Origin of the sequence: Xanthomonas sp. NCPPB 1128, from assembly GCF_001043115.1 — a bacterium.
Classification (GTDB): Bacteria; Pseudomonadota; Gammaproteobacteria; order Xanthomonadales; family Xanthomonadaceae; genus Xanthomonas_A.
Genome location: NZ_LFME01000004.1, coordinates 57,672 through 115,342 on the forward strand (window position 1 = coordinate 57,672; position 57,671 = coordinate 115,342).

General features: G+C 68.2%; 43 protein-coding genes, 1 other RNA gene and 1 pseudogene (2 of these 45 cut by a window edge). 31 read left to right on the forward strand and 14 right to left on the reverse strand.

The genetic code is table 11. The features are described 5' to 3' along the window. The 3 genes in view from xylB to ACP93_RS04615 are tightly spaced (at most 44 nt apart) and all read left to right on the forward strand, a layout consistent with a single transcriptional unit that may run on beyond the window. A protein-coding gene (gene xylB, locus ACP93_RS04605; RefSeq protein ID WP_048489597.1) for a xylulokinase crosses the window boundary here: on the forward strand, nucleotides 1–962 show its 3' portion. The gene continues 541 nt to the left of window position 1, outside the view; only the last 962 of its 1,503 coding nucleotides appear in the window; its start codon lies beyond the left edge, outside the window; the stop codon is at nucleotides 960–962. A 44-nt stretch (nucleotides 963–1,006) separates the two neighbouring features. Further along, nucleotides 1,007–2,341, forward strand: a complete 1,335-nt coding sequence (gene xylA / locus ACP93_RS04610; protein WP_048489598.1) for a xylose isomerase — start codon at nucleotides 1,007–1,009, stop codon at nucleotides 2,339–2,341. A gap of 22 nt (nucleotides 2,342–2,363) precedes the next feature. After that, complete coding sequence (locus ACP93_RS04615; protein ID WP_048489599.1) at nucleotides 2,364–4,916, forward strand: glycoside hydrolase family 3 protein; 2,553 nt, start codon at nucleotides 2,364–2,366, stop codon at nucleotides 4,914–4,916. Nucleotides 4,917–4,930: 14 nt separating this feature from the next. Here ACP93_RS04615 and ACP93_RS04620 read toward each other — a convergent pair whose 3' ends face one another. Further along, nucleotides 4,931–5,989: a LacI family DNA-binding transcriptional regulator gene (locus ACP93_RS04620; protein ID WP_048489600.1), complete on the reverse strand. Its 1,059-nt coding sequence runs from the start codon at nucleotides 5,987–5,989 to the stop codon at nucleotides 4,931–4,933. A gap of 111 nt (nucleotides 5,990–6,100) precedes the next feature. On the opposite strand from ACP93_RS04620, the gene ACP93_RS04625 reads away from it, so the two are divergent. The 6 genes and pseudogenes from ACP93_RS04625 to ACP93_RS22220 all read left to right on the forward strand — a co-directional run bounded on the left by ACP93_RS04625 (nucleotide 6,101) and on the right by ACP93_RS22220 (nucleotide 17,081). Next, a complete protein-coding gene (locus ACP93_RS04625; protein ID WP_053069693.1) occupies nucleotides 6,101–8,245 on the forward strand; it encodes an alpha-glucuronidase family glycosyl hydrolase in 2,145 nt (714 codons plus the stop codon). After that, the gene (locus ACP93_RS04630) at nucleotides 8,242–10,221 is read left to right on the forward strand and encodes a sialate O-acetylesterase (protein WP_048489602.1); all 1,980 of its coding nucleotides are present in this window, start codon (nucleotides 8,242–8,244) and stop codon (nucleotides 10,219–10,221) included. The genes ACP93_RS04625 and ACP93_RS04630 overlap by 4 nt, the downstream gene beginning before the upstream one ends. Continuing rightward, the gene (locus ACP93_RS04635; protein WP_048489603.1) at nucleotides 10,221–11,912 is read left to right on the forward strand and encodes a glycoside hydrolase family 43 protein; all 1,692 of its coding nucleotides are present in this window, start codon (nucleotides 10,221–10,223) and stop codon (nucleotides 11,910–11,912) included. Before ACP93_RS04630 ends, ACP93_RS04635 begins: the two co-directional genes overlap by 1 nt. A gap of 77 nt (nucleotides 11,913–11,989) precedes the next feature. Further along, the gene (locus ACP93_RS04640; protein WP_343123106.1) at nucleotides 11,990–14,608 is read left to right on the forward strand and encodes a glycoside hydrolase family 3 protein; all 2,619 of its coding nucleotides are present in this window, start codon (nucleotides 11,990–11,992) and stop codon (nucleotides 14,606–14,608) included. Nucleotides 14,609–14,630: 22 nt separating this feature from the next. Continuing rightward, nucleotides 14,631–16,091 (forward strand): annotated as a pseudogene (locus tag ACP93_RS22215) (MFS transporter); the annotation flags it as partial. After that, nucleotides 16,065–17,081 carry a glycoside hydrolase family 43 protein gene (locus ACP93_RS22220; RefSeq protein WP_343123107.1) on the forward strand — a complete coding sequence of 339 codons (1,017 nt, stop codon included), beginning with the start codon at nucleotides 16,065–16,067 and terminating at the stop codon, nucleotides 17,079–17,081. The pseudogene ACP93_RS22215 and the gene ACP93_RS22220, both read left to right, overlap by 27 nt. A 257-nt stretch (nucleotides 17,082–17,338) precedes the next feature. On the opposite strand, the gene ACP93_RS04650 is transcribed toward ACP93_RS22220, so the two are convergent. Both ACP93_RS04650 and ACP93_RS04655 read right to left on the reverse strand, forming a co-directional pair. Beyond that, nucleotides 17,339–18,439 (reverse strand): dipeptide epimerase, encoded by a 1,101-nt coding sequence (locus ACP93_RS04650; RefSeq protein WP_048489606.1) that lies wholly within the window; start codon nucleotides 18,437–18,439, stop codon nucleotides 17,339–17,341. After that, nucleotides 18,436–19,830, reverse strand: coding sequence for a C40 family peptidase (locus ACP93_RS04655; protein ID WP_048489607.1), 1,395 nt, complete (start codon nucleotides 19,828–19,830; stop codon nucleotides 18,436–18,438). The genes ACP93_RS04650 and ACP93_RS04655 overlap by 4 nt, the downstream gene beginning before the upstream one ends. Nucleotides 19,831–20,173: 343 nt before the next feature. Between ACP93_RS04655 and ACP93_RS04665 the strand changes: the two genes are divergently transcribed. The 14 genes from ACP93_RS04665 (at nucleotide 20,174) to ACP93_RS04730 (ending at nucleotide 36,373) form a co-directional block, all read left to right on the forward strand. After that, on the forward strand, nucleotides 20,174–22,966 hold the full coding sequence (locus ACP93_RS04665) for a TonB-dependent receptor plug domain-containing protein (RefSeq protein ID WP_048489701.1): 2,793 nt from the start codon (nucleotides 20,174–20,176) through the stop codon (nucleotides 22,964–22,966). An 85-nt stretch (nucleotides 22,967–23,051) separates the two neighbouring features. Continuing rightward, nucleotides 23,052–23,852, forward strand: a complete 801-nt coding sequence (locus ACP93_RS04670) for an N-acetylmuramoyl-L-alanine amidase (RefSeq protein ID WP_048489608.1) — start codon at nucleotides 23,052–23,054, stop codon at nucleotides 23,850–23,852. A gap of 113 nt (nucleotides 23,853–23,965) precedes the next feature. Continuing rightward, complete coding sequence (locus tag ACP93_RS04675) at nucleotides 23,966–24,889, forward strand: hypothetical protein (RefSeq protein ID WP_048489609.1); 924 nt, start codon at nucleotides 23,966–23,968, stop codon at nucleotides 24,887–24,889. A gap of 378 nt (nucleotides 24,890–25,267) precedes the next feature. Then, on the forward strand, nucleotides 25,268–26,050 hold the full coding sequence (locus ACP93_RS04680) for a hypothetical protein (RefSeq protein ID WP_048489610.1): 783 nt from the start codon (nucleotides 25,268–25,270) through the stop codon (nucleotides 26,048–26,050). Between the two features lie 156 nt (nucleotides 26,051–26,206). Further along, nucleotides 26,207–28,114 carry a peptidoglycan-binding protein gene (locus ACP93_RS04685; RefSeq protein WP_048489611.1) on the forward strand — a complete coding sequence of 636 codons (1,908 nt, stop codon included), beginning with the start codon at nucleotides 26,207–26,209 and terminating at the stop codon, nucleotides 28,112–28,114. Nucleotides 28,115–28,336: 222 nt separating this feature from the next. Continuing rightward, a complete protein-coding gene (locus tag ACP93_RS22225; RefSeq protein WP_228135950.1) occupies nucleotides 28,337–28,891 on the forward strand; it encodes a lysozyme inhibitor LprI family protein in 555 nt (184 codons plus the stop codon). A 67-nt stretch (nucleotides 28,892–28,958) separates the two neighbouring features. Further along, entirely contained in the window at nucleotides 28,959–30,323 is a 1,365-nt protein-coding gene (locus tag ACP93_RS04695) for a peptidoglycan-binding protein (RefSeq protein WP_048489612.1), read from the forward strand. 117 nt (nucleotides 30,324–30,440) lie between these two features. Continuing rightward, nucleotides 30,441–31,184: a M15 family metallopeptidase gene (locus tag ACP93_RS04700; protein ID WP_048489703.1), complete on the forward strand. Its 744-nt coding sequence runs from the start codon at nucleotides 30,441–30,443 to the stop codon at nucleotides 31,182–31,184. A 29-nt stretch (nucleotides 31,185–31,213) separates the two neighbouring features. Then, nucleotides 31,214–31,411, forward strand: coding sequence for a CPXCG motif-containing cysteine-rich protein (locus tag ACP93_RS04705; protein WP_048489613.1), 198 nt, complete (start codon nucleotides 31,214–31,216; stop codon nucleotides 31,409–31,411). Nucleotides 31,412–31,541: 130 nt separating this feature from the next. Beyond that, on the forward strand, nucleotides 31,542–31,931 hold the full coding sequence (locus ACP93_RS04710; RefSeq protein WP_048489614.1) for a membrane protein: 390 nt from the start codon (nucleotides 31,542–31,544) through the stop codon (nucleotides 31,929–31,931). Between the two features lie 229 nt (nucleotides 31,932–32,160). Beyond that, nucleotides 32,161–32,538 (forward strand): EF-hand domain-containing protein, encoded by a 378-nt coding sequence (locus tag ACP93_RS04715; RefSeq protein ID WP_048489615.1) that lies wholly within the window; start codon nucleotides 32,161–32,163, stop codon nucleotides 32,536–32,538. A gap of 204 nt (nucleotides 32,539–32,742) precedes the next feature. Next, nucleotides 32,743–33,501, forward strand: a complete 759-nt coding sequence (locus ACP93_RS04720) for an HAD family hydrolase (RefSeq protein ID WP_048489704.1) — start codon at nucleotides 32,743–32,745, stop codon at nucleotides 33,499–33,501. 494 nt (nucleotides 33,502–33,995) lie between these two features. Continuing rightward, nucleotides 33,996–34,586 (forward strand): hypothetical protein, encoded by a 591-nt coding sequence (locus ACP93_RS04725; protein WP_048489616.1) that lies wholly within the window; start codon nucleotides 33,996–33,998, stop codon nucleotides 34,584–34,586. A gap of 425 nt (nucleotides 34,587–35,011) precedes the next feature. Further along, complete coding sequence (locus ACP93_RS04730) at nucleotides 35,012–36,373, forward strand: 2-oxoadipate dioxygenase/decarboxylase HglS (protein WP_048489705.1); 1,362 nt, start codon at nucleotides 35,012–35,014, stop codon at nucleotides 36,371–36,373. Nucleotides 36,374–36,913: 540 nt separating this feature from the next. Here the strand turns inward: ACP93_RS04730 and ACP93_RS04735 are convergent. The 6 genes from ACP93_RS04735 to ACP93_RS04760 form a co-directional block, all read right to left on the reverse strand. Next, nucleotides 36,914–38,284: a leucyl aminopeptidase family protein gene (locus ACP93_RS04735; RefSeq protein ID WP_048489617.1), complete on the reverse strand. Its 1,371-nt coding sequence runs from the start codon at nucleotides 38,282–38,284 to the stop codon at nucleotides 36,914–36,916. A gap of 49 nt (nucleotides 38,285–38,333) precedes the next feature. Next, nucleotides 38,334–39,050 (reverse strand): HAD family hydrolase, encoded by a 717-nt coding sequence (locus ACP93_RS04740; RefSeq protein ID WP_048489618.1) that lies wholly within the window; start codon nucleotides 39,048–39,050, stop codon nucleotides 38,334–38,336. A gap of 103 nt (nucleotides 39,051–39,153) precedes the next feature. Continuing rightward, on the reverse strand, nucleotides 39,154–40,266 hold the full coding sequence (locus ACP93_RS04745) for an AI-2E family transporter (RefSeq protein ID WP_048489619.1): 1,113 nt from the start codon (nucleotides 40,264–40,266) through the stop codon (nucleotides 39,154–39,156). A 267-nt stretch (nucleotides 40,267–40,533) separates the two neighbouring features. Continuing rightward, nucleotides 40,534–41,013, reverse strand: a complete 480-nt coding sequence (locus tag ACP93_RS21460; RefSeq protein WP_048489620.1) for a hypothetical protein — start codon at nucleotides 41,011–41,013, stop codon at nucleotides 40,534–40,536. Then, complete coding sequence (locus tag ACP93_RS04755; RefSeq protein ID WP_048489621.1) at nucleotides 41,010–41,486, reverse strand: hypothetical protein; 477 nt, start codon at nucleotides 41,484–41,486, stop codon at nucleotides 41,010–41,012. The genes ACP93_RS21460 and ACP93_RS04755 overlap by 4 nt, the downstream gene beginning before the upstream one ends. Before the next feature lie 7 nt (nucleotides 41,487–41,493). Beyond that, on the reverse strand, nucleotides 41,494–41,865 hold the full coding sequence (locus ACP93_RS04760) for a hypothetical protein (protein ID WP_010340149.1): 372 nt from the start codon (nucleotides 41,863–41,865) through the stop codon (nucleotides 41,494–41,496). A 219-nt stretch (nucleotides 41,866–42,084) separates the two neighbouring features. On the opposite strand from ACP93_RS04760, the gene ACP93_RS21020 reads away from it, so the two are divergent. Beyond that, nucleotides 42,085–42,160: non-coding RNA, sX9 sRNA (locus ACP93_RS21020), on the forward strand. Between the two features lie 25 nt (nucleotides 42,161–42,185). After that, on the forward strand, nucleotides 42,186–42,413 hold the full coding sequence (locus ACP93_RS04765; protein WP_048489622.1) for a hypothetical protein: 228 nt from the start codon (nucleotides 42,186–42,188) through the stop codon (nucleotides 42,411–42,413). A gap of 10 nt (nucleotides 42,414–42,423) precedes the next feature. Here ACP93_RS04765 and ACP93_RS04770 read toward each other — a convergent pair whose 3' ends face one another. Beyond that, nucleotides 42,424–43,860: a Do family serine endopeptidase gene (locus tag ACP93_RS04770; protein ID WP_048489623.1), complete on the reverse strand. Its 1,437-nt coding sequence runs from the start codon at nucleotides 43,858–43,860 to the stop codon at nucleotides 42,424–42,426. Between the two features lie 493 nt (nucleotides 43,861–44,353). Here ACP93_RS04770 and ACP93_RS04775 point away from each other — a divergent pair, with 493 nt between their 5' ends. The 3 genes from ACP93_RS04775 to ACP93_RS04785 all read left to right on the forward strand — a co-directional run bounded on the left by ACP93_RS04775 (nucleotide 44,354) and on the right by ACP93_RS04785 (nucleotide 48,330). Continuing rightward, nucleotides 44,354–46,507, forward strand: a complete 2,154-nt coding sequence (locus tag ACP93_RS04775; RefSeq protein ID WP_048489624.1) for an adenosylcobalamin-dependent ribonucleoside-diphosphate reductase — start codon at nucleotides 44,354–44,356, stop codon at nucleotides 46,505–46,507. Between the two features lie 191 nt (nucleotides 46,508–46,698). After that, on the forward strand, nucleotides 46,699–47,403 hold the full coding sequence (locus tag ACP93_RS04780) for a hypothetical protein (protein ID WP_048489625.1): 705 nt from the start codon (nucleotides 46,699–46,701) through the stop codon (nucleotides 47,401–47,403). An 87-nt stretch (nucleotides 47,404–47,490) separates the two neighbouring features. Next, nucleotides 47,491–48,330 carry a TSCPD domain-containing protein gene (locus ACP93_RS04785; RefSeq protein ID WP_048489626.1) on the forward strand — a complete coding sequence of 280 codons (840 nt, stop codon included), beginning with the start codon at nucleotides 47,491–47,493 and terminating at the stop codon, nucleotides 48,328–48,330. Here ACP93_RS04785 and ACP93_RS21670 read toward each other — a convergent pair. The 4 genes from ACP93_RS21670 to ACP93_RS04790 form a co-directional block, all read right to left on the reverse strand. Further along, complete coding sequence (locus ACP93_RS21670) at nucleotides 48,312–48,683, reverse strand: hypothetical protein (protein WP_131721584.1); 372 nt, start codon at nucleotides 48,681–48,683, stop codon at nucleotides 48,312–48,314. The two genes, ACP93_RS04785 and ACP93_RS21670, sit on opposite strands and share 19 nt — an antisense overlap. A 112-nt stretch (nucleotides 48,684–48,795) precedes the next feature. Then, on the reverse strand, nucleotides 48,796–49,275 hold the full coding sequence (locus ACP93_RS21675) for a hypothetical protein (RefSeq protein ID WP_131721585.1): 480 nt from the start codon (nucleotides 49,273–49,275) through the stop codon (nucleotides 48,796–48,798). Nucleotides 49,276–49,972: 697 nt separating this feature from the next. Further along, nucleotides 49,973–50,236 carry a hypothetical protein gene (locus tag ACP93_RS21680; RefSeq protein ID WP_131721586.1) on the reverse strand — a complete coding sequence of 88 codons (264 nt, stop codon included), beginning with the start codon at nucleotides 50,234–50,236 and terminating at the stop codon, nucleotides 49,973–49,975. Further along, a complete protein-coding gene (locus tag ACP93_RS04790) occupies nucleotides 50,236–54,831 on the reverse strand; it encodes an RHS repeat-associated core domain-containing protein (RefSeq protein WP_228135951.1) in 4,596 nt (1,531 codons plus the stop codon). Before ACP93_RS04790 ends, ACP93_RS21680 begins: the two co-directional genes overlap by 1 nt. Nucleotides 54,832–55,057: 226 nt before the next feature. Here ACP93_RS04790 and ACP93_RS22230 point away from each other — a divergent pair, with 226 nt between their 5' ends. The 3 genes from ACP93_RS22230 to ACP93_RS04805 all read left to right on the forward strand — a co-directional run. Then, entirely contained in the window at nucleotides 55,058–56,386 is a 1,329-nt protein-coding gene (locus ACP93_RS22230; RefSeq protein ID WP_228135952.1) for a pyridoxamine 5'-phosphate oxidase family protein, read from the forward strand. Between the two features lie 228 nt (nucleotides 56,387–56,614). After that, nucleotides 56,615–57,229, forward strand: coding sequence for a CPBP family intramembrane glutamic endopeptidase (locus ACP93_RS04800; RefSeq protein ID WP_228135958.1), 615 nt, complete (start codon nucleotides 56,615–56,617; stop codon nucleotides 57,227–57,229). A gap of 398 nt (nucleotides 57,230–57,627) precedes the next feature. Then, nucleotides 57,628–57,671 carry the 5' end (the start) of a sensor domain-containing phosphodiesterase gene (locus tag ACP93_RS04805; protein WP_228135953.1) on the forward strand. 1,159 nt of this gene lie beyond the right edge of the window, so the window shows 44 of its 1,203 coding nt (coding positions 1–44); the start codon lies at nucleotides 57,628–57,630; the stop codon falls past the right edge of the window.

Consider the following 57,671-nt stretch of genomic DNA (forward strand, 5'->3'; position numbering starts at 1 on the left):
GCACGGGCTGGCTGGATGTGCGCACCCGCACCTGGTCGACCGAGCTGCTGCGCGCCACCGATCCGCAGCGCGATCTGGCGGACTGCCTGCCGCGCTTCGCCGCGCCTGACGCATTGTTCGGCATCGACCCGGCCGCTGCCCACCTGCTTGGCGTGCCGACGACGCTGAAGGTTGCCGTCGGCGGCGGCGACAACATGACGGCGGCGATCGGCACCGGCTGCGTCGTCCCCGGCCGCCTGGCGATGAGCCTGGGCACCTCGGGCACCTTGTTCGCCTACTCCGACACGCCGGTGGTCGATCCGGACGGCGCGTGGGCCGCCTTCTGCTCGTCCACCGGCGGCTGGCTGCCGCTGATTTGCACGATGAACTGCACCGTGGCGACCGAACAGGTTGCCGCCGCGTTCGGTTTCAGCACCCGCGACGGCGATGCGCATCTGCACGCCACCGCGCCCGGCGCCGACGGACTGGTGATGCTGCCGTTCCTCAATGGCGAGCGCACGCCGGACCTGCCGTTGGGCAAGGGCATGCTGGCGGGCCTGGACCCGCACAACATGACCCCGGCCCACCTCTATCGCGCGGCGATGGAAGGGGCGACCTACAGCCTGAAGTACGGCTTCGACGCGTTTGTGCGTGCCGGCATGCAGTTCGACCGCATCGTGCTGACCGGCGGCGGCAGCAACAGCGGCGCGTGGCGGCAGCTGGTGGCCGACGTGTTCGGCCTGCCGGTGGACGTGCCGACGCAGCCGGAAGGCGCGGCCTTCGGTGCGGCCTTGCAGGCGCTGTGGGCCGTCGGCCTGGCACGCGGTGATGCCGCCTCGATCGCCGACATCGCGCAGCGGCATGTGGCGGTGGATCCGCAGCTGTCCGCCCGCCCGGATCCGGCGCGCACCCCCGCCTATGCCGCGGCCTATGCGCGCTTCCTGCGCCATCTCGACGCCTGCATGTCGCTGTTCCGCGGCTGATTTCCCGTTTCGCACGCCCTCCCACCACGACAGGACCCCGCACCATGCACACCCAGCCCTTCATCGGCGCCAAGGAATATTTCCCGGGCATCGGCCGCATCCTGTTCGAAGGCCGTGGCTCGGACAACCCGCTGGCCTTCAAGGTCTATGACCCGAACAAGGTCATCGGCGGCAAGACCATGCAGGATCACCTGCGCTTCGCGGTGTGCTACTGGCACACCTTCTGCAACGCCGGGCAGGATCCGTTCGGCCCGGGCACGCGCCACTTCCCGTGGGAGGTCGGCGCGCCGATGGCCAGCGCCGAGGCGAAGGTGGATGCGGCGTTCGAGTTCTTCACCAAGCTCGGCGTGCCGTACTGGTGCTTCCACGACATCGACCTGGCGCCCGACGCCGACGATGCCGCGCAGTACGAGAAGAACCTCAAGCACATGGTGGGTCTGGCCAAGGCGCGCCAGGACGCGACCGGGATGAAGCTGCTGTGGGGCACGGCCAATCTGTTCTCGCATCCGCGCTACATGAACGGTGCCGCGACCAATCCCGATTTCGCCGTGGTGGCGCGCGCCGCCGTGCAGGTGAAGGCGGCGCTGGAGGCGACGGTGGAACTGGGCGGCGAGCATTACGTGTTCTGGGGCGGCCGCGAAGGCTATGCCTCGCTGGTCAACACGCAGATGAAGCGCGAACTCGAGCATTTCGCGCGCTTCCTGACCATGGCGCGCGATTACGGCCGCAGCATCGGCCTGAAGGGCAACTTCCTGATCGAGCCCAAGCCGATGGAGCCGATGAAGCACCAGTACGATTTCGACAGCGCGACGGTGGCGGGCTTCCTGAAGCAGCATGGGCTGGACAAGGACTTCAAGCTCAACATCGAGGCCAACCACGCCACGCTCTCCGGCCACACCTTCGAACACGATCTGCAGGTCGCCGCCGACCACGGCCTGCTGGGCAGTATCGACGCCAACCGCGGCAACGCGCAGAACGGCTGGGATACCGACCAGTTCCCGACCGACCTGTACGACACGGTCGGCGCCATGCTGGTGGTGCTGCGCCAGGGCGGCCTGGAGGGCGGCCTGAACTTCGACGCCAAGGTGCGTCGCGAGTCCACCGAGCTCGAGGATCTGTTCATTGCCCACATCGGCGGCATGGACGCGTTCGCCCGCGGGCTGGAAGTGGCCCACGCGCTGCTCAACGACTCGCCCTGGGAGCAGTGGCGCCAGGAGCGCTATGCCAGCTTCGACAGTGGGGCCGGCGCACAGTTCGCGCGTGGCGCGCTCGGCCTCGCCGAGCTGGCCGCATTGGGAGCGAAGGGCGGCGAGCCGCGGCAGATCAGCGGCCGCCAGGAGCGCTACGAGAACCTGATCAACCAATACCTGCTGCGCTGAGCGCGGCGGCAAGGAGAGCGCCGTGACCGATACCCGTTCCACACCCAACCAAGGTGCGCTGCTGGCCGCGCTGTTGCTCGCGCTTGCCGTGTGCAAGGGCGATGTCCAGGCCGCGGCGCCTGCCGCGGCGGAGGCCAGCCCCTGGCCCAACGTGCGCTGGCCGCTGCCCGAGGATCCCGCGCTGGAACAGCGCCTCAGCGATCTGATCGCCACCATGACGGTGGAGGAGAAGGTCGGCCAGTTGGTGCAGGGCGATATCGGCAGCCTCACTCCGGAAGATGTGCGCAACTATCGGCTGGGGTCGATCCTGGCCGGCGGCAATTCCGACCCCGGCGGCCGCTACGATGCCGCGCCAGCCGAATGGCTGGCGCTGGCCGATGCGTTCTATGCCGCGTCGATGGATACCTCGGGGGGCGGCAAGGCGATTCCGGTGTTGTTCGGCATCGACGCGGTGCACGGGCAGAGCAACATCGTCGGCGCCACGCTGTTTCCGCACAACATCGGCCTGGGCGCGACGCGCAATCCGCAATTGCTGCGGCGGATCGGCGAAATCACCGCGCTGGAGACCCGTGCCACCGGCATGGAGTGGACCTTCGCGCCGACCGTGGCGGTGCCGCAGGACGACCGCTGGGGGCGCACCTACGAGGGCTATTCGGAATCGTCCGCGGTGGTGGCCAGCTACGCCGGCGCGATGGTCGAGGGACTGCAGGGCAAGGTGGGAACGCCGGACTTCCTCGATGGCCGCCATGTGATCGCCTCGGTCAAGCACTTCCTGGGCGATGGCGGCACCACCGACGGTCGGGACCAGGGCGACACCAGGATCGGTGAGGCCGAGCTGGTCCGCATCCACGCCGCCGGCTATCCCCCGGCGATCGCCGCGGGTGCGCAGACCGCGATGGCCTCTTTCAACAGCGTCAACGGCGAAAAGATGCACGGCCACAAGGCCTACCTGACCGACGCGTTGAAGGGGCGCATGCACTTCGGCGGCGTCGTGGTCGGCGACTGGAACGGCCACGGGCAGGTCAAGGGCTGCACCCCGACCGATTGCCCCGCCACCATCAACGCCGGCCTGGACATGGCCATGGCGTCGGACAGTTGGAAGGGCTTCTACACGACCACGCTGGCGGCGGCGAAGAACGGCACCATAACCCCGCAACGTCTGGACGATGCGGTGCGCCGGATCCTGCGGGTCAAGATGCGGCTGGGCCTGTTCGAGGCGGGCAAGCCCTCGTCGCGCACGGTCGGTGGCCAGTTCGCGCTGATCGGCGCACCGGCGCATCGCGCGGTGGCGCGGCAGGCCGTGCGCGAGTCGCTGGTGCTGCTGAAGAACCAGGGCGGCGTGCTGCCGCTGTCGCCGAAGCAACGCATCCTGGTGGCCGGCGACGGCGCCAACGACGTCGGCAAGCAGGCCGGCGGCTGGACGCTGAACTGGCAGGGCACCGGCACCACCCGCAAGGACTTCCCGAACGCGGACAGCATCTACGAGGGTTTCGCGCAGCAGGCCAAGGCCGCAGGTGGCGAGGCCGTGCTTTCGGTCGACGGCACGTACACGACCAAACCTGACGTGGCCGTGGTGGTGTTCGGTGAGAACCCGTATGCGGAGTTCCAGGGCGATCGGCCGACCCTGGCCTACAAGCCGGGCGACGACACCGACCTGGCGCTGCTCAAGCGGCTCAAGGCCGACGGCATTCCGGTGATCGCGGTGTTCCTCAGCGGGCGCCCGCTGTGGGTCAACCGCGAACTCAATGCGGCCGACGCCTTCGTGGCAGCGTGGCTGCCCGGCTCGGAAGGCGCGGGTATCGCCGACGTGTTGCTGCGCACTGCGCAGGGCAGCGTGCAGCACGACTTCAAGGGCAAGCTGAGCTTCAGTTGGCCGCGCACGGCCACGCAATACGCCAACAACGTGGGGCAGCAGGGCTACGACCCGCTGTTCGCCTTCGGCTTCGGCCTGCGCTATGCCGACAACGGCAACCTGGCCAGGTTGCCGGAAGTCTCCGGCCTCACCGGCAACGAAGGTGCGGCCGGGGTGTTCTTCGTCCGCGGCGCGGCCGGTCCCGGCATGGCGCTGCGCCTGGAAGGCAGTACCGGGCAGGGCGTGACCGTCACCCGCGTGCCGGAATCGCTCGATGGCGCGCTGCTCAAGGTCACCGGCGTGGATCACCTGGCGCAGGAAGATGGCCGCCGCCTCGCCTGGTCAGGCGGACGCGAGGCGGTAGTCGCGCTGCAGTCGCATACGCCGCTGGACCTGCAGCGCGAGAGCAACGGCGACCTGATGCTGGTGACCACGCTGCGCGTCGACGCCGCACCGCGGGGCGAGGCGTGGCTGGCGGTCGGATGCGGCAGCGGCTGCACCGCGCGGGTGGCGATCGGGTCGACGCTGGCAACGCTGCCGGTGGGCCAATGGAAGCGCGTGGGCGTGCCGCTCAAGTGCCTGGCGGCGGCCGGCGCGGATCTGAGCAAGCTGGATCGTCCGTGGGCATTGACCACGGCGGGAGCGATGACGCTCTCGGTGTCGCGGGTGGCGCTCGGCGCGTTGAACGAAGCGGAGGCCACCGTCGCATGCCCCAGCGCGTGAGCCTGCGTCCCGCGCTAGCACCCCTTGGGTGGGCTGGCGACCGAACCGCGCATCACCAGCCGGTGCGGGACCACGTGGTCGCTGGACACGCGCGCGTCGTCGCGCTTGCGGCGGATGCTGCGCAGCAGGATGTCGATGGCGGCATCGGCCATCGAGGCGATCGGTTGGTGGATGGTGGTGAGCTCCGGCCACACGGTGGTGGCGGCCGAGGTGTCGTCGAAGCCGACCACCGACAGGTCGCGCGGCACTTCCAGGCCGCGCCGGTGCGCGACGGAGATTGCCGCCGCGCCCATGTCGTCGTTGCTGGCGAAGATCGCGGTCGGCGGCCGCCGGTGCGACAGCAACTGTTCGGCGGCGGCCAACCCCGAGCGGTAGGTGTAGTCACCCTGCTGGACCAGGCCGGCTTCGACCTTCAGCCCGGCCTCCTGCAGGGCGGTGACGAAGCCCTCGTAGCGCCGCGCACTGGCGCTGAGATCGTGGCGCCCGCGGATGAAGCCGATGCGTCGATGGCCGTGTTGGATCAGATGTTCGGCCATCTCCTTGCCCGCGTGGAAGTCGTCGATGCGCACGCAGGAGATCGCGTCGCTGAGGCGTCCGGCGGCGATCGCGACCACCGGGATGCCGGCCTTCACCAGTTCGCTCACCGCCGCCTGCGATTCGCACAGCGGCGGCGGCAGGATCACCCCGTCCACGCGGCCGCCCAGGGCGCGCGCGGCCTTGCGCTCGGCGTCGGCGTCCAGGTCTTCCCAGTAGTGGATGACCAACTGGATGGCGGCATTGGAGGCGACGCGCAGCAGGCCGACCAGCAGTTCGCGCAGGTAGGCGCCGCTGGGGTTGGTGTAGATCAGCGCGATGCGCGTGTGCTGCGCAGCGGCCAGCGAACTGGCGGCCAGGTTGGGCGTATAGCCCAGCTCGCGCACCGCGCGCAGCACGCGCTCGCGGGTGGCATCGCGCACCTTGCCCTGGTTGATCGCGCGCGACACGGTCATCGGCGAGACCCCGGCCAAGGCTGCGACCTCGTCGATCGTCACCCCGCTGGTCTTGCGGCGGACCGCTTTCTTCGGCTTGTCCAAAACGCGTTCCCTTTGTTCTTCCTGACGCTGCCGCGCCGCGGGCACGCCTGCAGCTTACAAGGTTTGCTTGCTATGCCTGAGCGTCGTTCGCATGTCATGCGGTGTCACTGGATGGCGGGTGTCGCCATGGTGCTGATGGCCTGCGTGAGCAACGTGCGCGCGGAGGATGGCGCGGCGCTGTGGATGCGCTATCTGCCCGCGCAAGGCGCTGCGCTCACGACGGACGCGCGCATGCGCCTGGACGAAGTGGTGGCACCGGAGCAGACGCCGACGCAGCGTGCGGCGCGCGACGAACTGCTGCGTGGCCTCGCCGGCCTGCTGGGGCGCGCACCGGCGACGCGTGCGGCCACGACCGGCGATCACGCCGTGGTGCTGGGCACGCCGCAGTCGTCGCCAGCGCTCGCGCCGTTCCGCGAGGAGATCGCGTCGCTGGGCGAGGAGGGATACCTGCTCAAGCGCGCCCGCATCGACGGGCACACGGTGGTGCTGGTGGCCGCACGCCGGGACATCGGTGTGCTGTACGGGGTGTTCCATCTGTTGCGGCTGCTGCAGACCGGCGCGTCGCTGGACACGCTCGAGGTGCATGAGTCGCCACGGATCCAATTGCGCGTGCTCGACCATTGGGACGACCTGGATGGCCATGTCGAGCGCGGCTACGCCGGCCGTTCGTTGTGGGACTGGCAAAGCCTGCCGGAGTGGCGCGACCCACGCTACACGGACTACGCGCGCGCCAATGCCTCGCTGGGCATCAACGGCACGGTGCTGAACAACGTCAACGCCAACGCGCAGAGCCTGGCGCCGGCCTACCTCGACAAGGCCGCGGCGCTGGCGGACGTGTTCCGGCCCTACGGCATCCGCGTGTACCTGAGCGCACGCTTCAGCGCGCCCATCGAGCTGGGGGGATTGAAGACCGCCGATCCGCGCGACCCGGCCGTGCAGCGCTGGTGGCGCGACAAGGCCAGCGAAATCTACGCGCGCATTCCGGACTTCGGCGGCTTCCTGGTCAAGGCCAATTCGGAAGGCCAGCCCGGCCCGCAGGACTATGGCCGTTCGCATGCCGACGGCGCCAACCTGCTGGCCGATGCGCTGGCACCGCACGGCGGCGTGGTGATGTGGCGGGCGTTCGTCTACGCCCACGACGTGCCGGTGGACCGCGCCATGCAGGCGTACACCGAGTTCGTCGGCCTCGACGGCGCGTTCCGCCCGAACGTGATCGTGCAGGTCAAGAACGGGCCCATCGACTTCCAGCCGCGCGAGCCCTTCCATCCGCTGTTCGGCGCCATGCCGCACACGCCGCTGATGCTGGAATTCCAGATCACCAAGGAGTATCTCGGCTTCGCCACGCACCTGGTGTACCTGGGGCCGTTGTACGAGGAAGTGCTGCAGTCCAACACCCATGCTCGCGGCGCGGGCGCCACGGTGGCGGACGTGGTCGATGGCGCGCTGGAAGGCCATGCGCTGACCGGCATCGCTGGCGTGGCCAACATCGGCAACGATCGTACCTGGAGCGGTTCGCATTTCGACCAGGCCAACTGGTACGCCTTCGGCCGTCTGGCCTGGAATCCGCACCAATGCGCCCGCGCCATCGCCGCGGAATGGGCGGCGATGACCTTCTCGCCAGCGCCCGAGGTGGTGCAGCCCATCGTCGGGATGATGATGGCCTCGCGCGAGGCCGCGGTGAACTACATGACCCCGCTGGGCCTGCACCATCTGATGGCGCGCGGCCACCACTACGGCCCCGGTCCCTGGGTGGACGGCGGCCCACGCGCGGACTGGACGTCGGTGTACTACCACCGCGCCGATCGCGATGGCATCGGCTTCGACCGCAGCGCCCGCGGCAGCAACGCGGTGAGCCAGTACGCGCCCGAGGTCGCGGCCGTGTATGGCGACCTGGCGCGGGTGCCCGAGCCGCTGCTGTTGTGGTTCCACCACGTGCCGTGGGACCACCGCATGGCCTCCGGGCGGCCGTTGTGGGACGAACTGATCGGCCGCTATGGGCAAGGCGTGCGCCAGGTGCAGGACATGCAGGCCACCTGGGACGGCCTGCGCGGCGAGGTGGATGCCGAGCGGCATGCACAGGTGGCGGCCTTCCTGCGCATCCAGTTGCGCGAAGCGCAGTGGTGGCGCGATGCCAGCGTGGCCTACTTCCAGTCGGTGAGCGGACGGCCGTTGCCTGCAGGCGAAGCGCCGCCGCCGCATCCACTGGCCTGGTACCAGGCGCTGCAGTTTCCGTCCGCACCGGGAGATGGACGATGAAGCCGACCACGTTGAAGGGCTGGCTGCTGGCGGCGGCCTTGGCGTGCAGCGCCACGCCCTGCATGGCGCAGCACGCGGCGCTGCCGCTGTTGCATCCGCTGTTCCAGGATCACGCCGTGCTGCAGCGCGACCGGCCGCTGTCGGTGTGGGGCCACGCCGCGCCGGGTGCCACGGTGTCGGTGAGCTTCGTCCGGCAGTTCGTCACCACACGTGCCGATGCCGGCGGCCGCTGGCGTGCCACGCTCAAGCCGGTCGCCGCCGGAGGTCCTTACGATATGACGGTGCGCGCGGGACAGGAGCGCCAGGTCGTGCGCGAGGTACAGATGGGCGATGTGTGGCTGTGTTCCGGGCAATCGAACATGGAACTGCCAGTGTGGCGCGCACTGGATGCGAGCCGCGAACTGGCCGCGGCCACCCAGCCGGGCATCCGCCTGTTCACCGTGCCCAAGGCCGCGGCGGTGACGCCGCAGGATACGTTCGCGGCCGCCGTCGCGTGGCAACCCGCATCGCCGGAGACGGTGCGGGAGTTTTCCGCGGCCTGCTTCTACTTCGCACGCGAGTTGCAGAAGACGGTCAAGGTGCCGATGGGGTTGATCCAGGCGGCCTGGGGCGGTGCGCGGATCGAAGCGTGGACCAGCGCCGACGCCCTGCGTGCGCAGGGTGGCATGGACGAGGCGCTGGACGTGCTGGCGCTGTCTGCCACCGACCCCATCGCGGCGAGCGCGCGCTGGGGCCGGCATTGGCAGCAATGGTGGACCACGCGCGCCGGTGCCAGGCCGGGCGATACACCATGGCAGCCCGGCACGGAGAGCGCCGGGTGGCAAGACGCGCCGGCGGCGCTCGGCGCATGGGAGCGCTGGGGCGTGCCCGCGCTGGCCGACTACAACGGCATGGTCTGGTACCGCACGCAGGTCACCCTGACCGCCGCGCAGGCGGCGCAGGGCGCACGGCTGGTGCTGGGGCCGGTCGACGAAACCGATGTGACCTGGGTCAACGGCGTGGCCGTGGGCAGCCAGAACGCGCCGAGCGATCCACGCCGGTATGCGCTTGCGCCCGGCCTGTTGAGAGCGGGCCTCAACACGGTGGTCGTCAACGTGCTGGATACCTACGGCGAAGGCGGACTGGCAGGCCCGGCCAGTGCGAATGCCGTGGAATTGGCCGATGGCACGCGCATCGTCCTGGATGGACATTGGCAGTACCGCATCGCCGCCGATCCACAGGCGCCGCCGCTGGCGCCGTGGCATGCGGCCTCCGGCATGTCGACGCTGTACAACGGCATGATCGCGCCGCTGGGGAGTTTCGGGCTGCGCGGGATGCTGTGGTACCAGGGCGAATCCAACACCGGCGACGGCCCCACCTATGCGACGCGGCTGCGTGGCTTGCGCGATGACTGGCGCAAGCAGTTCGGCGCGGCGACGCCCTTGCTGGTGGTGCAGTTGGCCGGCTACGGTCGCCCGCCGCAGGCGCCGGTAGAGAGCGGCTGGGCGCAGGTGCGCGAGGCGCAACGCCGCGTTGCCGCGGAAGACCCGCACAGCGGCCTCGCGGTGGCCATCGATATCGGCGATGCCTACGACATCCATCCGCCGAACAAGCAGGAACTGGGGCGGCGCCTGGCGCGGGCGGCCCGTCACGTGGTCTATGGCGAACGCGCGCTGGCGCCGTCGGGCCCGATCCCTCGCAGGGCAACGCGCACGCAGGGCGCCGTGCGCATCGTCTTCGACGACGTCGACGGCAGCTTGGTCACGACTGGTGCGAACGGCCCCATCGGCTTCGAACTTTGCGATGCGCAGGCCCAGCACTGCCGCTATGCCGACGCCGCGCTGGACGGGCGCACCGTGGTCCTGCGCAGCCCGCAGGCCGCCTCCGCCGCGCGCGTGCGCTACTGCTGGGCCGACGGCCCGCTCTGCACGCTGCGCGACAGTGCCGGTGCGCCGGCGGGACCGTTCGAACTCCCACTTTCCGACGAGGTTCCCTGATGCGTTCGCTGCTCGCCACGGTCCTCCTGTTGCTGTCCGCTGCGCTGCAGCCGCTGTGGGCCGCGCCCGCGCCGCCGGTCTACTTCGACTGGTTCGACTACGCCGGGCACGACGCGGCCTTCGCTGCGCCGTTGCCGGCCGGGCACTACCGCAACCCGATCCTGGCCGGCTTCCACGCCGACCCGAGCATCGTCCGCGCGAACGGGCGGTTCTACCTGGTCAATTCCAGCTTCACCTACTTCCCCGGCATTCCGGTGTTCGAGAGCGTCGATCTGGTGCACTGGACACAGATCGGCAACGTGATCGACCGCCCAACGCAACTGGACTTCGATGGCCTGAGCGTGTCGCGCGGCATCTTCGCGCCGGCCATCGCCTACCACGACGGGATGTTCTACGTGGTCACCACCGCCGTGGACAGCGGCGGCAACTTCATCGCCACCGCGCGCGATCCCGCCGGGCCCTGGTCGGACCCGCACTGGCTGCCGGGCATCGGTGGCATCGATCCGTCGCTGTTCTTCGATGAAGACGGCCGCGTCTACCTGCTCAACAACGACGCGCCGCCCGGCCCGCCGCGCTACGACGGCCACCGCGCGATCTGGATGCAGCAACTCGACCTGGCGAGCTTCACCCCGGTGGGGCCGCGCAAGGTGCTGATCGACGGTGGGGTGGAGCCGGCAAAGAACCCGATCTGGATCGAGGGGCCGCATCTGTATCGACGCGAAGGCTGGTACTACCTCTCCGATGCCGAAGGCGGCACCGGGCCGCAGCACTCGCAGGTGGTACTGCGCAGCCGCGACGTGTGGGGGCCTTATGTGCCATACGCCGGCAATCCCATCCTCACCCAGCGCGACTTGCCCGACGACCGGTCGCTGCCGATCGCCAACGCCGGGCATGCGGACCTGGTGGAAGGGCCGGACGGTTCCTGGTGGGCGGTGTTCCTGGCCAGCCGCACCTACGACGTGCGCCACTACAACACCGGGCGCGAGACCTATCTGCTGCCGGTGCAGTGGCGCGACGGCTGGCCGCTGATCCTGCCGGCCGGGCAGGCCATCCCCTATGCGGTCCAGGCGCCGTCGTGGATGCAGGGCGAGGCGTCGCAGGCGCCTTCCACCGGCAACTTCATCGAGCGCGACGAATTCGACGCGCCGACGCTCGGCCGCGGCTGGTTGCGTGTGCGCGTGCCCAAGCGGGACTGGGCGGACCTGCGCACGCGCCCGGGTAGTCTGGCCGTGCATCCGTTGCCGGAGAACCTGGACACCTTGCGCAACCCGGCCTTCCTGGGGCGCCGCCAGCAGCACCTGCGCTTCGAGGCCAGCACCGCACTGACGCGGCCCGCGGCGGGCGTGGCGGCAGGGCTCGCGGCGTTCCAGAACGAGGCCTGGTGGTATTTCCTCGGCGTGCGCCGCGTGGGCCGCGATCGTGTGGTGGTCTTCCTCGAAGCGCGCGAGGGCAAGGGCGCGACCAGAACGCTGGCCAGCCGCGAACTGGACGCATCCAGCGCGCTGCGCCTGAAGATCGCCGGCGACGCCGGCAAGTATGCATTCGCGTTCGACGCCGGCACGGGGCAAGGCTGGCAGACCCTCGCCGACGACGTCGACGGGACGGTGTTGAGTACGGATCGTGCAGGCGGCTTCGTGGGCGCCCTGCTCGGTCCTTTCGCGCGCGACGAGCGCGCCTCGAGGAGCAAATGATGATGCGCAGGTCTTCCCTTCCTGGCGGCCGTCGTGGCCGCCTGTTCCGCACCTTGGCCCTGTGCGCCGCCACCACGCTGGCCGGCGTCGGCCACGCCGCGGACACTCAGCCGTGGCAAGACCCCTCCGCCAGCTTCGAGACCCGGGCGGCGGCGCTGGTCGCGCAGATGACCCTGGAGGAGAAAGCGGCGCAGATGCAGAACGCCGCGCCGGCGATCGAGCGCCTGGGCGTGCCGGCCTACGACTGGTGGAACGAAGCGCTGCACGGCGTGGCGCGGGCCGGCCAGGCCACGGTGTTTCCGCAGGCCATCGGGCTGGCCGCCACCTTCGACGTGCCGTTGATGGGGCAGGTGGCCACCACCATCAGCGACGAGGCGCGCGCCAAGCACCACCAGTTCCTGCGCGAGGGCGCGCACGGCCGCTACCAGGGGCTGACCTTCTGGTCGCCGAACATCAACATCTTCCGCGACCCGCGCTGGGGCCGCGGCCAGGAAACCTACGGCGAGGATCCCTACCTCACCGCGCGCATGGGCGTGGCCTTCGTGCAGGGGCTGCAGGGCGACGATCCGGTGTACCGCAAGCTCGATGCCACCGCCAAGCATTTCGCCGTGCACAGCGGCCCGGAAGCCGACCGCCACCATTTCGATGCGCGCCCCAGCCAGCGCGACCTCTACGACACCTACCTGCCGGCCTTCGAGGCGCTGGTGAAGGAAGGCCAGGTGGATGCAGTGATGGGCGCCTACAACCGCGTGTACGGCGAGTCCGCCAGCGCCAGCCGGTTCCTGCTGCGCGACGTGCTGCGCCGCGATTGGGGCTTCACCGGCTACGTGGTCTCGGACTGCTGGGCCATCGTCGATATCTGGAAGCATCACCATCTAGTGCCCAGCCGCGAGGCCGCCGCGGCGCTGGCGGTCAAGAACGGTACCGAACTGGAGTGCGGCCAGGAGTACGCCACGCTGCCGGCGGCGGTGCGCGAGGGGCTGATCGGCGAAGCGGAGATCGACGACGCGGTGACGCGCCTGTTCACCGCGCGGATGCGACTGGGCATGTTCGATCCACCCGAGCGTGTGCGCTGGGCGCGGATTCCCGCCTCGGTGAACCAGGCGCCCGCGCACGATGCGCTGGCCCTGCAGGCCGCGCAGGAATCGCTGGTGCTGCTGAAGAACGATGGCGTGCTGCCGCTGTCGCGCAAGCTCAAGCGCATCGCCGTGGTCGGCCCGACCGCCGACGACACCATGGCCCTGCTCGGCAACTACTTCGGCACCCCGGCGGCGCCGGTCACCATCCTGCAGGGCATCCGCGACGCGGCGAAGGGCATCGAGGTGCGCTATGCGCGCGGTGTCGATCTGGTCGAGGGGCGTGAGGATCCCGGCGCCACGCCGCTGATCGAGGCGGCGTATCTGCGGCCCTCGGCCGACTCGCCGGAACGCGGCCTGCGCGGCGAATACTTCCGCACGCCCGATCTGTCGGGGACGCCGGCGCTAGTTCGCACCGACGCGCAGATCGGCTTCCGCTGGGACCGCGGTTCGCCGACCGACAACCTGCTGGCCCGCGGCGAAGCGGGGCCGGGGCAGGGCATTCCCAACGATCATTTCAGCATCCGCTGGAGCGGTCAGCTGCTGCCGCCGGTCTCGGGCCGCTACCGGATCGAGGCCGCCGCCGACGACGGCTTCCGTCTCTACGTGGACGGCAAGCTGGTGCTGGATCACTGGACCGACAGCGACCGCATGCGCGCCGACGGCGTCGAGCTGGACTTGCAGGCGGGCCGCGCCTATGCGGTGAAGCTGGAGTACTACGACGCCGAGCGCGACGCTGGCGTGCGCCTTGGCTGGCGCATGCCCGGGGCGAAGCCGCCGTTCGAGGAGGCGCTGGATGCCGCGCGCAGCGCGGACGTGGTGGTGTTCGTCGGCGGACTGACCGGCGACGTCGAGGGCGAAGAGATGAAGGTGGACTATCCGGGCTTCGCCGGTGGCGACCGCACCGACCTGCGCCTGCCTGCGCCGCAGCGCGCCCTGCTGGAAGCGCTGCACGCCACCGGCAAACCGGTGGTGATGGTGCTGACCGGCGGCTCGGCGCTGGCGGTGGAGTGGGCGCAGGCGAATCTGTCTGCGATCCTGATGAGCTGGTATCCGGGGCAGCGTGGCGGCACCGCGGTGGGCCAGGCGTTGTTCGGCGAGGTGAATCCCGCGGGGCGCCTGCCGGTAACGTTCTACCGGGCGGACCAGGCGCTGCCCGCGTTCGACGACTACGCGATGGAAGGCCGCACCTACCGCTACTTCCGCGGCACCCCGCTGTATCCGTTCGGCCACGGCCTGTCGTACACCCGCTTCGACTACGGCAAGCTGCGCCTGGATGCGCCGCGCATCGCCGACGATGGACGCCTCAAGGTGCAGGTGGAGGTGGCCAACACCGGCAAACGCGCCGGCGACGAAGTCGCGCAGCTGTACGTGCGGCGGGTGGCCGCCGCGCCCGGCGATGCGCAGCAGGCGCTGCGCGGCTTCCAGCGCGTTCGCCTCGCCCCCGGCGAGCGGCGGACCCTGACGTTCGCGCTGGACGCGCAGCAGGCGCTGCGTCAGTACGACGATGCGCGCGGCACCTACGTCGTGCCGGCGGGCAGCTACGAGGTACGGATCGGCGGCTCCAGCGCCGATGCCCGCGTGCGTGCCCGCTTCAGCGTGGAGGCGCGCCGTGACTGAGCCCCGCAGTGCGGAGACCGCCGTGCACGTGCTGTCGGTGCGGGAGAAGCTGGGCTACAGCCTGGGCGACCTGGCGGCGAACCTGATCTTCCAGACGCTGATCACCTACCTGGCCTTCTTCTACACCGATGTGTACCGATTGCCGGCCGCCACGGCGGCGACGATCATCTTCGTGATCGGCCTGCTCGGCGCGTTCGTGTTCACCCCGCTGATCGGCATTGCCGCCGATCGCACGGCAAGCCGCTGGGGCAAGTTCCGGCCCTGGATCCTGTGGACGGCGATTCCGTTCGGCGTGCTGTCGCTGCTCGCCTTCAGTACCCCGGATCTGGGTGCGCGCGGCAAGGTGCTGTACGCGCTGACCACCTATGGCCTGCTGATGCTGGTGTACGCGGCCAACAACCTGCCGTACTCGGCGCTCAGCGGCGTGCTGACCGGCAACATGGCCCAGCGCAACAGCCTGTCGGCCTACCGCTTCGTGGCGGTGATGATCGCGCAGTTCATCATCCAGGTGCTGCTGTTGCCGCTGGTGCTGATCCTGGGCGACGGCGACAACGTGCGCGGCTTCGAGCGCCTGATGACGGTGTTCGCGGTGGTGGGTACGCTGTTCTTCCTGATCACCTTCGCCACCACCCGCGAGCGCATCGTGCCGGCCAAGGAACAGAGCGCCGGGGTGCTGCAGGACCTGTCCGACCTGCTGCACAACCGGCCATGGAAGGTGATGCTGGCGCTGACGGTGCTGGTCTTCGTCAACCTGGCGCTGAAGGGCGGCACCTACATCTACTACTTCCAGTACTACCTGAGCGAGGCGGCGCTGGCCGGCTTTCTCGACGCCTCCGGCTTCAACGGCTTCATCGGCGGCGTGAACGCGCTGCTCAGCGGATGGGGCCTGTCCGGCTTCACCTGGCCGCAGGACCCGGCCACCTCGGCGTTCAGCCTGTTCAATGCCTGCGGCATCCTGTGCATGATCCTGGGCATCGGCTTCTCCCGGCGGCTGGCCGACCGCTTCGGCAAGCGCGATGCCTTCGGCAGCGCGTTGCTGGTTTCCACGCTGTTCCTGCTGGTGTTCTACGTCTTCCCGCCCACCGCGATCGGCGTGGCCTTCGGCGCCTTCATGCTGCACGGGTTCTGCTACGGCATCACCATCCCCTTGCTGTGGGCGATGATCGCCGACGTCGCCGACTATTCCGAGTGGAAGAACCACCGCCGCGCCACCGCGATCATCTTCTCGGCGATGCTGTGCGGGCTGAAGATCGGGCTCAGCATCGGCGGCGCGCTGGTCGCCGGCATCCTCGCGCACCACGGCTACCAGGCGGGTGCGCAACAGCAGCCGCAGGCCGTGGTGGACGGCATCCGCCTCACAGTGAGCGTCTATAGCGCCATCCCGTTTCTGGTCGCGGTGGCGCTGCTGTGCTTCTACCGGATCGACAAGCGCATGGAATTGCACATCGAACACGACTTGCAGGCGCGTCGCCAGGGAAGCGACCTCGATCACCTCGCGGCACGCGCCATCTCACAGCCGCTGGTCACCCACATCTATACCGCCGATCCGTCGGCCCACGTGTTCGAAGGGCGCCTGTACATCTATCCGTCGCACGACATCGACAGCGGCGCACCGTTCGACGACGAGGGCGGTCACTTCGGCATGGAGGACTACCACGTGCTGCGCATGGACTCGCCCGACGGCGCGGCCACCGACTGCGGCGTCGCCCTGCATGTGCGCGACGTGCCGTGGGCCAGCCGGCAGATGTGGGCGCCGGACGCGGCCACGCGTGACGGCCGCTATTACCTGTACTTCCCGGCCAAGGACGCGCAGGATCTGTTCCGCATCGGCGTGGCGGTGGCCGACCGCCCGGAAGGCCCGTTCGTCGCCGAGCCCGAGCCGATCGCCGGCACCTACTCGATCGACCCGGCGGTGTTCGAGGACGACGACGGTGCGCATTACCTGTGCTTCGGCGGTATCTGGGGCGGGCAGTTGCAGAAGTATCGCGACGACTGCTTTGAGGCGGCGCACGCCGAGCCCGAGGGCGATGCGCCGGCACTGGGGCCGCGGATCGCCCGGCTGGACTCGGGCATGACGCAGCTGGCGGAGCGCACGCGGGAAATCGTGATCCTCGATGAGCACGGGCAACCGCTGCGCGCCGATGATCACGCGCGCCGTTTCTTCGAGGGGCCGTGGCTGCACAAGGACCAGGGTCGCTACTACCTGTCGTACTCCACCGGCGACACGCACCTGCTGTGCTACGCCATCGGCGACAACCCGTATGGGCCGTTCACCTATCGCGGCGTGCTGCTGAAGCCAGTGGTGGGCTGGACCACGCACCATTCCATCTGCGCGTTCCAGGGGTGCTGGTACCTGTTCTACCACGACGCCCTGTTGTCCGGCGGCGTCACGCATCTGCGCTCGGTCAAATGCACGCCGCTGCAGGTCGAGGCGGATGGGAGCATCCGCACCATCGATCCGTATGGCGGCTGATAGGCCGATGCCCAGGGACGCTGCACAGGCACGGGCTGTGCCAAGGCAGTCGCCCTGTCCCTTGTAGGAGCGGCTTCAGCCGCGACAGGCCTTCCCGGTAACGCCTGTCGCGGCTGAAGCCGCTCCTAAGAGTGCATTGTCGGTCGTGGTGGGAGGTCTGCTCCAGTCGCGGAAGGAAACGGGAAAATCCGATCTCGTCTCCGTCACCGCAACACAGGCGCCGATCACCCCGCGCCGCGCACGACGTGGCACCAACGCTACGACCGCGGCAACAACTCCAAGCCCCGGATCTCGCGAATCCCCAGTCCCGGCGCCTCGCCGATGTGGATCTGCGCCTCGTCGAACTGTACCCCGCCCACCACCGGGTCGAATGCGCCCAGCGACGGCCCATCCAGATCCACCTTGGTGATGACGTCGGCGCGCGCCACCGCCAGGTGCGCCGCCGCGGCCACGCCGATGCTCGATTCCAGCATGCAGCCGATCATGCACGGCACGCCGTGCACCGCGGCGATGTCGGCGATGCGCAGCGCGTTGGACAGGCCGCCGGCCTTGATCAGCTTGATGTTGACGATGTCCGCCGCGCGCCGCTGCAGCAGCGCGATCGCCTGCGCCGGCGAGAACACGCTTTCGTCGGCCATCACCGGGGTCTGCACCCGCTCGGTCACGTACTGCAGGCCGTCCACGTCGCCGGCCTTGACCGGCTGTTCCAGCAGTTCCAGCGTCACTCCGGCGCGCTCCAGCGCGTGCATCGCCTGCACCGCCTGTTTTGGCGTCCAGCCCTGGTTGGCGTCCAGCCGCAGTTGCGCGCGATCGCCGACCGCGGCATGGATCGCCTTGACCCGTTCGATGTCCTCGACGAGATCGGTGCCGATCTTGATCTTCAGCGCCACGAACCCGCGCGCCAGCGCCGACAACGCATCGGCCACCATCGTGTCCACGGCATTCACGCTGATGGTGAGGTCGGTGGTCAGCTGCGTAGTACCACCACCGAGCAGGCGATACAGCGGTGCGCCGTGCTGCTGCGCCCACAGGTCGTGCACCGCGACCTCCATCGCCGCCTTGGCGCTGCTGTTGTGCTCCAGTGCGCCCTGGATCAGGCCGCGCAGGCGCTGCAGGTCGGCGATGTCCTCGCCGATCAGGCGCGGCGCCAGGCAGCATTCGATCGCCGCGATGATCGCACCGTGGGTGTCGCCGGTGATCGGCGGGGTGGCCGGTGCGCTGCCATGGCCGATCCGGCCATCGTCGGTGTGGACCATGACCACCACGTCCTCGATCGCCTGCACGGTGCGCAGCGCGGTCTTGAACGGGGTCTTCAGCGGCACGCGCAGCATGCCCAGGCGGATCTCGGTGATCTTCATTCGGTGGTCGGCGCGCGCAGGCGCTGGATGCGGATGATGCGGTCGATGAAGGGCGTGCCGTCGCCGAGCAGCAGCGGTTCCAGCGGGGTCACCGACACACCGTTCAGGCGCACGCGCTGCACCTGTCCGGCGGTGTCGCGGTAGCTGGCGCCGGCTACGTCGTGGATTACCCAGGTCTGGCCGTCTTCGTGGCCGATCACCAGCATCACGTGGCCGGGGATGTAGACCAGGTCGCCCACCCGCAGCCGTGCCAGCGCCTGTCGGCGCTGCGGCAGCGGGTCGGTCGCGACGTAGGGCACCGAAGCCAGGCTGGGACTGCGTGCCTGGTCGCCGGTGTTGCGCGGCAGATCGGTACCCAGGCTGCGGTGGAGGTCGACGACGAAGCCGCTGCAGTCGCGCGCGTCATAGCTGTTGCCCCAGCCGTAGCGCTCGCCGAGGAACTTGAACGCCTGTTGCAGCAGCATCTGCGGCGTGGCCGGCAGCGGCGCCTCGGCGACGTCGGCGCTGCGTGGTACCAGCGCCGGCACCAGTTGCAGGCGTCCGTCGTGGTCGCGCAGCGGCAGCTGCACCACGTAGGCGGCCAGCGGCGACTGGCCGTTGACCATGTGCTGCGGCGGCCAGTCGCGCAGCAGCGGCAGCGCGCTGCCCATATCCAGCGCCACCTGCGAGGCCGCCGGCAGCTCCGGGGTGAACACGGTGGTCGCGCGCACACCGGTGACCAGCAGTCGCGGCATGCGCTGCGCGTAGGCCAGCACACTGGCGCGGTCGCCCTCGGCGACGCGGTCGCGGGCGATCCAGGCTGCGTAGTTGTGCGCCAGCACGAACAGCCATTGCCCATCGGCGCTGGCGTGCAGGATCGCCACCGCGCTGCCCGGATACAGCGCCGATTCCTGGAAGCGGTCGATATCACGATCGGAGCGGTCGCTGAACACGCGCTCGGCGGTGGGGAAGCGCCGCAGGTCGGCGCGTTGCACGACCAGCGCGTAGCGCGGCTGCACCTGCGCCGGCAACGTGTCCAGCGCCAGCGCGCGCTGCAGCGCCTGCAGGCGTGCGGCGTCGAGTGCGGCGCCCTGGGCATCGTAGAGCGTGCGTGTCGGCGGCGCCGACAGCGTCAGGATCTGCGCACGGACCTGCGCGGCGGGCAGTTGCGCCGGCAGCGCGGCGAGGTCGTGCATCGATGGATCCTCGCGCAGCAGGTGGGCATTGAACGCGGCGCGCTGCGTCACCTGCAACAACGGTGGCGACGCCGCCGGCAGCCGTGCGATCCAATGGGCGGCCTGCAGCTGTGCCGGCTGCGCCTGCAGCGGCATGGCGTCGGTGGCGCGTGCCGTGGCGATGGCGCCGCTCGCCGTTACGGCGAGCAACAGGCACAGGCCGCGCATCGTGATCATGGCATCCCGCTGTCTGGAAAGAAGGCCGGCGCACGTTGCGCACCGACGCCAGGATCTTCGATTCCCGTTTTTTTCCTGTCAAGGCGCTGCGTTGACAGGTTTTGCGAGCGCGTGTTACATCCGAATGCACAGGGGGTGCGTGGCGATGGCGCCGGGGAACGTGCAAGCAGCGCACGGCAGCGCCGCGTCCGCTCGGCAACATGCAGGAACCCGCAACACGATGGCCGCGTGCCGCGCACGGGTCATCGCCGTGTGCGTGGACGCCAGGGACAGGCGCGCGGCCGTGGCCGCGCCCGCAGCGTTCGCGCCATCCACCCGCGCCATGCAGGAGAGCCGCGTGCCCATGCCCATCGTTCGTCGTCCATTTCCCTTGAGGCCCGTGCGCTTGGCACTGGCGTCGCTGACGACGCTGGTCGCGGCGTTGCCCGCAGCGGCGTCGGCGCAGGAACAGGCGGCGACGCCGCGTGATCTCGATGCGGTGCTGGTCACCGGCTCGCGCATCGCCCGCTCACAGGTGGAAGGCCCGGCGCCGGTCACCGTGATCACCGCCGAGGACATCCGCAAGCAGGGCTTCGCCACGGTCTGGGAATCGCTGGGCACGCTGACCCAGTTCAGCGGCAGCACCTTCAACGAGAGCGACCAGACCGGCAGTTCGCCTAACGGCCAGTACCTCAACCTGCGCGGGCTGGGGCCGGGTTACCAGTTGATCCTGCTCAACGGCAAGCGCATGGCCGACTACCCGCAGCCCTATGGCGCCAACGGCACGGCGGTCAGCCTGGGCAGCATTCCGGCGGCGGCGGTGGAGCGCATCGAGGTGATGAGCGGCGGCGCCTCGGCCATCTACGGCTCCGACGCGGTCGCCGGCGTGGTCAACATCATCACCAAGCGCGATTTCCAGGGCGACAGCCTGCGCGTGCGCGCCGGCACCACCACCCGTGGCGGCGGCGATACCGGGCAACTGCAGTGGACCGGCGGGCGCCGCGGCGACGGCTGGAGCTTCACCTACGCCTTCGAGCGGCTGGACCGCGAACCCATCGTCGCCCGGCAGCGCGACTTCATGGATTCCTACGACGACCATCCGGCCAACAAGGCCGACCCCAGCTCGCCCAACGTGTCGATCTCCGGCGTGTACCTGCGCCGCGGCAACACCTATCTGTGGCCGCAGGCGGGCGCGCTGTCGACCTCGCCGCAGGCACTGGCAGCGGCCTGCGCCGCGACCAATCCGGCGTTCCGTCCCTACCGCACCAGCGACAGCCTGCCCGCGGCCAACCGCTGCGGCGCGTTCGACTACTACGCCGGGCGCTCGGTGCAGAACGGCTACGGCAAGACCTCGGCCTACCTGGCCGGCGATGCCGAGCTCGGCCACGACGTGGTCGCCTACGCGCAACTGCTGGCCAACCGTTCCCAGGACAAGAGTTCCAGCCAGACCCACTACTACATCGGCGAGGGCGCGTTCACCGCCTACGATCCGGACCTGGGGCTGGTCACCGCGCAGCGCATCTTCCTGCCCGACGAGGTCGGCGGCATCAAGACCATCGACTACGACGAACGCAGCTGGAACCTCAACGCCGGCGTGCGCGGCAAGGCCTTCGGTGGCCGCTTCGACTGGGATGCCAGCGTGTCGCTGTCGCGCTACGACATCACCACCCGGCGCCCGCGCTTCCTCACCAACGCGGTGCGCGATTACTACTTCGGGCCTGTGCTGGGCCATCGGCCGGATGGCACCGAGATCCGCCGCGTGCGCCCGGACCGGCTGTTCGCGCCCGGCAGCCCCGCGCTTTACCAGCAGCTCACCACCGAGGTGGTCAGCCGCGGCGAATCGGCCACCGACCAGGCCCAGTTCGTGGTCAGCGGCGACCTGTTCGCGGTGCCGGCCGGCATGGTGCAGATCGCCACCGTGCTGGAAGCGGCGCGGCAGACCTACGACCTGCAGCCCGACCCGCGCACCACCGTCGACTACACCGGCAGCGAGCGCATCTACAACCTCACCCAGACCCCCGGCGGCGGCCCGCGCAAGCGCTACGCCGCCGGCCTGGAACTGCGCGTGCCGATCGCCAGCCGGCTCAGCGCCACCCTGGCCGCGCGCTACGACGCCTACGACGACATCACCGCGGTCGATGGCGCGGCGACCTGGCAGGCCGGACTGGAGTGGCGTCCGTTCGACACCCTGCTGCTGCGCGGCAGCCACGCCACCAGCTTCCGCGCGCCGGACCTGCTGTGGATCTACGCCGGCACCAGCGCCAACAACCCCACCGTGGTCGACGAATACCTGTGCCGCCGCGACGGCCTGGATCCGCTGTCGGCGGCCTGCGCGAGCGCGCACGAGTACCAGACCTTCTCCACCCAGGCGTCCAATCCGCTGCTGCGCGAGGAGACCGGCAAGTCGACCACGCTGGGCGCGGTGTGGGACGTGCTGCCGACGCTGTCGCTGAGCCTGGATTACTACCGCATTGAACTGAAGGGCCGGGTCGAGGCCATTTCCAGCGAAACCCTGCTGGAGAACAACGCCAACTGCCTGCTCGGCCGCGATCGCGCCGGCGCTGCCGTGGACACCGCCTCGGCGGCCTGCCGTTTCTACCTGGATGCGGTCACGCGCAGTCCCGGCACCGACCTGACCAGCGAAGGCCAGATCACCGCGTTCAAGACCTTCCCCATCAACCAGTCGCTGATGCGCACCGACGGCATCGATGCCAGCCTGCGCTACGACCTCGACCTCGGCGCCTGGGGCACGCTCGGCCTGCAGGGCGGCCTGACCCGGGTGCTGCGGATGGAGGTGGCGCAGTTCGCCGGCGCGCGCCCGGTGGACGTGATGAACGACGTCGACTACCTGGCGTTCCGCACGCGCAGCAACTGGCGCGCGAACTGGAGCCGCGGCGACTGGTCGGCCAGCGTGTACGGCTACCGCTACGGCTCGCGGCCCGACTACGCCGAGCGCGGCCGGGTGGCGCCCTACCTGGTGTGGAACGTCGATCTCTCCAAGCAGATCACCGACAAGGCCACGCTTGGCCTGAGCGTGCTCAACGTGTTCGACGCGCTGCATCCGCGCGACGACACCTACACCACCTGGCCGTACTTCCCGCGGGTGTACAGCGCGATCGGCCGGCAGTGGTCCGTCAACTTCAACTACCGCTTCTGAGCGCGCGCATGGCCGTCGATGCGCGCCTGCACGCCGCCGCCGCGCCGATTGCGTACGCTTGTGCGTCCCCGACCAGGAAGTGTCCATGACCCGCGTGCCCGTGCAGTCCCTGTCCGCCGTGCGCCGGCTGCTGCTGCTGGGCACACTCGCGCTGCTCGGGGCCTGCGCGCACGCGCCGCAGCGCAATCCGCTGGCCACCTGGGTGCCGTCGCCGAACTACGACACGCGCCGGCCGATCCTGATCGTCATCCACTACACCGACCAGCACTCGGTGCAGCAGAGCCTGGACACGCTGCGCTCGCACAACAGCAAGGGCAAGGTCAGTGCGCACTACCTGATCGGCCGCGACGGCACGCGCTATCAACTGGTCGCCGACCAGGACCGCGCCTGGCATGGCGGCGCCGGGCGCTGGGGCAGCATTACCGACATCAACTCCGCCTCGATCGGCATCGAGCTCGACAACGACGGCAAGACCCCGTTCGCGCCGGAACAGATCGCCAGCCTGCTGGTCCTGCTCGAGGATCTGTGCACGCGGCTGCGCATCCCGCGCACCCAGGTGGTCGGGCACGAGGACTTCGCGCCCTCGCGCAAGGTCGATCCGGGCCCGCTGTTCCCGTGGAAGCGACTGGCCGAGGCCGGCTTCGGCCGCTGGCCGGCCACCGACACGCCGCCGGCGCCGCCCGGCTTCGATCCGTGGCAGGCACTGGCGCTGATCGGCTATCCGGTCGACGACCGCGCCGCGACCCTGCGCGCCTTCCACCACCACTACCGCGGCAACGACGCCACCGCCTTCGACGCCGAAGACCTGCGCATCCTGTACGCGCTGACCCAGCCGCTGCTGGCGCGGCCGCAGCCGGTCCCGGCGATGGAGCCGGACGCGCCCTGAGCCGGGGCGCTGCGGCGTCGGCGCCGGTCCCGACGGCGTGCACGCCTGTCACTTGGCGTCGCCGCGGTTCTTGGTAGCATCGCGCGCCAACGGACTCCAAAGGACGCAGTGCGATGAGGCGAGGAACCACGGCCCTGTGGGCGGCAACCTTCCTGCTGTTGGGCGGGTGCAAGGACAAGGCAGCCGATGCGCCGGCCGCGGCGCAGACCCCGGCAACGGCCAGCGCGCCCGCAGCGCCCGCCGACACCAGCGCCGCGGCACAGCCGGCCGCCGCCGAGGTGCCGGCGCCGGGCCAGGTGCTGGCCGACATCTACGGCGCCAAGGGCGACGGCTCGGCGTCCTACGCCATCGACAACGGCGCGGTGGCCAGCTTCTGGTACGGCGACCGCTTCGATCTTGGCGGCAAGCAGTACTACACCGGTTTCGCCAATGCCACCGGCGGCAAGTACGACAAGCCTGCAGACAAGGCCGAGGAGCAGGACCTGCCAGACCCGGCGGCCACCGTCAGCATCAGCCAGGCCACCTACGTGCTCGACAGCGCCGGCGGCAAGCCGACCTGGACCCTGTTCCACGCGCAGCGCTGGGCCGGCGACTTCGGTGCCGACGGCAAGGCCGACACCCTGGACGAACAGCGCAAGCCGCAGAGCATCGAGACCAAGGACGGCCACCTGCTGCTGGCGCTGCCGACCACCCGCTTCGCCGACGGCATCACCAGTGCCGGCTTCGCGGTGTTCACCTTCGACCCCAACAAGAACGACCTGGGCGACTACAAGGGCTGGGTGTATCTGGGCACGGTCGCCGCCGGCGAGGACAACAGCGCCGCCTGCGACGACCAGGGCACCATGAAGTGCGCCACCAGCACCGGCACGCTGAGCTTCGTGGCGCCGACCAGCGGCAGCGTGCCGTCGTTGCGGGTGGCCCTGCAGGGCACTGCGGTGGAGGGGCCGGGCAAGGTCCGCACGCTGGGCCCGGCCGACGCCGTCACCTACACCTACGATCCTGCCAAACAGCAGTACACCCCGCCGCTGGACCGCTGAACGGGCGGCGCGGGGACCTGGCGCGGCGTGCGCAGGAGCGGTGGTTTCGGGCCTGGAACCTGGTTTAAGATGCGCCCCACGGGGCCTGATGATCAGGCGAGTCATTCGCGAGCGGCATGGGATGCTGCACTCGCCCGAAATGCCGGTGTGGATTGCCGGCGTGCGGTTCGCCATGCGCGACCGCCATCACCGCCCCTGCTCGGGGCCGCAGTGCACGTCACCGTCGTTCCGTCCGAAATGCGCCTGCCGGCAGCATCGTCCGTGCCGGGGCTTTGCGTCCGTGCCGTGCGTCTGCGCATGGCGCACGCGGCGGCAGGGCGTGGCGGGCGGTGCGGATGGGTTCCTCGGCTTCTTCACCGAATACAGGATGTTCTGGACATGTCGAACGACAACAAGCGCGCCGCTCCCGAAGTGCCACCCGATGCGGGCAGCGTGCTGTATCTGATCTACGGCTGGGACGGCGATGGCGCCGTGTCCTACGAGATCGACAACGGGGCCGTGGTGAACTTCTGGGGCGGCCAGCATTTCGAACTGGACGGCCAGCGGTACTACACCGGTTTCAGCTACGCCACGCCGGGCCGGTACGGCATCGACGATGCGGAAACCTTCCCCAATCCGGGCGAGGGCGTCTCGCTCGGCGCCGCCACCTTCCAGCTGACCACCCCGGGCGGCGAGCGGCCCTGGATGGTGCTGCATGCGCAGCGCTACGTCGGCAGCTTCGGCGCCTATGCGCGTGCCGATGCGTTCGACACCACGCGCGCGCCGCAGCAGCATGCGCTGAGCGACGGCCGGTTGCTGCTGGCCGTGCCCACCACCCGCTTCGGCAACGGCATCACCGAGGCCGGCTTCGCGCTGTTCGTGTTCGACCCGAACCGGCACGATCTCGGCGATTACCGCAGCTGGGTCTATTGCGGCACGGTGGCGGCCGGCGAGGACAACGAGGCGGTCAGCGACCCCGATGGCGTGGTGCCGCACGTGTCCAGCACCGGCACCCTGGAATTCCAGGCGGTGCCCGGCCAGCCCATGCCGGCGCTGCGGGTGGCGCTGCACGGCACCGCGATCGCCGGTCCCGGACGCGCGCGCCTGCTCGATGGCAGCGACGTCCTGCAGTACGCCTACGACCCGGACAGCGGCCAGTACCAGCCGGCGCCCGACGCATGACCCCAGCGGCGCGCGGCGGCGCGCCGGTGGACGCAGCACCCGATGTTCCGCAGTACGCAATCGTTCTGTTGACCGCGCACTAACAAGCTCATGGACGAGCTCGGTTGACCCAGGCGGCCGCGATGGCCGTACCTCAACCTCAAGGAGTTACACGAGATGGCACGCGATTACACCAAGGCAGAGAATCTCGACATCATCGAGCGGGAAGCCAGGCAGCGGCAGATTCCGGTCGACGATTTCATGCGCTTCGCCTACATCGAAACCGGCGGCCGCTTCGACGAACAGGCCAGCCGCGGTCCCAACAGCGCCAAGGGCCTGTTCCAGTTCACCCCCGGCGCCGCCAGCGCCTACGGCATCCGCGGCCGCGAACTCGACGCGGTGGCCAACACCGATGCCGCCGCGCGCATGTACCAGGACAACCGCAACAGCTTGACCCGCCAGCACGAGCGCGACGGCCGCGCCTACCTGTCCGGCAACGCGCAGCCCGACGGCCTGGACATGTACATGGCGCACCAGCAGGGCGCCGGCGGCTACCGCTCGATCCAGGCCGCGATCGCCACCGGCCACTTCGAGCTCAAGGGCACCCGCGCCAACATCCTCAACAACGTTCCCGGCGAAAAGGATGCGCAGGGCGCCCGCCAGTTCCAGGCCTACACCGGCACCTCGCTGGCCGACTTCAAGAAGCTGTCCGACCAGGACATGGCCAAGGCCTTCGTGAAGTACTGGGACGCCAAGTACGACCACATCGCGATTCCGGAAAAGGGCATCAAGCCGCTTGCCGAGGGCCAGGCCGCGCCGGCGCCCGCGCGCACGCCGGCGCACGCCGGCGGCAAGCAGGGCGGCCATGACGGCATCGCGCTCAGCGCCGCCTACGACCTGGGCGTCAAGCACGACGACGTGCAGTACGCGATCAACGTCAAGAGCAGCAAGTACTACCACCCCGGGGTGGACGGCAAGCACCTGTCGCAGGGCTACATCGACTGTTCCGGCTGGGTGACCGAGCTGCAGAACGCGACGATGAACGAGATCAACCGCAAGGCCGGCCGGGACGTGTTCACCCAGAAGGACATGCTGGTGCAGGGCATGACCGGCTCCGGCGAGATCGTCAAGAAGGCTTACGACAGCTCCGGCGTGCTGCTGGAGGGCAAGGACGTGTTCAAGCCCGGCGCGCTGAAGGAAGGCATGGTCATTGGCGTGGACTCGGGCAAGACCGCGCACGAGCACTGGAAGGGCATCGACCACATCATGATGGTCGTGCGCGATCCCAAGAGCGGCGAGCTGCTGGTCAGCCAGTCCACCGGCAGCAAGGGCGTCAACACCATGCCGCTGGACGACTACCTGGCCACGCATCAGAACGCCAAGCTGTTCGCCTCCGATCCGCTGGCCAAGGGCCGCGACCTGCTGCAGGACCGCCAGCAGACCCAGGCGCAGAGCCAGGGCACGCAGGAGCCGCGCACGGCGCTGAAGCCGGGCGAGCAGGGCGCCGACGTCAAGGCGATGCAGCAGCGGCTGATCGAACTGGGCATCAAGGACGACCAGGGCAAGCTGCTCAGCGGCACCGGCTACTACGGCGATCGCACCAAGGAAGTGGTCGCCAACCTGCAGCGCGAGAAGGGCCTGGCGCCGACCGGCATCGCCGACAAGGCCACCCTGGAGGCGATCGCCAAGCAGCCCGCGCCGGCCAAGGCGGAGGCTTCGGCGCTGACCGACAACCCGCTGTACAAGCAGGCCATGGACCATCTGCAGAAGCAGGGACCCAACGGTGGCTTCAAGAGCGCCGAAGAAATGCAGCGCGCCGCCGGCCAAGTGGCGTTCGAGGCCAAGGTGAGCGGGATGAACCGCATCGACGACCTGGTGCTCAGCGGCGACCGCCGCGGCCTGATCGCCGTGCAGCGCAATCCCGACAATCCGCACGACGTCAATCGCGCCTACGTGGACAAGCAGCAGGCCGCGGCGGTGCCGCTGGAGCGCAGCCAGCAGCAACTGGCCGCCGAAACCCAGCGGCAGGCGCAGGAACAGCAGCAGCCGGATCCGCAGCGCGAGAAGACCCAGGCGCCGCGCTGATCGGCCTGGCGGCAACGGCTGCCGTCGCGCGTTGCGCGGCGGTGGTCGTGCATGGAGATGTCGATCGCTGCGGAAGACCGCCGTGCATGCGCCGACGCGACATTGCCCAACGCCGGCCAAACGCCATTACCCTCCATCGCCTTGCGCGATGGACAGCGCGCGCAACGATCGATTAGAACCTCGCCTTTCCGCTCGCGCAAACGACAAGGACGCAATCCGACCATGGCCATCGCCAAGGCTTTCCAACGCTCTTCCCTGCTGCTGTTGTGCGTGGCCACCGCCGCCTGCAGTGCGCCGTCCTCCACGCCCAGCCAGGCGCAGGCGCCGGCCGCTCCGGCGGCGGACACTGCGACCGCAGCATCCCCTGCCGTCGCGCACGATGCCGGCACCCAGGCCGATGCGGGCACGGCCACGCCGGCCGCCGCGCCGGCGGCGGCGCCCACCCCTTCCACCGCTTCAGGAGATTCCCCCGTGCTGCGACCGTCCTACGACACCTGCATCACCGCCGCCGGCGGCGCGACCCCGGCGATGCTGGAGTGCATTTCCGACGAACACGCCTACCAGGACCAGCGTCTCAACACCGCCTACAAGGCGGCGATGGCCAAGCTCGGCGAAGCCGAACAGCACGCACTGCGCGAACGGCAGCGCAAGTGGATCGCCGAACGCGACGAAAAGTGCGTCGCCGATCCGGATGGCGGCCAGGCCGAGCGCGTGGATGCGGCCGAATGCCGGCTGGAAATGACCGCGCACCGCGCCGACGAACTCGAAGCGCACTGATTTCACCCCTGTATCGAACCCGACGCGCGGCGCCTTCCTCGCCGCGCGTCCAGACAAGGAGATCGCAATGAGCGACAAGGATTGGGAACTGGGCCAGACCTCCAAGCACTACGAGACCGGCGGCCGCGGCGCGTCGACCGTGTCCTCCGGCGTCGACGACCCGGGCGGCGTGTCCTACGGCTCGTACCAGATGACCTCGCAGACGACGACCCGTGAGGGCAAGGTCATCAACGGCGGCACCGTCGCCGCGTTCGTCAAGGACAGCAAGTACAGCGATGACTTCGCCGGCCTCAAGCCGGGCTCGGAGGCATTCAGCGCCAAGTGGAAGGAACTGGCCAAGACCGACGCCACCTTCGGCCAGGAACAGCACGACTACATCAAGCGCACCCACTTCGACAAACTGGTCGACCGGCTCAAGGACAAGGGCATGGACCTGTCCGACCGCGGCCCGGCGGTGCAGGATGCGATGTGGAGCACCGCGGTTCAGTACGGCCCCGGCAGCGACAAGAAGCCGGGCGGCTCGGGCGTGTTCCTGCGCGCGATGGAAGAGAAGTTCGGCAAGCAGGCGGATCTGTCCAAGATTTCCGACAAGGAGATCGTCAGCGCGGTGCAGGACTACAAGGCCGAGCACGTCAAGGAGCTGTTCCCGCGCGTGCACAAGCAGAAGACCCTGGACTCGCTGGAGAACCGCGCCGAGAACGAGAAGGCCGATCTGCTCAAGCTGGCCGACCTCGGCAAGACCGTGGCCAAGCCCGGCGAGCAGCGCGACCCGCACACTGCGCCGAAGCCGCAGGACAATCATCGTGAGCCGGCCGCGCACGGCGGCGTGCTGGCGCGCAATGCGCAGGGCGAGGCGGTGAAGGGATTGCAGGAGAAGCTGGCCACGCTCGGCTACCTGGAGGCCAAGGATGCGATCGGCACCTACGGCCCCAAGACCGAAGCGGCGGTGGAGAAGTTCCAGCGCGACCAGCACCTGAAGGGCGTGGACGGCAAGGCCGGTCCGGAGACGCTGGGCGCGATCGACCGCAGCGTGCAGCGGCAGCAGGGCGTGGAGCAGCTGCGGCGCGACAGCCCGCTGTTCGACCAGGCGGTAGCGCAGTTGGAAAAGCAGGGGCGCAACGGTGGCTACGGCGACCGCGAATCCATGCAGCGTGCGGCCGGGCAGTTGGCGTTCGAGGCCAAGGTCAGCGGCATGTCGCGGATCGATGATCTGGTCGCCAGCACCGATGGCCGCGGCATGATCGCGGTGCAGCGCAATCCGGAGAATGCGCACGATGTGCATCGCGCCTATGTCGACCGCCAGCAGGCGGCGACCGTGCCGCTGGAACAGAGCCAGCAGCAACTGGCGGCCGAGACCCGGCGCCAGGCCCAGGAGCGGCAGGTGCAGGACCAGCAGCGCACCCAGACCCAGGCACAGGCTCCCGGGCGCTGAGGCACGCCGCGCCCGGCGGTCATCGGCACGTGCCGGTGGCCGCCGGGCATCGCGCGGTTCCCAGATCGCGTATCGCGCGACGGGACAGCGGCGACGGCCATGGCCTATGCTGCGCACATGCCGCATGACCGCCGCTCCCGCCGCCATTGCTCCTCGCGCTCCTTGCGTGCGCTGAGCCTGGCATTCGCGCTCGTCGTCGCGCCTTTCGCGCTCGCCGCGGAACCGACCACCTCGCCGGCGACCACGCCGGCGCAAGCGGGACTGGTCGATGTGCACACGCTCGCGCCGGACATCGCGATGGACATCCGCTACGCCGGCCACGACAACTTCACCGGGCGTCCGGTGCCGGGCTACGAGGCGCCCAAGTGCTATCTGCTGGCGCCTGCCGCGCAGGCCTTGGCGCAGGTGCAACGCGACCTGCAGGCCAAGGGCTACCGCCTGCAGGTGTTCGACTGCTACCGGCCGCAGCGTTCGGTGCGCGCCTTCGTCGCCTGGGCGCGCGATCCGCAGGATCAGGTCGCCAAGGCGCGCTACTACCCGAAGCTGGAAAAAAGCGTGCTGCTCGGCGACTACATCGCCGAGCATTCCGGCCACAGCCGTGGCGCCACTGTCGACCTGGGCCTGCTGGACTGTCGCCAGGGCGCCTGCCGCGCGCTGGACATGGGCACCGGCTTCGATTTCTTCGATCCCAGCGCGCACACCGACACGCCGGCCATCGACGCCACCCAGCGCGCGCATCGTCAGCAACTGTTGAAGGCGATGGCGGCGCGCGGCTTCGTCAACTACCCGATGGAATGGTGGCACTACACCTTCCAGCCCGAGCCCAGCCCCGGCGTCGCCTTCGACGTGCCGGTGCGCTAGCGCCTCCGCGCCTTCGCCACGGACCACTCATGACCGGCACGCACCAGTTCGTCGACCTGCAATGCCCTTACTGCGGCGAATGGATCGATGTCGCGCTGGATCCGTCGGTGGACGTGCAGCAGTACGTCGAGGACTGCCAGGTGTGCTGCAAGCCGATGCTGATGACGGTGCGCTGGGACGAGGACGGCGCGCCGGTGGTGAGCGCGATCGCCGAAAACGACGGTTGATCCGCTGGGCGGCACCCGGGGGCGCTTTGCCGGCGCCTGTGGCCGGCAGTGCTGCACGCGCTCGCCGATCGCCTGCACGGCGACCCGCAACACCCTCTAGACTTGCGGCCTTGCCGACCGAGGACACCCGATGAACCTGCCGCTGCACTTCGGCCTGCTGGGCTCGCTGGAAGCCGGGCTGATCGCCTTGGCGGTCGGTTTCCTGGTGTATGCGCTGTGGCAGTGGCTGGGCCGGAGGCTGGGCTGGTCCGAGGGCCAGCAACTGGGCGGCGCCTGCCTGATCGCGGTGGCGGTATCGGCCGGCATCGACTGCTGGAACCTGTTCTACACCAGCATCGTGCGCCTGGAGTCGCCGCTGTACGCGCGCATCGCCCTGTCCAGCATCCACGATCCGGACGAACTGGGCTCGCGCGTGGTGCTGGAAGTGGCCGGCGCACTCTCCGGCGTGGCCTTGGCGTGGATCGTATTCAGGGCGCGTTCAACCGAAAACGCCGGCGACGGCGGTCACGAAACACGCTGAAACAGACGTTTTCTTTCTGCAATCCAAACGTCTCGAATGAGCGCCTTACCGCGTGCTCACCGATCCCTAACCAGTGCGGTAGCGCGCCGCGCGGACGCCGTGGTTAACGAAGCGTTTTGCGGCAAATTTCGACAGGGAATGGATTCAGTCTGAGACCGGCACGGTAGCGCCGTGTTCCGGAATCGACCGGAACCGGAATGCCACACCGAGAGCCAAGGAGAATCCACCCATGAACATTCGCACCCGCACCCCGCTGATCGGTACCGCCGCCATTCTCGCCGCCGCGCTGGCCCTGCCGGCGTTCGCCCAGGACGCGCAGGCCGATGCCGCTGCGCAGGCGCAGACGCAGTCGTCCACCAGCGCCACCGGCCAGAGCGGACAGGCCGGCGCGGCCTCGGGCGGTGCCCAGACCTGGGCCGACGTCGACGCCGACAAGGACGGCGCCATCAGCAAGCAGGAGGCGCAGGTCAACGCCGGCCTTAGCCAGATCTTCGCGCAGGCCGACGCTAATCACGACGGCAAGCTGACCCCGGACGAATACAAGGCCTACGTCGCCAAGCAGCAGGGCGGCGCCGCGACCGGCAGCGACAGCAACGGCGGCCAGTAACGGAAGCGGAACCGGCAGCGGCGGTCGCGCGGCGATGAGGACGCGCACCGCCTTGCCGGGACCGAACTTCCGGTGCACCACCTCGAATGGCGGTGCATCCGGACCCTCCACCACGACGGCGGCCCATGGCCGCCGTCGTGCGTTGTGCGGCGGCGCGGCGCGTGTCGTCTGCGGGTCGGAACGCGCTGCTATGCTTGGCGGATGATGCCGACGCCTACCGCTTTGCGCTCCTCTCCCATCGCCCTGGTCGGTTTCGACGGCGACGACACCCTGTGGAAGAGCGAGGACTATTACCGCGACGCCGAGGCCGCGTTCGAAGCCATCCTCGGCCAGTATCTGGACCTGCACGACGCCCGCACCCTGCAGCATCTGCTGGCGGTGGAGCGCCGCAACCTGGCGGTGTTCGGCTATGGCGTGAAGGGCATGACGCTTTCGATGATCGAGGCGGCGATCGAGCTGACCGAGGCGCGCATTTCCGCGCGCGACATCGGGCGCATCGTCGAGATCGGCCGCAGCACCCTGCAGCATCCGGTGGAGGTGATCGCCGGCGTGCGCGAGGCGGTGGCGGCGATCGCCGCCGAGTTCGAGATCGTGCTGATCACCAAGGGCGACCTGTTCCACCAGGAGGCCAAGATCGAACAATCCGGGCTGGGCGAGCTGTTCCCGCGGATCGAAGTGGTGTCGGAAAAGGATCCCAAGACCTACGCCAAGGTGCTGTCCGAATTCGGCATCGGTGCCGAGCGCTTCGTGATGATCGGCAACTCGCTGCGTTCGGACGTGGAGCCGGTGATCGCGCTCGGCGGCTGGGGCATCCACACGCCGTACACCACCACCTGGGCGCACGAGGCCGAGCACGGGCTGTCGGCCGACGAACCACGCCTGCGCGAAGTGGCCACAGCCGCGGACTGGCCGCAGGCGGTGGCGGATCTCAACCGGCACGCGGCGAGCCTGCCGCAGGCCTGAGCGGGTCCCGCGTCCAGCGACATTGACGTGTCCGGACCGATCTCGCCTGGTAGGAGCGGCTTCAGCCGCGACCGGGTCTTGGCGATGGAGTCCGGTCGCGGCTGAAGCCGCTCCTACAGGACAGCCCCCGAGAGCAGCATTAGCCGTGCCGAGATCTTCCCGGCAGAACCGTGGCCGCTGCTGAAGCCGGTTCTACGAAAAGGGGGCGATTGCGCTCTGCGTGCTCTCTTTAGCTTGCTGTCGCACTGGGTTGATCGCTGCGGCGACCATCGCTATGCAACGATCCCATGCCGACGCGATGCTGCCGGCAGTCGTCGAGGCGCATGCAACTCCTCGTTCGCTTCGCTGCGCCGCAAACGCGTTGCGGTGCGCGACGGCACGCTCCTGTCCAACAGCGCCGGCTGCCAGACCGCCGAGCCGCGCTGCGCACCCGCCGGCTGGCTCCCTGATTCACGCGCGCTGACAGCGCCGGCCGCCTCCGGCAGAATCGACGCATGCGCTTATTTTCGCCTTCTGCCGGTCTGCTCCTGTGCGCCGCCCTGTGCACTGCCGGCCCGGCCGTGGCGCAGGGCGCGGCGACGCCTGCGCGCGCGTCTGCCGCCGGAGCCACCGCCGCCGCACCGGTGGACGCGCCCGGCACCGACGATGCCTGGATCGATCGCCAGCTGCTGGACATCGACCGCTACGCCGCGCGCTATCCCGACAGCTTCCTCGACGAGGTCGCGCGCTATGCGCAGATGCCGCGTGGCTACGCCGAGGTCCTGCTGCGCGAGCGGCGCTGGCCGCCGCGCGATGTCTATGTCGCCGCGTTCCTGGCCAAGGTCGCGGGGCGTCCGTACCGCGAAGTGGTGCGCGCACGCACAGCCGCCGGCGTGCCGGCCGGCTGGGCGGCGGTGGCAACGGGGCTGGACGCGCCGCCCGGCTCGCTGGCCTACCGCGCGCTGCGCCATGCCATCGTCGCCAGCTACGACCACTGGGACCGGCCGATCGTGCTGGACGCGCTGCTGCGCCGGCAACTGGGCGACCGCGCCGCCCGCGACCGCGCCGCGGCACAGCCGCAGGACGGGTCTACGCGCACGCAATGAGCGCGGTGCAGCACGACGACACAGTGGCCGCCTTGCACGCGCGCCCATGGCGTTGCGCGAACTTGCCGTTGCCCTGCACGGCGACGCGGGATGCAGGCAGGCCCCGGTGTGCATCAACGTCAGCGCGTACCAGCCCCTCTCCCCCCGGGAGAGGGGTTGGGGTGAGGGTCGGGGCGCGCAGCGCCTCACGCGGTTTGGGTGCACGAGGCTTCGCCCGTACCCTCATCCGCCCCTGCGGGGCACCTTCCCCCAAAAAGGGGGCCGTTGTCCCGGCGGGAGAAGGAGACAGCGGTGCCGGCCACTCCCGTGCCGCTCCGGTACGCGCCGCCAGCCATTCCCCCACACTGGCCGTGCCGCCGCCGCGGCGCGAGAATAAGCGTTCTGCCGGTCCTGCCACCGGCGCCACCGCCGCTCCGGACCGCCCGATGACCAACGCCTTCGTTTCGCCCGACGCTATCCGCAGCCTGTTCGCGCAGGCCATGTCCGACATGTACCGCACCGAGGTGCCGCTGTACGGCGCGCTGATGGAGCTGGTGGCGCAGGTCAATGCGCAGACCCTGGCCGCGGACCCGGCACTGGAGGCGCAGCTGCAGCGCAACGACGAACGTGCGCGCCTGGACCAGGAACGGCATGGTGCGATCCGTGTCGGCACTGCCGAGGAACTGGCGACGCTGCGCCGCCTGTTCGCGGTGATGGGCATGGCGCCGGTCGGCTATTACGACCTGTCGGTGGCCGGCGTGCCGGTGCACTCCACCGCGTTCCGTCCGCTGGATGCCGCGGCGCTGGCCCGCAATCCGTTCCGCGTGTTCACCTCGCTGCTGCGGCTGGAGCTGATCGAGGATCCGGCGCTGCGCGAACAGGCCGCGCAGATCCTCGCCAAGCGGCGCATCTTCACCGACGGCGCGCTCGCGCTGATCGCGCAGTGCGAACGCGATGGCGGCCTGGCCGACCCCGATGCGCAGCGCTTCGTCACCGAGGCGCTGGAGACCTTCCGCTGGCACAGCGATGCCACCGTGAGCCTGCCGACCTACCGCGCGCTGAGCGAGGCGCACAAGCTGATCGCCGACGTGGTGAGCTTCCATGGCCCGCACATCAACCACCTGACCCCGCGCACCCTGGACATCGACGCTGCGCAGGCCGAGATGCTGCGCCGCGGCATCGATGCCAAGGCGGTGATCGAAGGCCCGCCGCGCCGCGCCTGCCCGATCCTGCTGCGCCAGACCAGCTTCAAGGCGCTGGAGGAAACCGTGCGCTTCCCCGCCGGCACGGACGGCGCCGAGGCCGGCACCCACACCGCGCGGTTCGGCGAGATCGAACAGCGCGGCCTGGCCCTGACGCCGAAGGGCCGCGCGCTGTACGACGCGTTGCTGGAACGCGCGCGTGCGGCCGAGGGCAGCGCTGGCGCGGACTACGCCACGCGCCTGCAGGCCGCCTTCGCCGATTTCCCCGACGACTACGCCACCCTGCGCCGCGAGGGCCTGGGCTATTTCCGCTACGCGCTGACCGACGCCGGTCGCGCCGCGGGCGCGGCCGCCCTGGCCGGCAAACCGGCCGAAGCGCTGATCGCCGATGGCCTGGCCAGCGCCGACCCGATCGTCTACGAGGATTTCCTGCCGGTCAGCGCCGCCGGCATCTTCCAGTCCAACCTCGGTGGCGGCGAACAGCGCGCCTATGCCGCGCACGCCAACCGCGCTGCGTTCGAGCAGGCGCTGGGGGCGACGGTGCACGACGAGTTCGCCATCTATGCCGGTATCGAGCGCGATTCGCTGCAGACGTTGGCGGGTTGAAGCGGGGAGTGGGGAATGGGGATTGGGGAATCGCAACGGCGGTTTCCCATCGTCGTGTTCCCACATGCGCACCGATGTGGCGGTGCATCGTGAGAGGGACTGCTGGCTCGACGGTGTCCGAAGACAGCGGTCCTCACACCACCGCGCGTCGCGGCTGAAGCCGCTCCCACAAGGGCGCGGTCGGTTTGGTGGCTGCACTGTGGAAAGGACTTCAGTCCCGGCAGTGTCCGAAGGCGATCAACCTGCACACCACCGCGTGTCGCGGCTGAAGCCGCTCCTACGAGGGCCCGGTCGGTGTGGTGATGTATTGTGGGAGGGACTTCAGTCCCGACTGCGTCCGAAGGCGATCAACCTGCACACCACCGCGCGTCGCGGCTGAAGCCGCTCCTACGAAGGGCTCGGGTCGGTGTGGTGGTCCAGTGTGGGAGGGACTTCAGTCCCGACTGCGTCCGAAGGCGATCAGCCCGCACACCACCGCGCGTCGTGGCTGAAGCCGCTCCTGTAACGACGCGGCCGGCGCATCTGCCGCTCCCGCGCGGCTTACCCCGCGTAACGCGCCTTGAGCATGGCGTACGCCGAGCGCAGCGCCAGCGCTTCGCCCACGGCGGGGCGGCCGGGGCGGTCGCTGTCGTTCCAGGCGTACACGTCCAGATGCGCCCAGGCCTGCCGTGCCGGCACGAAGCGCTCCAGATACAGGGCGGCGGTGACCGCGCCGGCCATGCGCGAGCCGGCGTTGGCCAGGTCGGCGACCGAACTGGTGAGGTAGCGCAGATAAGGGCGCCACAGCGGCATGCGCCAGACCGGGTCGCGGGTGCGCTCGCCGGCGGCGATCCAGGCCTGCGCCAGGGTGTCGTCGTTGCAGAACAGCGCCGGCAGGTCCGGGCCCAGGGCGATGCGCGCGGCGCCGGTCAGGGTGGCGAAATCCAGGATCGCATCGGGGCGCTGCTCGCCGGCGTAGGCCAGCGCATCGCACAGCACCAGGCGGCCTTCGGCGTCGGTGTTGTCGATCTCCACACTGGTGCCCTGGCGGGTGGCGATGACCTCGCCGGGGCGGAACGCGTTCGGGCCGACCGCGTTCTCCACCGCCGGCAGCAGCACGGTCAGCCGCAGCGGCAGGCGCTGCGCCATCACCAGTCCGGCCAGCGCCAGCGCGTGCGCGGCGCCGCCCATGTCCTTCTTCATGTTGCGCATGCCGTCGGCCGGCTTCAGGTCCAGGCCGCCGGTGTCGAAGCACACGCCCTTGCCGACCAGGGCCACGTGCGGGTGTGCCTCCTCGCCCCAGCGCAGCACCAGCAACCGCGGCGCGCGGTGCGAGGCGCGGCCGACCGCGTGGATCGCCGGGAAATTCTGCTCCAGCAGCGCATCGCCGACGATGCTCTCGAACTGCGCGCCGTGCTCCTGCGCGATTGCGCGCGCGGCGTCTTCCAGTTGCTCCGGCCCCATGTGCTCGGTCGGCGTGTTGACCCAGTCGCGCACGCGCAGGCTGGCGGCGATCAGGTCGCGCACTTCGGCTTGCGGCGTGGCCAGCAACTGCGCCGGCAGCCGCGCCGGCTGCTTGTAGCGGGCGAAGCGGTAGCTGCCCAGGCCCCAGCCCAGGTGCAGCGCCGCCAGCGCATCGGCGTCCAGCGCCGTCTCCACCCGCCAGGTGCTGCCGGCCGGCAGCGCGTACGGCGCATGCGCATAGGCATACGCATCGCCGCGATCGCCGACACCCAGCACCGCGGCGGCCACGCCGTCGGCGCCCGGCAGCAGCAGGACGCTGCCCGGCGCGGCCATGAACTGCTGGGTGTCCATCCACGCCACCCAGGCCGGCGATTGCGCCGCGCGCCATTCGGCCAGGTGGTCGCGGTCGAGCACGTACAGCGGCAGCGCGTGGGAAGAGGCGTCGGTGAAGCCGGTCGGCAGGGACATCAGCGGATCCTTGGAAGAGGGAGGTGGCCGGAGTACGAACGGGCGCGGGTCATGCGCGTGCCGCGAACGCTGGCTGGGTCGCGTCCAGCCAGTCGGCCAGGCCGGTGAGGGTGTCGAAGTGCAGGTCGGGCGGGGTCGACGGATGCCAGGCCTGTGCGTCGCGGTTGATCCAGCAACCGCGCAGGCCGGCCTGCATCGCGCCGACCACGTCGATCTCGATGTGGTCGCCCACGTGTAGCACCTGCGCACAGGGCAGGCCCAGGCGCGCGCAGGCGGCGCGGAAGATGCCCGGGTCCGGCTTGGCCGCACCGTGCTCGCGGGCACTGAGCTGGAAGGCGAAATGCCGGTCCAGGCCGATCGTGGCCAGGTCGGCGTTGCCGTTGCTCAGCGCCACCACCGGCACGCGCGCGGCGATGCGCTCCAGCGCGGCGATGCTGTCGGGATAGCACTGCACCTGGTTGCGTGCGGCATGGAACACCGCATAGGCCGGTTCCAGCAAGGCCGGGTCGGCGCCGCTGTCCTGCAGCGCGCGGCGCAGCGTCAGCCGGCGCAGTTCGCTGAGGTCGTGGTGCAGGTGCGGATGCGCGGCGAACACCTCTTCGCGCAACTGCCGCATCGCCGCGACCGGGAAACGCGCGGCGGTGGCCGGGCTGTGCTGCAGCAGCCAGTCGTGCAGCACCTGCTCGATGCGCGCGCCGATCGGCGCGAACGGCCACAGCGTGTCGTCCAGATCCAGCGTGATCGCGCGGACGGGGAAGGAGGGCATGGAAGTCACCGGCGCATTTTACGCCAAGCGCTGATACCCCTGCGTCCCACGCCCGGTAGACAGCACGCGCGCTTCCGCCAGTCCCCAATCCCCAATCCCCGCCTCACTCCAGCAGCCGCGCCCAGCGCTGCATGCCTTCCACCCGCGCCAGCACCATCTTGATGCAGACCAGCAGCGGCACCGCCAGCAGCAGGCCGATCATGCCCCACAGCCAGCCGAACAGCATCAGCGCCAGGATCAGCATCAGCGGCGAGATGGCCATGCGCCGGCCGAGCACGATCGGCGTCACCACCTGGCCTTCCAGGGTGTGCAGGGCCAGATACAGGATCGCCGGCAGCGACGCGCTCAGCGGATCGCGGAAGGCGACGAAGCCCATCAGCAGCATCAGCACCGCGCCGATCAGCGGCCCCACGTACGGGGCGAAGTTCAGCAGCGCCACCACCGTGCCCCACAGCAACGCTTCCTGCGGCGGGATCTTCAGCACGATCAGGATGCCGGCGAAGACCAGGCCGACTAGCGTATTGATTACGGTGATGGTCAGGACGTAGCGCGAGACCTCGCGTTCGATCGAGCGCAGGATCTCGGTGGTGAACTTCTGTTGCTGGCGACTGGGCAGCAGCGCGATCGCATGGCGTTGCAGGTTCTCGCCGAACACCATGAAGAAGAACGTCAGCAGCACCACCGCCAGCGCCGAGGCGGCCAGCCGTGGCGTCCGCACCAGCGCCTTGTACGGATCGTCCATCTGCGTGCGGATCACCTGCACGCGGCGCCCACTCTCGCCGCCGGCGGCGCGGGCGAAGTTCTCCGCGGCCTGGTTGGCCTGCTGCATCGGCTTGGTCAGGTCGCGCACCTGGGTGGCGAGGTGACGCAACTGCGCCGGCGCCTGCTGCGCCCACTCGGCGGCAGGGCCGGCCAGTTGCACGGTCAGCGTCGTCGCCACCGCCATGCCCGACAGCAGCACCAGCAGTGCGGCCAGGAAGCGCGGCAGGTACAGCCGTTGCAGCCCGCGCAGGATCGGGTTGCCGACCAGGGCGAAGAAGGCGGACAACAGGATCGGCAGGATCACGTCCTGCGCCGCCCACAGCGTGTAGCAGACTGCCAGCGTCGCCAGCACCACCAGCGAGACCGGCCCGCGTGGACGCGGGGCGGGCGGCGGCGGCAGGGCGCCGTGCGGCGCGTCGTCGGCGACGGCCGCGGGATCGGGAACTGTACTCATCGGACCTGCGAGACGGTGGCCGCGGCACGCGCCGCGGGGCACGCGCCGAGCGGCATCGGAACGGAAGCGAAGTGTAGGCCGGATCGTGGCCGGGGCGGTATCAAGACCGCGTGGCCGCCGCGTGCGCGCGGCGTGGCGGCGCCGTAATCGCACCGGCTGCGCAGTCCGTCGTAGGAGCGGCTTCAGCCGCGACAGGCGTTACCGGGAACGCCTGTCGCGGCTGAAGCCGCTCCTACACCGGCGCTCTATGTGCCTGCCGCAGGCGCCCTAGCGCTCGGACAGGTCGGTCGCCGCTTCCGCGGCGGCGGGGTGCCCGGGGCGCGAGGCCGTCGACGGCCGCACCGGCTGCGGACGAGCGGCGGATGGGGGAACCGATGTGGCGGGCGGCGTCTGGGTGGCGGCATCCACCGCCGCGTCCTGTGCCGTGTCCGCGGCTTCTTCTGCGTCGTCGGAGGCGCGCTCGGCGTCGTCGGACGCGCTCTTGGCGGTGGTGGCATTGATCAGGCTGGAAACCGCGCTGAGCATCTGCAGCCAGCGCGCGCCGCCGAGCTTGCCGACCACCGCGGCTGGTTCGGCGCGTCCGACCAGAAAGCCGGTGCCGAGGCCCACGATCACGATCCGCCACGGCGTCCAGCCTTCGCGCCAGACCTGCTGCAGGGTCGTCCAATGCGTGCGTACCTGCTCCTGGCGTCCTTCCAGCACCGATTCGGCGCGGGCGATGCGATGCTGCAACTGCCGCAGGGTCATGGCGTGGCCTCGCGCTTGGCGACGTCGTCGTCGCTGTCCTCGTCGTCGCCGCCGATGCCCAACTTGGCCAACTGGCGGCGGGTGGCGTCGAGCTTGCTCATGTCGAAGTAGCGCAACGCCTGCCAGGCGCCGAGCGCGGTGACCACCAGGCTGAAGGCGGCGGTCGCCGAGATCGACGCCAGCCACGACCAGCCCATGCGCTGCAGCAAGGCGATCATCGCGCCCATCAGCAGCATCCATGCCGAGGCGCCGAACGCCACCGACACGGTCAGCCACACCAAGGCCCGCGCCAGCGCGGCGCGGGCCAGGGCAAAGTCCGCGGCCACCAGCTTGCGCAGCGCGCGGCCGGTGTCCAGGGTGGCGGTCAGCCCTTCGCGTCCGGCCGTGCCGAGCGCGCGGAAGGAGTCCTCCAGCGACGGTGCGGCCGCGGCGTCCGCCGCGGCGCCGTCGGCGCGGGCCTGCTCGTCGCTCACGCGCGGCTTACTTGTCGCCGCCGCTGCGCGCCAGCTTGGCGATGATCCAGCCGGTGGCGAAGGCCACGCCGAACGAGGCTAGCGGGCGCTCGCGGATCAGTTCGGCAGCGCTGTCGATCAGGTCGCGGCCCTTGTCCAGCAGCACGTCCACCTGCTCCTTCGCCGCCGCGCCGCCGAACTCGGCGGCCGCCAATCCGGACAGGGCGCTGTCGGACAGCTCGGCCTTGACGTTGGCCTTGCCCAGCTTCAGTTCCTCGCCGGCGGCACCGGCAGCGCCCTTGATTGCGTCGCCGGCATAGCTGGCCGCGGACTTCAGGTGCGCGCCGGCTTCGCTCAGGTTGTCCTTGAGGTTCTCGGTATTGGTCGGGCTGGCATTCATGGGCATGTCTCCTCTGGGGTTTGGGGGCCTGCCGTCCGCCATTGCGGACGCTGCGCAGAACGGGGGCGACACCAATACCATCGGTGGGGTGTACGGGGTGTTAGCTCGTCGCCACAGGCGATGGGCCATAGTGTCGGCGTTCGCTGGCGCGCCGCCAAGAGCGGCAAACAAAACGACTGCGTAGCTACCAGGTGGGCGCGGACGGTGCTCGGAATCCTCATGTACCACTCGTACACTGCGGTTCCTCCGCGCCGCCCGCACCCACCTGGCGGCTGCTCGCGACGTTCTGTCAGCCACTCTAAAGTCCCGGAGGAACTGCAATGCACGCCTACGGCAACCGAAGCGGCCATGCCGGGGTGGTGGCCTACGACAGCGGCCCGGACTGGATCGTGCTGCGTTTTGCCGATGGCGCCACCTACCGTTACGACCGCCAGCATCCCGGCCTGCTCCACGTCATGGAGATGCAGCGCCTGGCGGCCGGCGGGCGCGGCCTCACCACCTACCTCAACCAGCACGTGCGCGACGACTACGCCGCGCGCCTGGACTGAGTGCCGTGGCTTACTGCATGACCAAGTCGGCCTGCGCGCCGCCGCGGACCACGCGCAGCACCAGCTGCGCCGGCTTGCGCGCGAAATTGGCGCGGTAGCTGGCCAAGTCGGCGAACTCGCCGACCGAGGCGGCCACCACGATGTCGCCGCCGGCCAGGCCGTTGCGCGCCGCGCGGCTGCCGCGCGCCACGTTGCCAATCAACACGCCGGAGATGCCGGACTGGCGCAGCGATTCGGGCAGGTCGGTGAAGGTGGCGCCGCTCAGCCGCGGGTCCAGCGACTCGCCGCTGACCGCGCGTGGCTGTTCCTTGAGCGTGGTCTTGAGCTGCAGCGGCTTGCCATCGCGGCGTACGTCCAGGGTCACGGTGCTGCCCACCGGCTGCAGGCCCTCGTAGTTGTGCAGCGCCTCGGCGCTGTCCAGGCGCTCGCCGTTGGCGCCGGTGATCACGTCGCCCGGCTGCAGCCCGGCGGCCGCGGCCGACGAGCCGGCCAGCACCCGCGTCACCAGCGCGCCGCGCGGCGCCGACAGGCCCAGGCCCTGTGCCATCTGCGTGGTCAGGTTCTGCGTCTCGATGCCGAAGGTGCCGCGGATCATCACCCCGTTGTTCTTGATCAACTGGTCGACCACCGCGCGCGCCAGGTTCGACGGGATCGCCAGGCCCAGGCCGATGTTGCCGGCCATGCTGCCCTGCGGGTTGAAGCTGGCGGTGTTGATGCCGACCAGTTCGCCGCGCAGGTCCACCAGCGCGCCGCCGGAGTTGCCCGGGTTGATCGAGGCGTCGGTCTGGATGAAGTTCTGGTAGCCCAGGCCGCGGATGCCGTTGCGGCCCATCGCCGAGACGATGCCGGAGGTGACGGTCTGGGTGAAGCCGAACGGATTGCCGATGGCCGCGACGAAATCGCCCACGCGCAGCTTGTCGCTGTCGCCCAGGCGGATCTCGGTGAGGTTGTCGGCCTTGATCCGGATCAGCGCGATGTCGGTGTCCGCGTCCGAGCCCATGAACTCGGCCTTGAAGCTGCGCCCGTCGGCCAGGGTCACCTGCACGTCGTCGGCGTTCTCCACCACGTGGTGATTGGTCAGCACGTAGCCGTTCTTCGCGTCGATGATCACGCCCGAACCGAGCGACTCGTTGATGCGCTCCTGCGGAATGTCCGGGAACAGGCGGCGCAGGATCGGGTCGTTGAAGAACGGATTGCGCACCCGCACCACCTGCTTGGTGTTGATGCTCACCACCGCCGGCATCACCTTCTGCAGCATCGGCGCCAGCGATGGCAACGGTTCGCCGGCCACCGAGGAGGGCAGGCGCGCGGCCCCGGACAGCGGCGGCGCCGCCGCGACCGGCGCGGCCTCGGCGCGGTTGTCCAGTTGCGCATTGATCGCGGTGGCGGCGAAACCGCCGAAGGCAGCGGCGGCGGTCAGGGTCAGCAGCGTGGGCAGCGGTCGCATGGGTGGGTTTCCGGGGAGCGCGGGAGACGTGGGGCAGATGGGCGCGCGTGCGCGTAAATCAAGATGAACGCGCGGCGTTTAACCGCCAGTGAAAGCGGTCCGGTACCGCTTGCGCAAGGCTGCGCCGAGGCCCCGCACGCGCCGCGCATCGAGGGTGCGTGACCGCCGCGCGATGACGTTGACAGTGAGCCTGCCCGGCGTTAGCGTTCACGCTGCCGCAGCCACTACATGTAGCGGTATCGCATCGGTACAGCACTAGACGTAGGGTTTTCTTCACCGGGACTTCACATCCAGGGGCGCGCTCGGCGGTGCATGGCGGGACGGAGACAGGGAAGGTCACGAATTCAGGGGAATGTCGATCGGTCGAGGGCAGCCGCCGCGTGCGCTGCCGCGATCGTCTCTGCCGTGCAGCGCAAGTGCGATATAGACAAGACTCACGGCGGATGACCACCCATCCGCCCCATCGGGACAGGTTCGAGGAGAACACAGCAGAATGAGTACGGTGCGCCTGGAAGTCGTCCAGACCGGATCCAAGCACGACCCCATCCCGATGCAGCCGGCGTCGCAGGACATCTGGGACAAGAAGTATCGGCTCAAGACCAAGCAGGGCGAGCCGCTGGATGCCGACATCGACGGGACCTACCTGCGCGTGGCCCGTGCGCTGGCCGACGCCGAGGTCGGCGAGGAGCAGCGTGCCTACTGGTTCGAACGTTTCGCCTGGGCGCTGCGCCGCGGCGCGATCCCGGCCGGGCGCATCACCTCCAATGCCGGCGCGCAGGAACACAAGCCGGCCACCAGCACGATCAACTGCACCGTGTCCGGCACCATCACCGACTCGATGGACGGCATCCTTGAGAAGGTCCACGAGGCCGGGTTGACCCTCAAGGCCGGCTGCGGCATCGGCTACGAGTTCAGCACGCTGCGCCCGCGCGGCGCGCTCGTGGCCGGCGCCGGCGCCTACACCTCCGGGCCGATGTCGTTCATGGATATCTTCGACAAGATGTGCTTCACCGTGTCCTCGGCCGGTGGCCGCCGCGGCGCGCAGATGGGCACCTTCGACGTGTCCCACCCGGACGTGAAGGACTTCATCCGCGCCAAGCGCGAGGACGGGCGCCTGCGCCAGTTCAACCTGTCGCTGCTGATCACCGACGGCTTCATGCAGGCGGTGGAGCAGGACGCCGACTGGCCGCTGGTGTTCCCGGTGAACCGCAAGGAAGAGGGCGACATCGACCTGGCCGACGCCAGCGCGGTGGTGTGGCGCGACTGGCCCACGCACACCGACTACATCGTGCGCGACGATGGCCTGGTCGCGTGCAAGGTGTACGGGCACATCCGCGCCCGCCACCTGTGGGACATGATCATGGTCTCCACCTACGACTACGCCGAGCCGGGCTTCATCCTGATCGACCGCGTCAACGAAATGAACAACAACTGGTGGTGCGAGAACATCCGCGCGACCAACCCGTGTGGCGAGCAGCCGCTGCCGCCGTACGGCGCCTGCCTGCTCGGCTCGATCAACCTCACCACCTTCGTGCGCGAGCCGTTCACCGAGCGCGCCCGCTTCGACTGGGAGGAATACAAGGAAGTGGTGCGGGTGTTCACCCGCATGCTCGACAACGTGGTCGAGGTCAACGGCCTGCCGCTGCAGCAGCAGCGCGACGAGATCATGCGCAAGCGCCGCCATGGCATGGGCTTCCTCGGCCTGGGTTCGACCATGACCATGCTGCGCATGAAGTACGGCAGCGCCGCCTCGTGCGAGTTCACCGAGTCCATCGCCCGCGAGATGGCCGTGGCCGGCTGGGAGACTGCGTTGTCGCTGGCCAAGGAGAAGGGCCCGGCGCCGATCATGCAGGAGACCTTCGAGGTCACCGCGGCGATGCTGCGGCAGCGCCCGGAGATGGCCCGCGACGGCTGGCGCGTCGGTGAGCGTATCGAGGGCCGGCTGCTGCACGCCAAGTACAGCCGCTACATGCAGCGCATCGCCGAGGTGGCGCCGGCGCTGGTCGAGGAACTGGCCGAAGTGGGCGCGCGCTTCACCCACCACAGCTCCATCGCCCCCACCGGCACCATCTCGCTGAGCCTGGCCAACAATGCCTCCAACGGCATCGAGCCGAGCTTCGCCCACCACTACAGCCGCAACGTGATCCGCGAGGGCAAGAAGAGCAAGGAGAAGGTGGACGTGTTCTCCTTCGAGCTGCTGGCCTACCGCCACCTGGTCAACGCCAAGGCGATGCCGTTCGCCGAGGACGCCGCCGCGCGCCTGCCGGACTACTTCATCGCCGCCGACGACATCCACCCCAAGGAACACGTGGACGTGCAGGCCGCCGCGCAGAAGTGGGTGGACAGCTCCATCTCCAAGACCGCCAACGTCCCCACCGACTATCCCTACGAGCAGTTCAAGGACATCTACCGCTACGCCCACCAGCAGGGGCTGAAGGGCTGCACCACGTTCCGCTTCAACCCGGCCGCCTTCCAGGGCGTGCTGGTGAAGGAAGCGGACCTGGAGAACACCACCTACCGTTTCGAGCTGGAAGACGGCAGCGTGGTCGAGGTCAAGGGCAACGAACAGATCGAATACGACGGCGAGATGCACACCGCCGCCAACCTGTTCGATGCCCTGAAAGAAGGGTATTACGGCAAGTTCTGACGCCGTCCCGTCTCCCCTTTCGCGCCGGCGGAGGGGAGGGCGGCGGTGGGAGCCTTGGAACGCGGCGCGCCGCACTTCCCCAACGCTTCCCCACCGTCCGCCGCGTGTCGCCGTTTCCGGCTCCCCGCTTCGCTGCAATCGGTATAGCATCGCCCGCGTTACATAAACACTGACACCCTGAGGAGGGTTTTATGAGCAATGGCAACGGAGTAACGGCGACGCTGACGCAGGTCGCCGAGAACGTGAAAGAAACCGCCACCAACGTGGGCGAGACCATCGCCGCCACCGCCAGCGAGGCTGTCGCCAGCGTCAAGCAGACCGCCGAGAACGTGCAGAAGCGCGTGCAGGACCAGGTCGCCAAGACCCGCAAGGCGGTGAATAAGGCCGAGAAGGCCGTGGCCAAGCGCGCCGAGAAGGCCGGCAAGGCGGTCAAGAAGACCGTCGCCAGCGCGCGCAAGAAGCTGGAAGCGGCCAAGGCCAGCGCCCAGGCCGAAGCGGCCGCGCTGACCAAGGGCGGCAAGAAGACCGCCAAGAAGGCGGCTGCGAAGAAGGCGCCGGCGAAGAAGGCCGCTGCCAAGAAGGCCGTTGCGAAAAAGGCCGTCGCCAAGAAGGCCCCGGCCAAGAAAGTGACCGCCAAGAAGGCCGCGCCGAAGAAGGCGGTCAAGAAGGTCGCCGCCAAGAAGGCCGTGACCAAGAAGTCGGTGATCGCCAAGAAGAGCGCAGTGAAGAAGGCCGTGGGCGCGCGCAAGGCCGTGGCCAAGAAGGCCGTGGGCAAGGCCGCAAAGGCGGTCAAGAAGAGCACCGCCAAGGTCGCCAAGAAGAGCGCCGCGGTGAAGAAGACCGCCGTGCGCAAGGCTGCCGGCAAGAAGGCCGCGGCCACCCGCGTCAAGAAGTAAGCCGTCCCGTCGCACCCTCTCTCCCGTGCGCGGGAGAGAGGCCGGGCCCACGCCCGTCCCGCTCCGCATTCCAGGAACGCACGCCTCATGGCCATCAAGATCGACCAGAAAATCAAGGGCTACGCCGTCGTCACTCCCGAGGACAAGGCGCGCGACGCCGCCGCCGCGGTGCCCGCCTCGTCGATCGACCGTGCCACCGCCGAGGCCGAAGCGCCCGCCGACAACATCATCCACATGCACGAGCGCATCGAGCGCCCGGACGTGCTGATCGGCAGCACCTACAAGATCAAGTCGCCGTTGGTGGAACACGCCATGTACGTGACCCTCAACGACATCGTGCTCAACGCCGGCACCGAGCACGAACTGCGCCGCCCGTTCGAAATCTTCGTCAACTCCAAGTCCATGGAGCATTTCCAGTGGATCGTGGCGCTGACCCGCATCATGTCCGCCGTGTTCCGCAAGGGCGGCGACGTCACCTTCCTGGTCGACGAGATGAAGGCCGTGTTCGACCCCAAGGGCGGCTACTTCAAGGCCGGTGGCGTGTACATGCCGTCGCTGGTCGCCGAACTGGGCAGCATCGTCGAAGAGCACATGAAGTCGATCGGTCTGCTGCACGACCCGGAAATGAGCGACCACCAGCGCGCACTGATCGCCGAGAAGCGCAAGCAGTACGAAGAACGCTCAAAAAAAAACAGTGAAGTGAAGCCGGCTGTTCCTTCTCCTTCGGGAGAAGGTGCCCGCAGGGCGGATGAGGGTACGGCCTCCAGGGATTCCACCGCCGACCACGAAGAGGACATCGCCGTCACCGGCGACGGCGCGAGTTTCCCGCCGTCGGCTACGATGTGCCACAAGTGCAATACCAAGGCGTTGGTCATCATGGATGGATGTGCGACTTGTTTGAATTGTGGTTATTCGAAGTGCGGGTGAGTGCTGGGATTGGGTGAGCGGCTAGCTCCATGTAGCCCGAACTGCTCCCTCGGGATAAATGTCATCTTGAGGCTCTCGTAGAGTTCCTTGTCCTGGCTGCCGCCCTTCTCAGCAGCCAATTGCCCCCAGCGCAAGGTCTCTGGTCCATTGTCGTGCAAGACGCAATCCAGGTAATAGTCGCGCATCCCTCTGATTGCCGAAAGGTCGCCGCTTTCGGCCTTCGCGCGGCTGGAATCAACATCAAAACTCCTGCAGCTTCCGTCTCCTGAAACGGGGGCTGCATCGACTTTGTGATCGTTTCTGCCGCAGGAAACCAAAAGAGCCAGGCAACCTAAAAGCAAAAATTTCGACATTGCGATCCTGTACTCCATATTTACCTAGGCCGTCAGTCCGAAGGGCTAAAATGCTGTATTTTTTTTCATATGGAGTGGCGTGCGGACCATGACGATGATCTTCAATTGGCGCTCATGGTCCAAATCCGACCGACATTGCGGTCACTTTATCGCCATTTAAGAAAAAGCAGATGTTTGAACCTCCTTCGGAGAATCCGCAAACGCGTTCGAATTCGTGCCCCCTGATTTTCTCTTTCGTTGTATCCATTGTGCCATAATCTTGAGCCGCTTTGATTGCCTTGGAGGTGGATTCGCCGATCGCCACGCCTTTCAGTTTCAGTCCTTCCAGGATTTCTATCGTTCGAGGTGCAGTTTTATCCGTATTGTCTGATGAGATGCGAATCTCATCGACCGTTCTAAACTGCGATGCGACGTCAGGATTAGATGTGATTACTACTTCCATCCCTGTGACTGTATCTCGATAAGTTCTTCGAATCAGGCCGGCACTATCGACCGTTTTGTTACCTTCGCCATAACGGTGAATGACATCAGATTCCTTATACGCATTCGGGATGTAAGCACCATCATGGAAAACTTTGGATACATAATCCAAATTTGATTGCCTTGCTTCCAAATTGAAGATGGCTGTGCACATGCTAACCAGAATGATACATCCGCATTTATTCATGTCATTGCGCGCACTTTTGAGGAAGGGGCGGTCTTGGGTCTTTCTAATTGAGTCGGTAGCGCCATGGGAGCACTGGCCCAGAATAGTAGATTGAGCGCCAAGGCGGTAACGTTATTATCTGGATCTCGGGGAGTTTTTAAGGTGGGCGAGTTGCGTGTTTAATGGGGGAGTAGCGCCATGAGAAAGCTGGTTCTTCGACCACTTGAGTAAGCGTCTCAATATCGAGAAAGTCCCGTGCAAAATTAGGAGTTCTTCGCAGCCGTCACTTCCTGCAAACCAAAAAAGGCTTCTTTTTAAAAATGATCGTCTAGTTGCACGCTCTTTTTCAGCTTATCAATCGCGCTGCAATCAGGGGTCGGTCCATTTGCTGGGAAAGAGTAAATCTCTTGGTCTTTATTTAACCGATTCAGCGCCCACCAAACACGCCCTCCCTCCGCGCGGAAGCGAACATCGCTTTCATTCCCAACCTTGGCGACGAGTAGATCACTTTTGTCTTCTGCATATTGGAGGTCAAGCGCCTGCAAGTTCCATACACAGTCTTCTCGCTGACCGAGCAGTCTCATTCATTAGTACGGGAAAAACAAAAACCAATTAGATTATTTTAACGGCAATGATGCGGCGATTAATTCTCGCCACGAGACCTATATGCATATAGTCTCGCCATGACGAAATATCCGAAATCAGCCAGCTCCTTTTCATCAAAAGACAATCCATCGAAATCATCGGCGGAAATATCCTTATTTGTTACGTGTTCCTTTTTCTTCCAAACTTCGTCGGGTCCGCCGTTATTGACGACATCATCCAGATCCACTCGAAGCGAGCCATTATTATCAATAATTGAAATCAACAACGCTCGACGGCTTTTCACGTTTTTTGAATTATCCATTACATTCCCCAAGGTGGTAAAGGCGCGTCGATCCCTTCATCGCGTCCACTCAAGCAGTTTCCATAGCGAAGCATTGCCTGGCGTTCACATATCGCGTAGGAGGACTTTCCTCCGCGTCGTCCAAGAGCTTTGCAAGTCGTCAGATCTCGATGTAGGTTTTCCTCACAAACGCTTTCTCTGTCCTCGGGTTCATCTGGACACATTGCATTGCCGATCGCATGTCCGGTGACACCACCAACGATGGAGCCAAGTGCTCCTCCAGCAGGACTAACGGCCATTGCTCCGCCCGCTGCACATGCCGCGGCGCCTGGGCCTGCTGGAGCACATACAAATCCACCGCCAATCGCCCCAGCAACACCACTGCCATAGTAACCAACAACCCCCCCGCAGACAGCACCAGCAGTCGTATATCTAGCCAAGCACGCTTGGTCCTTCTCAAGCCCCATATGATCAGAAAAAATCAATGGGCTGGATTCAACATATGTCCAAGTGCTGATGCCGCCGCTCAGTCCGATCGGATCGCTCTGCCCATATCGCCCAGTGCTCGCGTCGTAGTCCCGGAAATAGTTCTGGTTAAGCCCCGTTGCGCTGTCGTACCGCTGCCCCGGGAACCGCAGGTTGAACACGAACGTGGTGCCGTCGTTGTCCGGGTCTTGATTCGGTGGTGTGTTGCCGAATGCCTCGCCCTTGATATCCCAGGTCCAGATCGCAACATCGCGCGCAGGGTCGATCACCGCCCGTGGCGCACCCAGATGGTCTGGCTGCACGAAGTTCAGTGTCGTCCCCGCCAACACCCCCACTGGCAGGTCATCGAGCCAGATCGCCTGCTGGAGGGCCTTGCCGTTGGTGTCGTAGTCGCCCATCCAGTGGCCGTCTTCATCGTAGACGGTGTAGGTGTTGGTGGTGCCGAGGAACCGGCGCACCTGCTCGCCCCGCTCGTTGTAGCGATACTCCATCGCCAACGTGCCGCTGCGCATGGCTTGGCTCAGCCGCCCCGTCGCGTCGTAGGCGAAGGTGCGCGCCGAGCCATCGATGGCCGTGGTGTTGCCCATAGCGTCGTAGCTGCGGGCTACGCCGGCCACGCTGGCCAGGCGGTGGCTGTCGGTTGGATAGGTGTAGGTCTGGCTGGCGCCGTTGACCTGGGCGCTGAGGCGATTGCCAGTGGCGTCGTAGCTGTAGCCGTCGATCACCGTGCCGGTCGCGCCGTCCTTGAAGGCGTTCAGCCGATTCAGATTGTCGTAGCCCAACTTCACCACGGGTGCGGTGTTGCCAGGCGCGGTTAATGCAGTGAGGTTGCCCGCCGGGTCGAAGCCGAACCCGATGTTGAGGCCATCCTTACGACCGTCCTGGATCGCCAGTGGGCGGTAGTTCTTGTCCAGCACACGCTGCAACGGCCGGCCGTTGCCATAGGCCCAGCCAGCGCTGGGGCCGAACGGGTAATAGGTCGCGCCGCTCAGCAGTTTTTGACGCGTGCCGCCGGCAGGTGTGACGCCCACTTCCGTTGTTTGTCCCAGCACATTGCGCACATAGTCCACCACCGCGCCGTCTGGATAGGTGAATTGGCTGAGGCGGCCACCCTTGGTGTAGGCATAGCGCAGCGCGAACGCCTTGCCGTTGATGGTCTGCACCTCGCGCACGACGCGTCCGAACCGGTCATAGCAATACTGGGTCGTGCCACTGCCGTCCTGCAGACTGCTCAAGCGGCCCAGCGCGAAGGTTTCGCCGGCCGCGCACACGTTCTGGCTGGCGTCGTAGGTGTAGGTGGCGATCAGCGCCTTGTCGGCATAGGTGGTCTTGGTCAGGCGCCCCAGCGCATCGTAGAGGTAGCTGGTCTTGGTGCCGCGCGCATCGGTCTGCGTGACCATGCTGCCGGCACTGTTGTAGGTGTAGCTGGTCACGCCCGTGTCGGGGCTGGTCAGTTTCAGCAGATCGCCCAGACCGTTGTATTGGTAGACCGTCGCCAGACCCTTGGGATCGGTGACCTTGGCGATGCGGTCCAGCGCGTCGTAGTCGAACTGGGTCTTGGCCGCGATGCCGCCGACATCCTGTGTGGTCTGCTTGACCCGGTTAAGCGGATCGTAGTCGGCCTGGGTCTTGTGCTTGAGCGCGTCGGTGACCAGCTGCACGTTGCCGTTGTCGTCGTAGCTGAAGTCGGTCGGATCGGCTTCGGCCGTGGCCTGCGTCGCCAACTGGCCAATGCGGTTGTAGAGACGCGACAGCGTGTGCGTCAGCGTACCCGACGCGTCCTTGATGTCTTCCTTGGCCCGGTTGCCCGACGGATCCAACGTGTAGTGGATGGTATTGCCCGCGCCGTCGGTCACGTCGGTCAAGCGATGCGCGGCGTCGTAACCGTAGGTGACGAACGTGCCGTCGGGATCGGTCACCTTTTTGACGTTCCCTACTTCGTCGTAGGCCACGACCGTGGTTTGGTCCTGATCGGATGGTGCGCCATCCGCGTTAGCGCGCAAGGTGCTCGAGGCCGTCCAACCGCGCGGCGTGTAGGTGAGGTCGTGAATCAGGCCATTGGCGTCCTGGGTGCGTGTCGGGCGGCCATTGCGGTCGTAGGCCACATAGGTGGTGGCCCGGCCCAGCGCATCGATGACCTGATACAGATCCCCAGCGCGGTGGCAGGCGCCACCGACAGTGGTGCAGCCGGATTCGTCGGCGGTCAGGTAGTAACGGTAGGTCGTGGTGTCCGCCACATCGGTGCGCGGCCCGTCCTGGCTCAGCACCAGCCCGATTTGTGGGCACTGCGTGCCGTCGATGGTATCGCAATAGCTGGTCAGCCACTGGCGCACGCCAGTCGGGGCGTTGGGCGTGCTGCCGCAGGTGTAGCTGGCGGCAGCGGACACGCTCGGATCGAGGTCGCAGCGTGCCGTCTGCTGGCCGCGCGCGTTGTAGGCCCATACCGTCTTGGCGGCTGTGGCGCCGGACGCATCGAGCACCGTGCGCGTCAGCGGCACGCGCAAGCCGGTGTTCCAGGTGATGTTCGTCGTGCGCTGCTGCGCAGTCCCCGACGCATCGATCTGCTGGGTCAGCAGGCCACCGGCCGTGTAGGTGGTCTTGGTCACCGTGCCCTTGAAGTCGGTCTTCGATGCCGGATACCCGTTGTCGTCGTAGGTCAGCGCCTTCCAGGGCTGATTGCATTGTTCACCGCACGGCACGCTGGCCCCGGTCGGCTTGAGCGAGCCGTAGCCGGTGTCCGTGTAGGTCAAAAAGGTCCTGAATCCCAGCGGCGAGGTCACCGCGGCCGGGGTGGCCCAGTTTGAGGTGGAAGCCGAATACTCGACCGAGATGGCATCGACGTTGCCGGCGAAGCTCGACGCAATCGCATCGCCACTGCTGGCATAGCGCGTGGTTTCGAAGCGCACGCCCTTCTCGTCGATGACGCCGGTCAGCGCGGTCGGCTGACTCTTGTTGGAGGTGAGCGAGGCCTCGTTGTAGACGTATTGGCGCGTCTTGCCGTCCGGATACCGCACGGAGGTCAGGTTGCCGATGCTGTCGTAGCCGTAGGTCAGCGTGCCGCCGTCGGGCAAGGTGACGGCGGCCAAGCGGTTGTTGCTGTCGTAAGCGAAGCTCAATGAGCGGCCACCCGCATCGGTAACGCGCTGCAGCAGGTTCGGTGGCGGCTTGGTGCCGGCGACCGGCGGCAGGTCGCTGTAGTCCAGGGTCAGCACGGTCTGGCCCATGCGATCGAACACCGAGCGCAGCAGGCCGGCAGTGTCGTAGAGCTCGGTCTGCTGGGTCGCCGCCACCGCCAGGGAGTAGCCTAGCAACACGCCGGCGCTGTCGCGGCGCTCGGTCAAGATATCGGCGATGTCCGGGTCCGGCGTCCACGCGCCATTGCTGGGGCGAAACCGTTCCACCACACCGTCAGGCCGTTGGACATCGATAAAGCTGCCGCCATTGGCGACGCCCGACAGCATCAGATCCAGTCGACGCTCGAAGGAGTGGCGCCACTGCTTGCCCAAGGTCACGGCGGTCACGAAGGTCTTGCTGTTGTAGAACCGGCGCAGGGTCAGCCAGGTCGGCGAGTCGTAGTCGGTGTCCTGGCGGAACATGTTGCCCGTGGACGTGTTGATGGGGTCGCCTTCGAAGGCGGTTCCCCGATGCACCCCGCCTTGCTTCAGCGCCGCATTGCCGCTGCTGCCATGCGGGCCGGTGTTGTCGCCGGCCTGGCCGAGCCCGCCGGTGCACCCGGTGTTGCAACTGCCCGTGTTCTTGACCGGTTGGCCTTCGCCCACAATCTTGTCGTTGGCGTAGACATCGCCCCACCAATGCCCGTTGGAATACACGCTCGCGGCCGCGAAGCCATCGCTGTAGGACACGGTAAAGACGGGCGGTTTTTCGCAGCCATTGGATTGGCACACCCGCATGGCGCCATCGATGACGAACTGCACCGCCTCGTTCACGGTGGCAAACGATTGCGAACCATTGCTGGAATCCCCGACATACGGCGGCCCATATTGCCGCTTCGGGGTGACCGCAATACTGGGGAAGGTCGCTAGCGCGCCGGCGAGCAGCAGTAGGGAGGCACCGCCGAAACGGCGGGCGGCACGAACGTGGGGGTTCGGCATAGCTTCGTCCTTGAGCATCGATTGAGTTGTAGTGCCGGTAGCCGCAGCGTGCAGCTCCTTGGCGGCGCCATCTTACTGGTCCTTGTTGCAAATTCTGAGACAGAGGTTGGATTTTTGTCTGATGCACTCCTTGCCTGGCGGCCAAGCGTCTAGCGGCCCACTATCGGCCTGGGCGCAATGCCTCGCAGCGATGCGATCATGCCGCCGGAGCAGGCCTACTGCCTTGCCTAAGGAGATCGCCGCCATGGATGCCGCCACACCGCCGCTGACGTTCGCGCTGCTGGAGCAGAAGATCGAGGCGATGCCGGAAGGACCGGTGTCCGCATTGTCGGCACCGCGTTGGCTCAGGGCGCTCAACACGGTGGGATGGGCGGGCGCCATGCTTGCCTTGCTGCCTTCGCTGTTGCTGGTCTGGATTGCGCCGCAGCACTGGATGGTGACGCTGTCGCAAGTCGGGCTGGTACTCACCGTCGCCTTTGTGCCTTATTTCCTACGCACGGTCCGGCTGCTTATCTACGAATTCTTCAACGCGCGCCGACAGTGGATCCTGCAGCACGATCATGACGTCGGCGAGCTGCGTCAGCTAGCTCAATGGTTGCTGGTCTATCCACGCGAAGAGCTGGAGGACCAATTGCGCTACGCGAAAATGGCGCAGGAACGCCTAGTTGCCAAGCTTGGCCTGTTCGTCGGCGGAGTGGATAAGCTGGGGCTGCTGCCTCTTTGCCTGTCGCTGCTCGTCGTCTTGCGTAACTGGCGCGATCTGCTGGCGTTGCCTGCGTGGCTTTCAGTTCTGGCGCTGTTCGCGGCGTTCCTGTGGATGATCAGTTGGCTAGGCGCCCAGTTCCGTTTGCGTCTACATCTATACGAAAGCGTGCTTGCTGCGTCGATAGCCAACGCCAGCTCTGCCAAGGTGGATGTACCGACCGAGACGGCATCGCCCATCTTGTCGCAGGGCCTGGCCACGGGTCGCATCACCGGCCTCGATGCCCTCGAAGCCCTGTACGGCAAACCCGCCAAGCGCGCGGTACGCAAGCAACTCGACCATCTGAATGCCGACTACCAAGCGTTCGTGCACGCGTCGCCGTTCGTGGTGCTGGCCTCGGCCGGCGCAGGAGGCCTGGACTGCTCGCCGCGCGGCGATGCGGCGGGGTTCGTGCAGGTGCTGGATGCGCGCACGCTGGCGCTGCCGGATCGGCCGGGCAACAACCGCGTCGATACCCTGCGCAATCTGTTGCAGGATCCGCGGCTGTCGCTGTTGTTCCTGATTCCCGGCATCGGCGAAACCTTGCGGGTGAACGGCCGTGCCGAGATCCGGGTCGATCCTGATCTGCTGGAGCGGTTCGCGGTCGGCGAGCGCTTGCCGCGCAGCGTGATCGTGGTGCACATCGAGGCCGCGTACTTCCACTGCACCAAGGCGATCGTGCGCTCGCAGCTGTGGGATCCGACGCGGCACCTGCCGCGCGATCGCCTGCCCAGCCCCGGCACCATGCACGCGCATCTGGCCGATGGCGCATTCGACGCCGAGGCCTACGACCGGGAATTGCCGCAGCGCACCCGCGACGCGCTGTACTAACGCGACCGGATCGGACGTGCGGGCGACGCGTGCGCAGCGCCTCGCCGCGGGGAACTGCATGCCGTCGGTCGATTCGGCTACTGATTTCTCCGGTCATGCCGCCCTGCTACGGTGCGCCACTTGGTGGAAAGGGCGACGACGCCCTTTTCGGAGCGCACAGCGAACAATAGGGGATGGTGGATGCGGGGACGTGGGGAGCCGTCAGGCGGGTGGGGTGAGTTGCTGCTGGTGATTGCAGTGGCGTTCGGGCTGCCGATCTATTGGAGTGCGCTGGCGGTGCTGGCGCCGGTGGTGGAGCCGTCGTTCTCCGACGCGAACCTGTGGGGCATGGTGTTCTACGAGCTGCTGGTGCTGGCGTTGTTGCTGCCGACGCTGTGGTTCCGCGGCTGGACGGCGCAGGCGCTGGGGCTGCAGTGGCAGGCGCGCGATCTCGGCGTTGGCCTGGCGCTGCTGGCCGCTTGCCTGGTGGCGACGTATCCGTTGAGCCTGTTGAACGACAGCGTGGCGGCCGAGGTGAATCCGTCGATGGACGCGATGGTGGCCGGGCCGCTGTCGGCAGGCGTGGTCGTGCTGGTCTCGCTGCTCAATCCGATCTTCGAAGAGGTGTTCGTGTGCGCCTACGTGATCCGCGCGCTGGAACGGCGGCACAGCCCGGCGTTCGCGGTGAACGTGAGCGTGGCGATCCGCGCGTCGTACCACCTGTACCAGGGGCCGGTCGGCGCCATCGGCATCGTGGTGGTGGGGCTGATCCTGGGTTGGTGGGTGGCGCGCACCGGGCGGCTGTGGCCGGCGATCGTGGCGCATGCGGCGCTGGATCTGTTGGGGCTGATGGCCTACGCCTGATGCGCTGGGCGCACCCGCACGCCGCTGGGCGCTGCGGTGATTGCACATGTCGGTGACGCGCGAGCGGGGAGGGGGTCACACCGAGCGAATGGCTGCCGTGCCCGATCGATCTGCGATCGCCGAGCCGCCTCGCCAGCTGAATGCGCAGTCCCTCGATCTCCGACACAGTCGCTGCCGTAGACAGCTCACTTTCTGAACAAGCCAGCGCTTTCGCCGTTGTTCGACTGGTCTTACAGTCGGACGACAAGGATGTGTCGCCCGCTGGACAAACGGGGGGATGTCCAGGGTTCCGCTGCTGCATCACGGCCGGCGCCACGCGCGGGCAAGCGGCGGGACCGCAACGCTTTCGGGGGAGAAGCGGGATGCTGTTGAGCGAGGGTGCACCAGAACCTCATCCGTTGTTCGAGCTGCTGTCGGGCGAGATCAGCGACCGCGAGTTGCG

Coding starts and splice junctions, on each gene's coding strand:
- xylA (WP_048489598.1), top strand. CDS start 1,007: ATGCACACCCAGCCCTTCATCGGCGCCAAGGAATATTTCCCGGGCATC.
- ACP93_RS04625 (WP_053069693.1), top strand. CDS start 6,101: ATGGCGGGTGTCGCCATGGTGCTGATGGCCTGCGTGAGCAACGTGCGC.
- ACP93_RS04630 (WP_048489602.1), top strand. CDS start 8,242: ATGAAGCCGACCACGTTGAAGGGCTGGCTGCTGGCGGCGGCCTTGGCG.
- ACP93_RS04635 (WP_048489603.1), top strand. CDS start 10,221: ATGCGTTCGCTGCTCGCCACGGTCCTCCTGTTGCTGTCCGCTGCGCTG.
- ACP93_RS04650 (WP_048489606.1), bottom strand. CDS start 18,439: ATGAAGATCACCGAGATCCGCCTGGGCATGCTGCGCGTGCCGCTGAAG.
- ACP93_RS04655 (WP_048489607.1), bottom strand. CDS start 19,830: ATGATCACGATGCGCGGCCTGTGCCTGTTGCTCGCCGTAACGGCGAGC.
- ACP93_RS04665 (WP_048489701.1), top strand. CDS start 20,174: ATGCCCATCGTTCGTCGTCCATTTCCCTTGAGGCCCGTGCGCTTGGCA.
- ACP93_RS04670 (WP_048489608.1), top strand. CDS start 23,052: ATGACCCGCGTGCCCGTGCAGTCCCTGTCCGCCGTGCGCCGGCTGCTG.
- ACP93_RS04675 (WP_048489609.1), top strand. CDS start 23,966: ATGAGGCGAGGAACCACGGCCCTGTGGGCGGCAACCTTCCTGCTGTTG.
- ACP93_RS04680 (WP_048489610.1), top strand. CDS start 25,268: ATGTCGAACGACAACAAGCGCGCCGCTCCCGAAGTGCCACCCGATGCG.
- ACP93_RS04685 (WP_048489611.1), top strand. CDS start 26,207: ATGGCACGCGATTACACCAAGGCAGAGAATCTCGACATCATCGAGCGG.
- ACP93_RS22225 (WP_228135950.1), top strand. CDS start 28,337: ATGGCCATCGCCAAGGCTTTCCAACGCTCTTCCCTGCTGCTGTTGTGC.
- ACP93_RS04695 (WP_048489612.1), top strand. CDS start 28,959: ATGAGCGACAAGGATTGGGAACTGGGCCAGACCTCCAAGCACTACGAG.
- ACP93_RS04700 (WP_048489703.1), top strand. CDS start 30,441: ATGCCGCATGACCGCCGCTCCCGCCGCCATTGCTCCTCGCGCTCCTTG.
- ACP93_RS04705 (WP_048489613.1), top strand. CDS start 31,214: ATGACCGGCACGCACCAGTTCGTCGACCTGCAATGCCCTTACTGCGGC.
- ACP93_RS04710 (WP_048489614.1), top strand. CDS start 31,542: ATGAACCTGCCGCTGCACTTCGGCCTGCTGGGCTCGCTGGAAGCCGGG.
- ACP93_RS04715 (WP_048489615.1), top strand. CDS start 32,161: ATGAACATTCGCACCCGCACCCCGCTGATCGGTACCGCCGCCATTCTC.
- ACP93_RS04720 (WP_048489704.1), top strand. CDS start 32,743: ATGCCGACGCCTACCGCTTTGCGCTCCTCTCCCATCGCCCTGGTCGGT.
- ACP93_RS04725 (WP_048489616.1), top strand. CDS start 33,996: ATGCGCTTATTTTCGCCTTCTGCCGGTCTGCTCCTGTGCGCCGCCCTG.
- ACP93_RS04730 (WP_048489705.1), top strand. CDS start 35,012: ATGACCAACGCCTTCGTTTCGCCCGACGCTATCCGCAGCCTGTTCGCG.
- ACP93_RS04735 (WP_048489617.1), bottom strand. CDS start 38,284: ATGTCCCTGCCGACCGGCTTCACCGACGCCTCTTCCCACGCGCTGCCG.
- ACP93_RS04740 (WP_048489618.1), bottom strand. CDS start 39,050: ATGCCCTCCTTCCCCGTCCGCGCGATCACGCTGGATCTGGACGACACG.
- ACP93_RS04745 (WP_048489619.1), bottom strand. CDS start 40,266: ATGAGTACAGTTCCCGATCCCGCGGCCGTCGCCGACGACGCGCCGCAC.
- ACP93_RS21460 (WP_048489620.1), bottom strand. CDS start 41,013: ATGACCCTGCGGCAGTTGCAGCATCGCATCGCCCGCGCCGAATCGGTG.
- ACP93_RS04760 (WP_010340149.1), bottom strand. CDS start 41,865: ATGAATGCCAGCCCGACCAATACCGAGAACCTCAAGGACAACCTGAGC.
- ACP93_RS04765 (WP_048489622.1), top strand. CDS start 42,186: ATGCACGCCTACGGCAACCGAAGCGGCCATGCCGGGGTGGTGGCCTAC.
- ACP93_RS04770 (WP_048489623.1), bottom strand. CDS start 43,860: ATGCGACCGCTGCCCACGCTGCTGACCCTGACCGCCGCCGCTGCCTTC.
- ACP93_RS04775 (WP_048489624.1), top strand. CDS start 44,354: ATGAGTACGGTGCGCCTGGAAGTCGTCCAGACCGGATCCAAGCACGAC.
- ACP93_RS04780 (WP_048489625.1), top strand. CDS start 46,699: ATGAGCAATGGCAACGGAGTAACGGCGACGCTGACGCAGGTCGCCGAG.
- ACP93_RS04785 (WP_048489626.1), top strand. CDS start 47,491: ATGGCCATCAAGATCGACCAGAAAATCAAGGGCTACGCCGTCGTCACT.
- ACP93_RS21670 (WP_131721584.1), bottom strand. CDS start 48,683: ATGTCGAAATTTTTGCTTTTAGGTTGCCTGGCTCTTTTGGTTTCCTGC.
- ACP93_RS21680 (WP_131721586.1), bottom strand. CDS start 50,236: ATGGATAATTCAAAAAACGTGAAAAGCCGTCGAGCGTTGTTGATTTCA.
- ACP93_RS04790 (WP_228135951.1), bottom strand. CDS start 54,831: ATGCTCAAGGACGAAGCTATGCCGAACCCCCACGTTCGTGCCGCCCGC.
- ACP93_RS22230 (WP_228135952.1), top strand. CDS start 55,058: ATGGATGCCGCCACACCGCCGCTGACGTTCGCGCTGCTGGAGCAGAAG.